The organism is Burkholderia cepacia GG4 (genome assembly GCF_000292915.1).
GTDB lineage: Bacteria > Pseudomonadota > Gammaproteobacteria > Burkholderiales > Burkholderiaceae > Burkholderia > Burkholderia cepacia_D.
Genome location: NC_018513.1, coordinates 1,312,577 through 1,368,998, shown reverse-complemented (window position 1 = coordinate 1,368,998; position 56,422 = coordinate 1,312,577). Strand labels below are relative to the sequence as shown.

Below are 56,422 nucleotides of genomic sequence, written 5' to 3'. Positions count from 1 at the left end.
CATCAGCTTTTGCGGCCCCAGGTCGGCATCGCGGAGATGTTCGTCTATGTAGGCAAGCATGCGCTCGCGCAGCACAACGCTCAGTTCCGATGGGTAGCCCGGGAGCATCGGCGCTTTCCCGCTCAGGTTCCCGGCAACCAGCGTGACCAGCGCGTCCTGGGCCGCGGACGATTCCTCGGCGGAGATCGGGCCGCTTGCCACCGAAAACAATCCCTGCATGTAATCGGTCAGCAACCGCGTGAATGGCCAGTCCGCTTTGAGCGTCAGGCCATGCAGATTTCTTCGCCCCACCATCTTCTCCAGACGCTCTCTCGGCACGGCGACGGATAGCCGGCTGCCAGCATCTGAGAGGGTGATGTACGGTTTGGCAAGATCGATAATGAAGACATCGCCTCGACTCGCGCGAAACGACGGCTCGCCGAAATCTCCGGTGACATTGCCGGACACGACGAGTTGGACCAGATAGTCCGCCAGATCGCTGGATGCAACGACTTTCCGGTCACGTCGGCATTGCTGTGCGCTGAACGAGATGAGCGCGATTGTCCCGGTATCAAATGCCCTTGAACGGATCGAAGCTTCAGGATTCACCTCGTCGGCAAACGAGCTGAGGAAGAACGGGCGAGTCACCTCGCGCCAAAAATCGCCGCGCAGCCTGGATTCAACATGCGCGGTCGATATGACTATTTCGCTTTTCTTCATCATTCTTCAAATGTTACCCGTCGCGAGCCGGGCATAACCGGGAACTGTGCCTAATCGTGATTATGTCCCGCAGTGCATAAGCCGCATGATACTGGCGCTCCCAGCGACTGACGCAGTTGGCTTCGCGCAAATCGAATACCGCGCATGTGCGCTGGTATGACAGCTCATGGCGCCACATGTGTTGCAACACCGACATTTTGAATGTCTGCGCTGTACCTCTCGCGCTTCTTGCGCAACCCCGCTTTGCCATGCGCCCGGAAAGCACTCACCCAACGCCACAGCGTTGAATACCCGATTCCGTACTTCTGGCCGAGCGACTCGCAACTGCCTTCGCCGTTCAGATACTTCTCGACCATCCGTTGCTTGAACGACTGGTCATACTTCGTCATGAAAAACCCCCAAGGGTTGGAATGATATCCAACTCTTGGGGGGCAGCTCACTCACGACGCAGGCCCTGTTCATTTTGCGGCCGCACTTCTGCGGCCCGCCTCCCCTGCCGAATACTTCGCGTTCGCGCCTCCAGTTCGATCGGCGGCGCTTCGACTACATGTAATCGAAGCGCTGCGACGGCTCACTTCGTCCGCCCCACCCGCTGCGCCGTCGCATCGAACGCGCGCTTCGCCTTGTCGACGATCTCGTCGACTTCGGCCTCGCGGATCACGAGCGGCGGCGACAGCAGCATCCGGTCACCGGTCGCGCGCATGATCAGGTTGCCGTTGAAGCAGAAGTCGCGGCAAATCGTGCCGATGTCCACGCTGGCATCGAAACGCTCGCGTCGGTCTCGATCGCGTGCAAGCTGGACGCCCGCGACCAGCCCTGTCCCCGCGATCTCGCCGACGATCGGATGATCGCCGAGGGCGTCCCGCAGCCGGCGCTGGAAATACGGCCCGATGTCGCGCTTCACGCGCTCGACGATCCCTTCGTCGCGCAGCAGCTTCAGGTTCGCGACCGCGACCGCCGCGGCGACCGGGTGGCCCGAGTAGGTCAGGCCGTGATTGAACTCGCCGTGGTTGATGATCGGCCCCGCGATGCGTTCATGGATGCCCACTGCACCCATCGGCACGTAACCCGACGTCAGGCCCTTGGCCATCGTGATCAGGTCCGGCTCGAAGCCGAAGTACTGATGCGCGAACCATTCGCCGGTGCGGCCGAACCCGCCGATCACTTCGTCGGCGACCAGCAGGATGTCGTACTTGCGGCAGATCCGCTGGATTTCCGGCCAGTACGTCGACGGCGGGAAGATCACGCCGCCCGCGCCCTGGAACGGCTCGCCGATGAACGCCGCGACGTTCTCCGCGCCGAGTTCGAGAATCTTCGCTTCGAGCTGCTGCGCGCGTGCGAGGCCGAACGCTTCCGCCGTCTCGCCCGGTTGTGCTTCGCCGAAGAAATACGGCTGGTCGATGTGGACGATGTGCTCGACCTTCGACGGCATCTGCTCGTGCATGTAGCTCATCCCGCCGAGCGTGCCGCCGGCGATCGTCGAGCCGTGATAGCCGTTCTTGCGCGAGATCACATACTTCTTCTGCGGCTTGCCCTGCACGCGCCAGTACTGGTGCACGAGGCGCAGCACGGTATCGTTGCCTTCCGAGCCGCTGTTGCAATAGAAGAAGTGGTTGAAGCCTGCAGGCGTCACTTCGGCGAGCAACGCTGACAGTTCGATCACCGGCGGGTGCGTCGTCTTGAAGAAGGTGTTGTAGAACGGCAGTTCCTGCAGCTGGCGATACGCGGCGTCCGCAAGTTCCTTGCAGCCGTAGCCGACGTTCACGCACCAGAGGCCGGCCATCCCGTCGATCACCTTGTTGCCGTCCGAGTCCCACAGGTAGACGCCGTCGGCCCTCACGATCACGCGGCTGCCCGCGCGATTGAGCGCCGCCATGTCCGAGAACGGATGGATGTGGTGCGCGGCGTCGAGCGCGCGGTATTCGGCGGTCGGCCGCGCGGCGACGGCTTCGTTTCGTTCGGTCATGTTTCCTCCGCAAGTCGATGCCGCACGCTCATACGTGCAGCAGCAGATGCCGGCGTTCCCACGAACTGATCACGCGGAAGAACGCTTCGTATTCGGTTTCCTTCAGCGCCAGGTACGCCTTCACGAACTTGTCGCCGAGGATGTCGGCGAGCGGCGTGCACGCGGCCATCAGCGAGATGCCCTCCTCGAGATTGCGCGGCAGCTGGTACGGCAGGTCGTAGCCGTCGGTCGCGATCGGTTCGGTCGGCGCGAGCTGCTGCGTCATGCCGAGATAGCCGGCCGCGAGCGTCGCCGCGAACGCGAGGTACGGGTTGCAGTCGACGCCCGGAATCCGGTTCTCGATACGCCGCGCGACCGGCGCCGATTGGGGGATGCGAAAGCCGACCGTGCGATTGTCGTAGCCCCACTGCACATTGATCGGCGCCGCCATGAAGCGCGACAGCCGGCGATACGAGTTGATGTACGGCGCGAAGATCGGCATCAGCGCCGGCGTGTACTTCTGCAGCCCCGCGAGATAGCTCTGGAACATCGGCGACACGACACCGCCTTCGTCGGCGAACAGGTTGTGTCCGGTGCGCGTATCGGCGAGGCTCTGGTGAATATGCATCGCGGAGCCCGGCTCGTTTTCCATCGGCTTGGCCATGAACGTCGCGTACATGTTGTGCCGCAGCGCCGCCTCGCGCACCGTGCGCTTGAACAGGAACACCTGATCGGCGAGCGACAGCGCGTCGCCGTGCACGAAGTTGATCTCCATCTGCGCGGCGCCGACCTCGTGGATCAGCGTCTCGATGTCGAGGCCCTGCATCTCGCAGTATTCGTAGATGTCCTCGAACAACGGATCGAACTCGTTCACCGCCTCGATCGAATACGACTGGCGGCCGGTCTCCGCACGCCCGGTGCGCCCGACCGGCGGACGCAACGGCAGGTCGGGATCGGCGTTCATGTCGACCAGATAGAACTCGAGCTCGGGTGCGACCACTGGCTTCCAGCCCTTCTCCTGGTACAGGTCGAGCACGCGGCGCAGCACGTAGCGCGGCGAGATCTCGACCGGCGTGCCGTCGAAATGCACGCAATCGTGGATCACCTGCGCGGTCGGATCGACGGCCCACGGAATCAGGCAGATCGTCGACGGATCGGGCACGCACACCATGTCGGGATCGGTCACGCCGGTCAGCGTGCCGTCCTCCGGATAGTCGCCGGTGACGGTCTGCACCATCACGGCCTGCGGCAGGCGCATCGATTCGCCGGACTCGAATTTGTTGCGCGGGATGATCTTGCCGCGCGCGATGCCGGCCATGTCGGGAATGATCGCCTCGACCTCGGTAATACGGTGCTGGCGCAGGAATTCGCTCAGTTCGGGTTGCATGATCGGCCTCGTTCAGTCGATGTCGGATGCGGCCGGCGACGGCATGGTGCCGCCGGCCGCATGAAGGCGGTGCGTCATGCGCGCGCGGCAAGCCGCGCCGAATGCCGCGAAGATGTCGCGCGACAGCGGCTGTTCCGCGAAGCGCCATTCCGGATGCCACTGCACGCCGAGCGCGAACGCGCGCGCGCCGCGCACGCTGACGGCCTCGATCAGCCCGTCGGGCGCGCTCGCTTCGATCGCGAGCCCCGCACCGAGCCGCGCGATGCCCTGGTCGTGCAGCGAATTGACCATCGTGTCGTGCGCGCCGCGCGCGACCCGTTGCAGCAAGCCGCCCGGCGCAAGCTGCACGCGGTGCGCGGGGCCGTACTGCCGTTCGAGTGGGTCGCCGTCGCGCTCGCGATGATCGTGGAAGCCGGGGCTCGCATGCAGCCGCTGATGCAGCGTGCCGCCATACGCGACGTTCAGCTCCTGCATGCCGCGGCAGATCGCGAGCACGGGCACACCCGCGTCGATCGCCGCGCGGATCAGCGGCAGCGCGGTCGCATCGCGCGCGGGGTCGTGCAGCGTGTCGGGTGCACTTGCCGGGCCGCCATAGTGATGTGGCTCGACGTTCGAATAGCTGCCGGTCAGCAACAGCCCGTCAACCGACGCGACGATCGCGTCGACCGGCTGCCGCGTACCCAGCGCGGGCAGCACGAACGCCAGCGCGCCGGCGCCGTCGACCAGCGCGACGAGATACTTCTCCCCCGCCGCGTGGTTCGGATGGGCGCCGCGCATGATGCGATCGGCGGTGACGGCTACGAGCGGGCGCGGTCGCATGATCGCCTCCGCGATAAGCGCGCGACGCATGCGACCGCGCGAGACGACGGGCGCCCGCGGCGGCGCCGCACGCGCCCATGCGTGCCCCTGCCGCGCGGAAGCTGCGGCGACAGACGGTGCGACCCGATGCGAACGCGGAAAAGGACGCTAGGGCAACAATGACGCGCTGCCGTCGCACTGCACCGCGCTGAATACGTGCGCGGTCACGAGATTGAAGCGGCGCACGCCGCGGTGGGACACAGCGAAGAAACGAGGCTCGCGTATGAGGGCGGCGCGCGTGCCGCGATCAGCATGCCGGATCGGCCCGGCCTGAGGCGGCGCGCCCGCCGTCGGACTTCGGGTCCGGCGTATCGAAGGGCTGGCGGCTTTCACGATCGTACTCGACTGACTGAAGAAGGCAGGACACGTGTCGCGATGAAACGAAGGCGGCAATGCCGCGCGGCGACACGTCGGCAAGGTGTCTCGCTACGCATTCCGGCACGGTGCGGCGCTGATCGACGCCGGCGCCGCCGGTGCGCGCGTGACGACTACCTGACATTCAGCTTATATCACCTAAAAATTGCGTCAAATTTTCAGGTGCCGATCCCGATATCGATCAGACGAAAAAAACGGCATCGATCGGCCGGATCGATGCCGTTTGGTGCACTGCGTCGGTGCGCACCGCATGTGCCGGCGGGCCGCGGCGCGATGACCACCGCGCCGCCGCACGTGCCGGCGAACGCATCAGCGATGCGCGAGCGCGGTTTCGACGAGCGTCTGCAGCAGCGGCACGATGTCCGCGGCTCGCGCTTCGTCATACGCGTACGGACGCGTCTCTTCCATGTAGGTGATCTGCGACAGTTCGAGCTGCACCGCTTCGACGCCGGTGTCGGGCACGCCATAGTGACGCGTGATGTAACCGCCCTTGAAACGCCCGTTCGCGACGGCCGTATAGCCGCCATGCGCGCTCACGCAGGCGGCCAGCGCCTCGGCGAGACCGGGCGCGGCGGTCGCGCCGCTCGACGTGCCGAAGTTGAAGTCCGGCAGGCGGCCTTCGAAGAAGCGCGGCACGTGCGAGCGGATCGAATGCGCTTCCCACACCAACACGCGGCCGTGCTCACGCTTCAGGCGCGCGATCTCGGCTTGCAGCGCGTCGTGGTACGGGCGCCAGTAGCGGTCGCGCCGGCGCATGATCTCGTCGTTGCCGGGCAGCGCGTTCGCCGGATACAGCGGCGCCTTGTCGAACGTATCGACCGGCACGAGCCCGGTCGTATCCTGCCCCGGATAAAGGTTCTCGTTGTCGGGCGGACGATTCAGGTCGACGACGTAACGCGCGTGCGACGGCACGAGGATCGAGGCGCCGAGGGTCGCCGCGAAGCCGTACAGCCGCTCGAGGTGCCAGTCGCAATCGTCGACGAAGCGCGCGTCGGGCGTCATCGTCGCGGCGATGTCGTCGGGGATGTAGGTGCCTGCGTGCGGAATCGAGATCAGCAGCGGCAGCGTGCCCTGCTTCAGCGTGAATACAGCCGGTTGTTCAGTCATGTCGCATCACCGTAAAAGTCTGCCGGCGCACGCGCGCGGCGTGCGCCGGGTGCCGCGCGTCAGCGCAGCAGTTGCGCCAGCGCGGCGCGGTAGTCGGCGTACGCGACGGCTTCGTCGCGATGACGGCGGCCGCTCACGACGCGCTCGCCGCCGGTGTAGACGTCGAGCACCGGCGTGTCGCCGTGCTCGGCGAACACCGCGCCCGACAGCCATGCCGCGCTGCCGTGTTCGGCGATCGCCGGATGATCGGGGTCGAGCACGAGCCAGTCGGCGCGGCAGCCTTCGCGCAACGCGCCGATCCGCCGCCCGCTGGCCTGCGCGCCGCCCGCGAGCGACGCGTCGAACAGGCGATCGGCGACATGCGCCTGCGTGTCGCTCGCAAGCACGTTGCGCGCGCGATGCACGAGCCGCTGCCCATACTCGAGCAGGCGCAGCTCCGAGCGCCAGTCGACCGACGCGTGGCTGTCCGAGCCGACGCCGATCACGCCGCCCTGCGCGAGATAGTCGACCGCCGGGAACACGCCGTCGCCGAGGTTCGCTTCGGTGGTCAGGCACAGGCCCGCCACTGCGCGGCGCTTCGCGAGCGCTGCCGTTTCGGCCGCATCGACGTGCGTCGCGTGCACCAGGCACCAGCGCGCATCGACGTCGAAGCGATCGAGCAGCCATTGCACGGGGCGTGCGCCGTAGGCGCGCACGCAGTCGTCGACTTCAGCCGTCTGCTCGGCGATATGGATGTGCACCGGCGCGTCGTCGGGCAAGCCCTCGAGCAGCACGCGCAGCCCGTTCTCGGACACCGCGCGCAGCGAGTGCGGCGCGACGCCGTAGCGCAGCCCGCCGTGCTCGGGCGCGACGCGACGCATCGAGTCGAGCAGTTCGAGCAGGCCGTCCGGCGTGTTGATGAAGCGGCGCTGGTCGTCGCGCGGCGGCTTGTTGCCGAAGCCGGCGAACTGGTACGACACGGGCAGCATCGTGATGCCGATGCCGGCCGAGCGCGCCGCGTCGACCACGCGCGTGCCGAGTTCGGCGATCTGCGGATAGCGCGAGCCGTCCTGCGCGTGATGCACGTAGTGGAATTCGCACACCGACGTGTAACCGCACTTGAGCATCTCGACGTACAGCCAGCGCGCAATCGCCGCGAGCGCATCGGGCGTGATCTTCAGCGCGAAGCGGTACATCAGGTCGCGCCAGCTCCAGAAGCTGTCGGCGGGATTGGCGCGGTATTCGGTAAGCCCCGCCATCGCGCGCTGGAATGCGTGCGAATGCAGGTTCGGCATGCCGGGCAGCACGGGCCCGGCCGCGCGCGCGACGCCTGCCGGCGCGTCGGTGTCGGGCGTCACGCCGGTCAGCGTGCCGGCCGCGTCCCAGCGCAGCAGCACGTTGCGGCGCCAGCCATCGGGCAGGTACGCGTGGTCCGCGAACAACGTCATTTCGGTCATTGTGAGTCTCGTCTCAGGCAAGGCTAGCCGTTCATCCGGCGAAACACCGTCGCGCCGCCGCGCACGACCTGCTCGCACAGCGGCCGGCCGATCCAGTAAGCGAGCTCCGCCAGCGAGCCGACCGACCAGACCGCGAAATCGGCCTGGCGGCCGATCTCGAGCGCGCCGTGACGATCCGCGCGGCCGAGCGCCGCCGCCGCATGGCGCGTCACGCCCTGCAGCACTTCGGGCACCGTCATGCGGAACAGCGTGCAACCCATGTTCAGCGTCAGCAGCAGCGATTCGAGCGGCGACGTGCCGGGGTTGTGATCGGTCGCGAGCGCGATCGGCACGCCGTGCTTGCGCAGCAGCTCGATCGGCGGCAATTGGGTTTCGCGGATGAAGTAGTACGCGCCTGGCAACAACACGGCGACCGTGCCGGCCGCCTTCATCGCCTCGATGCCGGCTTCGTCGAGAAATTCGAGGTGATCGGCGGATAGCGCGCGATAACGCGCGGCAAGCGCGGTGCCGCCCGCGTTCGACAGCTGCTCCGCGTGCAGCTTCACCGGCAGCCCGCGCCGCGTCGCGGCCTCGAACACGCGCTCGGTCTGCGCGAGCGAAAAGCCGATGCGTTCGCAGAACACGTCGACCGCGTCGACGAGGCCCTCGTCGGCCAGCGCCGGCAGCATCCGGTCGCACACTTCGTCGATGTATTCGTCCGCACGGCCCGCGTATTCCGGCGGCAGCGCATGCGCGCCGAGGAACGTGGTGTAGACCGTGACCGGAAAGCGCTCGCCGAGCTGGCGCGCGACGCGCAGCATCTTGCGCTCGCTCGCGAGGTCGAGCCCGTAGCCCGACTTGATCTCGATCGCGGTCACGCCTTCGGCGAGCAACGGCTGCAGGCGTGCGGCGGCCTGCACGAACAGCGTCGTCTCGTCGGCCGCGCGCGTCGCGCGCACCGTCGACACGATCCCGCCGCCCTGCCGCGCGATCTCCTCGTAGCTGACGCCCGCGAGGCGCTGCGCGAACTCGTCGGCGCGCGTGCCGCCGTACACGAGGTGGGTATGGCAGTCGACGAGGCCCGGCGTCACCCACGCGCCGTGCAGGTCTTCGCGCTGCCAGTGCGCATAACCGTGCGGCAGCGCGGACAACGCGCCGAGCCATACGATCGTGCCGGTTTCGTCGACGACGATCGCCGCGTCGTCGATCGTTTCGTCGGGGTGGCCGTGCGGACACAGCCTCAGGTGATGCCAGACAGTCGGTTTCATGCGTTCAGTCTCGTTCGCCGACGGCAAGCGACACGGCAAGCAGCGCGCCGCCCCCGCTCACGACGACGTCAAACGCACGCTGCGGCCCATCGAGCCGCAGCGTGTCCATTTCCTGCAGCGCGTAGTGCGCGCCGTCGATCTCGACGCCGACCGCACCGGTCGCGCAGAACAGCAGCACGGTATCGGCACGCTCGACGCGGTGCGTGCCTTCGGGCCACACGTCGACCGTCCCGCGCGCGGCCGAACGGCGCGTCATCAGGTTGAAGTCGCGCGTCGCGCCGTCGTGCAGCGTCGCATCGATCGCCGTTTCGCCGGCGAAATCCGCGCGGGCGAGCGGCGTGTCGAGCACATGACGCGCGCCGCCCGCTTCCGCGAGCGTCATGCCCGCGCCGGACAGCAGCACGAGCGTGCGGTCGATGCCGTCGAAACGCGAGAACGGCCCGGCCGCGCCCACGTCCGCGACGCTCACGCGCCATACGAACGCGTCGAGCGCGGCGCCAGGCAGCGCCCCGAAGGAAGTCCCCTTGGGGGAGAACGCCGCGATTTCGCGCGTCACGCCGCCGCCGTTCTTCCACGGCGACACAACGAGATCCGCCGCGCGGATCATCGTTGCGTGCACCGGCGCCTGGTCGAGCGCCGTCATGCTCAGCGGCCGAGCATCGGCAGCTTCAGGCCGGCTTCGCGGGCCGTCTGCTGCGCGAGTTCGTAGCCGGCATCCGCATGGCGCATCACGCCCGTTGCCGGATCGTTCAGCAGCACGCGACCGAGACGCTCGTGCGCTTCGGCGGTACCGTCGGCGACGATCACGACGCCCGAGTGCTGCGAGAAGCCCATCCCGACGCCGCCGCCATGGTGCAGCGACACCCACGATGCGCCGCCTGCGGTGTTCAGCAGTGCGTTCAGCAGCGGCCAGTCGCTCACGGCGTCCGAACCGTCCTTCATCGATTCCGTCTCGCGGTTCGGGCTTGCGACCGAACCGGTGTCGAGGTGGTCGCGGCCGATCACGATCGGCGCCTTCAGTTCGCCGTTCTTCACCATCTCGTTGAACGCCTGGCCGAGGCGATAGCGATCCTTCACGCCGACCCAGCAGATCCGCGCCGGCAGGCCCTGGAACGCGATGCGCTCACGTGCCATGTCGAGCCAGTTGTGCAGGTGCGGATCGTCGGGGATCAGCTCCTTCACCTTCTGGTCGGTCTTGTAGATGTCTTCCGGATCGCCCGACAGCGCGACCCAGCGGAACGGGCCCTTGCCTTCGCAGAACAGCGGGCGGATATAGGCCGGCACGAAGCCCGGGAAGTCGAACGCGTTCTCGACGCCCATTTCCAGCGCCATCTGGCGGATGTTGTTGCCGTAGTCGAGCGTCGCCGCGCCGCGTTCCTGCAGATCCAGCATCGCCTGCACCTGGACGGCCATCGACTGCTTCGCGACCTTCACGATGCTCTGCGGATCGACCTTCTGCGCTTCGCGCCATTGCGCGACGGTCCAGCCTTGCGGCAGGTAGCCGTTGATCGGGTCGTGCGCGCTCGTCTGGTCGGTCACGCAATCCGGCGTGATGCCGCGCTTGACGAGTTCCGGGAACACATCGGCCGCGTTGCCGAGCAGGCCGATCGACACCGGCTTGCCGTCGCGCTTCGCTTCCTCGATCATGCCGAGCGCTTCGTCGAGCGTCGTCGCCTTCTTGTCGACGTAACGCGTCTTCAGGCGGAAGTCGATGCGCGTCTCGTCGCATTCGACCGCGATCATCGAGAAGCCGGCCATCGTCGCTGCCAGCGGCTGCGCGCCGCCCATGCCGCCCAGACCACCCGTCAGGATCCAGCGGCCCGACGGATCGCCGTTGAAGTGCTGGTTCGCGACCGAGAAGAACGTCTCGTACGTGCCCTGCACGATGCCCTGGCTGCCGATGTAGATCCAGCTGCCGGCCGTCATCTGGCCGTACATCATCAGGCCCTTGCGGTCGAGTTCGTGGAAGTGATCCCAGGTCGCCCAGTGCGGCACGAGGTTCGAGTTCGCGAGCAGCACGCGCGGCGCATCCTTGTGCGTGCGGAACACACCGACCGGCTTGCCCGACTGGATCAGCAGCGTTTCGTTCTCTTCGAGATCCTTCAGCGACGCGAGGATCTGGTCGTAGCATTCCCAGTTGCGCGCCGCACGGCCGATGCCGCCGTACACGACGAGTGCGTGCGGGTGCTCGGCGACTTCCGGATCCAGGTTGTTCTGGAGCATCCGGTAGGCCGCTTCGGCCAGCCAGGTCTTGCAGACCTTCTCGCTGCCGCGCGGTGCGCGGATCGTGCGCGTCGGATCGAGACGGGGATCGATGTGTTTCGGATGGTTCATGACGACTGCTCCCGAGGGAAAGTGAATATCAATTAGGAATCAGAAATGCCCGGTGAAGCGATAACGGCTGCCGGGGTGCCACAGATTCGCCACCGAGGCGACGACGCCCTGCGACCAGGTACGCCGATGTAAAACCAGACACGGCTCGACGTCGTCCATCCGCAACTGCTCGCGCCGCTCGGGCGCCGGAGCCGCCGCTTCGATCCGGTACTCGACGCGCTGCAGCGGTGCCGCGCGCATCAGGTACAGGTTCGGCGTCGTGTTCGTGAAGTCCTGCTCGGCATAATCCGGCGCTACCGCCGGATTCACCCACCGTTCTTCGAGCTGGACGGGTTCGTCGTTCTCGAAGTGCAACACCTGCGAATAAAACAGCTGCGCGCGCACGGCCATCTGCATCTCGTCGGCGAGCGCCTCGTCGGCGCGGATCGTCTCGAGGCCGAGCACGCTGGCGTGATACGCATGCCCACGCGCGCCGACCTCCTCCGAGATGCTGCGGATCGCAACCAGCGTCGACTCGTACTTCGGCCGCGCGACGTAGGTGCCGGCGCCCTTCATGCGCGTCAGCACCTGCTCGGCCGTCAACTCGCGCAACGCGCGGTTGACGGTCATGCGCGCGACCTTGAACTCGCGGGCCAGTTCGTTCTCGGAGGGCACCTGGTCGCCCTCCGCCCACTCGCCGGCGTGAATGCGGCCCAGGATGAAATCCTTGATCTCCTGGTAGACCGGCGCGCTCATGGGCTTACTGTTCCGATGCGAACGCGAACGGCGCGACCTTCGCGAACGCACGCTCGCCGACCAGCTTCGCGATCACCGCGATGTCCGGTGCGAAATAGTGGTCGAGCTCGTAGTGCGCAACCTTGTCGCGGATCGTTTCCATCACGGGCGCCAGCTTCGGGCTCGTGTGGTACGGCGCGCGCAGGTCGACGCCCTGGGCGGCAGCCAGCAGTTCGATCGCGAGGATGTGCTTCGTGTTGTCCGCGATGTCGGCGAGCTTGCGCGCGGCGAACGTCGCCATCGACACGTGGTCTTCCTGGTTCGCGGAGGTCGGCAGCGAGTCGACCGATGCCGGGTGCGCGAGCGTCTTGTTTTCCGATGCCAGCGCAGCGGCCGTCACGTGGGCGATCATGAAGCCCGAGTTCACGCCGCCGTCCCGCACGAGGAACGGGGGCAGGCCCGACAGCGTCGCGTCGATCAGGAGCGCGATGCGGCGCTCGGCCAGCGCGCCGATTTCCGACGCGGCGAGCGCGAGGTTGTCAGCCGCGAACGCGACGGGTTCAGCGTGGAAGTTGCCGCCCGACAGCACTTCGCCGGTATCCGGGAAGATCAGCGGGTTGTCCGACACGGCGTTCGCTTCGACCAGCAGCACGTCGGCCGCATGGCGCATCTGGTCCAGACACGCGCCCATCACCTGCGGCTGGCAGCGCAGGCTGTACGGATCCTGCACCTTGTCGCAGTCGCGGTGCGACTGGTTGATCGGCGAGCCTTCGAGCAGGTCGCGGTACGACGCTGCCGCGTCGATCTGGCCTTGATGGCCGCGCAGTTCGTGGATGCGCGCGTCGAACGGCTTCACCGAGCCGGCGGCCGCGTCGACCGACAGCGCACCCGCGACGAGCGCGGTGCGGTACAGGTCTTCGATCGCGAACATGTTGTCGAGTGCCAGTGCCGTCGATGCCTGCGTGCCGTTCAGCAGCGCCAGGCCTTCCTTCGCCTGCAGCGTCAGCGGCGCGAGGCCCGCGACGCGCAGACCGTCGAGCGCGCTCGCACGCTCGCCGCGGATGAACACTTCACCGACGCCGAGCAGCACGGCCGACATGTGCGCGAGCGGCGCGAGGTCGCCCGATGCGCCGACCGAGCCCTTCACCGGGATCAGCGGCAGCACGTCGGCGTTGAACAGCTTGATCAGCGCGTCCATCACCTCGCGGCGGATGCCCGAGTGGCCGCGGCCGAGGCTCGACAGCTTCAGCGCCATCAGCAGACGCACCGACGAGCGCGCCATCGGCTCGCCGACGCCGACCGCGTGCGACAGCACCAGGTTCTTCTGCAGCAGCTCGAGCTGGTCGTGCGGGATGTGCGTGCTGGCCAGGCGGCCGAAGCCCGTGTTGATGCCGTATGCCGGCTCGCCCTTTGCAGCGATGTCGGCGACGGCCTTCGCGCCGGCGTCGATCTTCGCGAAGCTCGCCGGGTCGAGCGTGAGCTGCACGGATTCGCGAGCGATCTTGCGCAGTTGCGGGAGGGTCAGGTGGCCGGGGGTCAACGTAATCATGTGAGCAATCCTGTCTAGACAAGTTCGGGATGGATTGCAGTGTAGCCATCGGAACTTGTCTAGACAACCCGTTTTTCATGATTTCGACTTGGGAGTTTCCCTGATGCCCGGCGCGGCCCGCCGGACCGGCCCGGCGAGCCCGTTAATTAACATATGTTGCAAATATTTTGTTTTTGGCAACATACGAATCAACATTTTGCCTGCCTTCCGCCTACGGAGACCTGTCATGACCATCCCGCCCCGCTTGACCGCCCTGTTCGGCCGCAGCCTGCTCGTCGCCGCGTGCGCGCTCGCGTGCGGCGCGTCGCTCGCCGCGGAGCCGCTGTCCGGCACGCTCGAGAAGATTCGCCAGGCCAACCTGGTCTCGATCGGCCATCGCGAAACGTCGGTGCCGTTCTCCTATGTCGACGCGAACGGCAAGGTGATCGGCTTCTCGCAGGACCTGTGCGAACGCGTGATCGCCGCCGTGAAGGCGCGCACCGGCAAGCCCGACCTGCAGGTGCGCTTCATCCCGGTCACGTCGCAGAACCGCATCCCGCTGGTGCAGAACGGCACCGTCGATCTCGAATGCGGTGTGACGACCAACCTCGCCGCGCGTCACGCGCAGGTCGCGTTCTCGACCACCTTCTTCGTCGCGACGACGCGCCTGCTCACGCGCACGCGCTCGGGGATTCGCGACTTCCCGGATCTCGCCGGCAAGACGGTCGTGACGAACCAGGGCACGACGTCCGAACGCCTGCTGCGCAAGATGAACGAGGAAAAGAAGATGAACATGCAGATCATCAGCGCGAAGGACTACGGCGAAGGACGCCTCACGCTCGAATCGGGCCGCGCGGCCGCCTACATGATGGACGACGTGCTGCTCGCCGGCGTGCGCCAGCTCGCGGCGAAGCCGGCCGACTGGACGATCGTCGGCACGCCGCAATCGTCGGAGGCGTATGGGTTCATGCTGCGCAAGGACGATCCGCAGTTCAAGGCGCTCGTCGACGGCGTGCTCGCGCAGTTGATGAAGAGCGGCGAGATCGACGCGCTGTACGACAAGTGGTTCATGAAGCCGGTGCCGCCGAAGGGGCTCGCGTTCGAGTTCCCGATGAGCGACGTGATCAGGGCGCGCTATGCGGCGCCGAACGACGCGCCGCTCGAGTGAGCATCGCGGGTCGACGCCGGTTCAGCGCGTCCACGCGACGCACGCCGCATAGCCGGGCGCCGCGTCGAGCCAGCCCGCGTCGAACGCGGCCACGCCGGCGGCGGGCGCGGCCGGCTCGACGATCGTCGCCGCCGGTGTCGCCGCATCGCGCGGCGGCACGACCGCAAATGCGCGCAGGCCGCCGACGATGCCGGTGCCGAGCGCCTTCAGCAACGCCTCCTTCGCGGACCACACACGCATGAACGCTGCGGCGCGCGCGGCGGGCAGCAGGCCGTCGAGATACGCGGCCTCGGCGGCCGTGCACACCTCGCTCGTCAGCGCGCGCCAGTCGGTCGACCGGCTGCAGCTTTCGATGTCGACGCCCACCCGCCCCGCACCTGCCCACGCGATGAGCGCGTGATCGCCCGCGTGCGACACGTTGAAATCGAGCGACGCGCGATGCGCAGGGTCCAGCGACGGACGCCCCGATGCATCGACGACGATCGCGACTTCCTTCGGCGCAATGCCGAGCGCCGCGCCGAGCACGTCGCGCAGCGCGGCGCGCGTCGCGGCGCTGCGCACCGCATCCTCGTGCCGCAGATAGCGCCCGGCACGCGCGTGCTCGGCGTCGTTCAGGGCCGCATAGGCGGGCGACGCGAGCGGCACGCACCAGTCGAAGTCGATGCGCGCAACCCGCACGCCGGCACGCGACGCGGCAGGCGGCACGTCGAGCGCCGCCACGCGCCACGCGCGGGGCCTGTCGGCGAGGAAATCTGAATCGGGCGGAATGGACATCGGCACGCAGCAGCCAGTCGAATGAAACGTCCGATGTTAATCGATCGCGACTGCCGCGGATCGATGCCTGGCGACCGATACCGCCTGCAGCGGCAGCCGGCGCGGCCGCGTCATCGACGCGACGGCACGGCTGCGTGCCGGCGTGCCGTCACCCGTGCGCGACGGCACCCGGCACGCCGCTTCCCGCCTGCCGCGCACGCTGCGCCGGATGGCGCGCCTGGACATTGCCAGGCGCATCGGCCGGCAGCGCGCCGTGCTGCAGCCAGTAAAGCGCGACGGGCCACAGCGTGTCGGTGAAGCGGCTGTGGAAGAACGCGAAGTGGCCGATCGCGTCGACGCCGATATCGCGCGGCGCGATCCGCAGGTGCGTGACGTCACTGCCCGTGTAGTAGCCGACCAGCCGTTCGATCGCGTCGACCGTGCCGAACCCGTCGTCGTCGAGGCCGATCGCGAGCATCGGCGCCGACAGCTGCGCGAAGCGGGCCGGCAACGCGGCGCGGCTCGCGGCGGTTTCGGCGAGCAGACCGCGCGTATAGGTGTCTTCGAAGCGCGGCTGCGAGCGCACCCACGACAGCGCGACGCCGCGCGGCGTGTCTTCCATCCAGCCGAGCCGTTTCGCGGGCACGTAGCCGAACACCGCCGCGAGCGCCGGCATCGCGACGTGCCACTTCCACCACATGCGCCGCCGCTCTTCCGGCCGATAGTCGCGCCAGTACGCATACTGCGCGCCAACGGTCACCACATGGCGCACGTACGCGTTCGACGCCGCGAGCCCGAGCACGCAGCCGCCGATGCTGTGCGCGACGACGTCGAGCGGCTGGCCGGGGAACGCATCGCGCGCGTAGTGCAGCGCGGCCTCGCAATCGAGCCGCCCCCAGTCGAGCCAGTTCGCGCGCAGCTTCGCGAGCCGCGCGGGGCGCGACCCGCCGATCCCGCGATAGTCGTAGACGAGCACGTCGCGCCCCTGCGCGAACAGCCAGGCCGCAAAACGGAAGTAATAGTCGCAGCGCACCGACGTCGCGCAATTGACGACCGTCACCGGCCGTGCGGCGGCGCCGCCGCGATGCCGCCATACGTAGCCGCGCAGCGCATAACCGTCGGCCGCGATCAGCGTCACGGGTTCGGGCGGCAGCGTGCCGGTCGTGCGACCGGCCGCGTGATCCGGCGCTCGCGCATCACGCGCGGCCCCGCCTGCTTCGTTCGAAATCGTCATCCTGTCTCCTGTGCGGCGCCGCATGACACGGCGCCCGCCCGCTCGGCCAGCCTCCATTGAACTTGACGCGCTCCGCGTTCTCAACCAATCTTGCTGCTCCGTTCGCATGAGCCCTACGCATGTCAACGCCGCTCGTCCGTCTCCCGTCGCTGGACCTCGTGCGCGGCTTCGTCGCCGTCGGCCGCCGCATGAGCATCACGCTCGCCGCGCAGGACCTGTGCGTCACGCAGTCGGCGGTCAGCCGCCAGGTGCATGCGCTCGAGGCGCATCTCGGCGTCGCGCTGCTGCAGCGCGGCTATCGCAGGATCGCGTTCACGCCGGAAGGCGAGCGGCTGTTCCGTGCCGCCGATGCGGCGCTGCTCAGCCTGCAGGACACCGTCGCATCGCTGGCCGCCGCGCGCGAGCGCCAGCCCGTCACGATTACCGCGAGCATCGGCGTCACCGCGCTGTGGCTGCTGCCGCGACTCGGGCGCCTGCAGGCGCGCCTGCCCGACATCGACTTGCGCGTCGCCGCGAACGACAAGGTACTCGATTTGCGCGCGGAAGGCATCGACCTCGGGATCCGCTACTGCCCGCGCGAGCGCGCGCCGGCCGGCGCGCTGCGCCTGTTCGACGAGATCGTGGTGCCGGTCGCGCACCCGGCGCTGGCCTCCCGGCCCGTCACCGACGCTGCCGCGATCGCGGACCACGTGCTGCTCGAATTCGACGGCCCGCCGCAAACGCAACTGCAGTGGCGTGCGCACCTGCACGCGGCCGGGCTTGGCGACGCGCGCCCGAAGGGCGTGCTGCGCTTCAACCAGTACGACCAGGTGATCCACGCCGCGATCGCCGGCCAGGGCGTCGCGCTCGGACGGCTCGCGCTCGTCGCGCCGATGCTCGCGGACGGCCGGCTGGCGGTGCTCGGCCCGCACTCGCAGGCGTTGTCGGACGCCTACGGTTACTGGCTGTTCCGGCACGATCCGGCACCGCGGCGCGAAGTCGCCGACGTGCGCGACTGGATTCTCGCGGAAGCGGCCGAGTGCGACGCGGCAATGCACGCATACGACGCGACGCAGCCGTAAGCCCGAACCGGCTTTCCGCACCGGGCCCGTACCTGGGCAGCGTTGCGCACTGGATCGCGCCCCGGCAACCGATGGGCCGCCGCCCGGGTTCAGCCACGCCCCGCCTCCCACGCCTCCCCCGACACGCTGGCTGCATGCGCGGCAAAGGCGCCGCCCACCCGGCCCGCATCGCATTCCCTCCAGGCATGCGAACCCGACCGAATGATCGCTTGAGCGACGCCGGGCCGGATCGTCTAATCGGATCGAACGCGGCCGTCGCGCCGCACGCATTCATCCGGAGACCCGCATGACCCCGATCGAACAAGACGTCCGGCGCCGCTGGTTGCCGGTGCTCGCAGGCGGCCTGATCATGGGCGCCGCGCTCGGCATCCGCCACGTGCAGGGGCTGTTCCTCGCGCCCGTTACGCTCGAGCACGGCTGGTCGCGCGAAGCATTCGGCCTCGCGCTCGCGCTGCAGAACCTGATCTGGGGCATCGCGCAGCCGTTCACCGGGATGATCGCCGACCGCTTCGGGTCGGTACGCGTGATCGTGGCCGGCATGCTGCTGTATGCGGCGGGGCTGGTCACGATGGCATTGGCGGCGTCGACCGGCGTGTTCACGGTCGGCGCGGGACTCGTGATCGGCATCGCGCTGTCGGGCTCGGCCTTCGCGTCGATCTACGGCGCGCTGAGCCGCCTGTTTCCGGCCGACCAGCGGGGTTGGGCGCTCGGTGTCGCCGGCGCGATCGGCGGGCTCGGCCAGTTCTGCATGGTGCCGGTCGCGCAGGTCCTGATCGGCGGCATCGGCTGGCAGCATGCGGTCATCGCGCTGGCGCTCGTCACCGCCCTGCTCGCGCCGCTCGCCGCGCTGGTACGCGACCGGCCCGTGCAGGCCGCGAGCCGTGCGGACGGCCCCGACCAGTCGATCGGCGCGGCGGTTCGCGAAGCATTCGCGCATCGCGGCTTCTGGCTGCTGAACGCCGGATTCTTCGCCTGCGGGTTCCAGCTCGCGTTCATCGCGACCCACCTGCCCGCGTACCTGCTCGATCACGGCCTGCCGGCGCGTCATGCCAGCGTCGCGCTCGCGCTGATCGCGCTGACCAACGTCGCCGGCACCTACGCGTGCGGCCATCTCGGCGGCCTGCTGCGGCGCAAGTACGTGCTGTCCGTGCTGTACCTCGTCCGCGCGCTGGCGATGGCCGCGTTCGTCGCGGCACCGTTGTCGCCCGCGAGCGTCTACGTGTTCGCGGCCGTGATGGGCTTCACGTGGCTCGGCACGGTGCCGCTGACGAACGGCGTGATCTCGCAGGTGTTCGGCGTGCGCTACATCGCGACGCTGTTCGGCTTCGTGTTCTTCGGGCACCAGCTCGGCAGTTTCTTCGGCGTGTGGCTCGGCGCGCTCGTGTACGACGCGACGCATTCGTACCTGCCGCTGTGGATCGGCTCGATCGCGCTCGGCGTGCTGGCGGCGCTGCTGCACCTGCCGATCGACGACGCGCGCATCGCGCGTCCGGTGCCGGGCAAGGCCGCATGGGCGTAGTCATGCGTGCCGCGCTGGCCGCCGGCGTGCTCGCGTTCGTCGCGTGGTGTGGCGCGACCTACTTCGATTCGGGCGTCGCGCTCGCGCTGCTCGAGCATGCCGCGTTCTGCAATTGACGCGGCGAGCCGTGCCGCGCGCACGGATGGTCCCGCGATGCTCAGTGGCGTCCAGCGGCACTCAGTGACGCTTGGGCAACGCGGCCAGCGCGTCGAGCGCACGACCGCGCGCGCCGGCGTGATCGACGAGCGGCGCCGGATAATCGATGTCGAGCCGCACGCCGGCCGCCGCGAGCTCCACCGGCGATGCTTCCCACGGCGCATGGATCGTCGCCGCGTCGAGGCCGGCAAGCTCCGGCACCCAGCGGCGCACGTACGCGCCGTGCGGGTCGAACTTCCGGCCCTGCATGACCGGATTGAAGATGCGGAAATACGGCGCGGCGTCGGCGCCGCAGCCGGCCACCCATTGCCAGTTCGCCGGATTGTTCGCCGGGTCCGCGTCGACGAGCGTGTCGTGGAACCACGCTTCGCCGGCCCGCCAGTCGATCAGCAGATGCTTGACGAGGAACGACGCGACCACCATCCGCACGCGGTTGTGCATCCAGCCGGTCGTCCACAGTTCGCGCATCCCGGCGTCGACGAGCGGATAGCCGGTCAGGCCGCGCTGCCATGCGCGCAGCGCGGCGGGATCGTCGCGCCACGGCATCGCGTTGAACTGCGCGCGAAAGCTGTCGGTCGCGAGCGCCGGGAAGTGATACAGCAGCGTGTAGCTGAATTCGCGCCAGCCGAGCTCGCTCAGGAATTTCTCGGCGCCGGCCGCACAAGCCGCGCCGTCCGCCTGCGCGGCGCCCTGCACCGCCTGCCACACCTGGCGCGGCGACAGGTTGCCGAAGCGCAGGAACGGCGACAGCCGGCTCGTTGCGGGCTGGTCGGGGCGATCGCGCGTATCCGCATAGCCGGCTAGTGACTCGACAGAAAACGCGTCGAGCCGCGCGTGCGCGCCGGCTTCGTCGGGCGTCGGCCATGCGTCGCGCAGGCCGCCCGCCCAGTCCGGCGCGTGCGGGCGCAACGCGAGCGCGTCGAGTGCCAGCGCGCGTTCGCGCACATCAGCCGGCCATGGATGAAACGCGATCCGCGCGGGCTCCGGCAGCGGCGCGTCGACGGTGCGATCGCGGCGCACCGCGCGCCAGTACGCGGTGAACACCTGGAACGGCGTGCCGGCGCCCGTCAGCACCTCCCACGGTTCGTTCAGCAGGCTGCCGTTGCTGCTCTCGACCTCGAGGCCGCGCGCCTTCAGCGACGCCTTCAACGCCGCATCGGCGTCGCGCTGCGGCTGCGCATAGCGCCGGTTCCAGTACACGGCCGCCGCGCCGGTATCGTGCGCGACACGTTCGATTTCCCGCCGCGCATCGCCGCGCAGCAGCAGCAGGCGCCCGCCATGACGCGCGAGCGCCGCGTCGAGCGCGGCCAGCGAGCCATGCAGCCACCAGCGCGCTGCCCCGCCGAGCGGGCGCCCGGCGCCTTCGCCGGTATCGTCGACGAACACGCACACGAGCGGCCGGCCCGACGCGACCGCACGCGTCAGCGCGGGCTGGTCGGTCACGCGCAGATCGTCACGGAACCACACGATCGCAGGAGCAACGGACGACTGGGCTGGCACGGGTACCTCGGGGCAGGAAACGGAACAGTGACCCGTATTGTCGCGGGTGGGTCGCGCGATGTCGATGTTCGACCCGCGCGCGGCGCCCGCTCGCGCGCCTCGCATCGACGGCGCCGCCGGATCGCCGGCCCGGTGAAACGCCTTAGTCCATTCCGACGATTCTTCTCCGCCCACCCGAGCCTACGCTCGATGTCGGGTTCGCCGCGATGCGCGGCATGCGCCGCCCGCATCGCGCGACGCATCCGCCCGGCCCGCCGGCCTCCGCGCGGGTCTTTCCGGCTGCCGCGGCGCGCCCGTCCGCGCGTGCCCGCGGCGCCATCCTCACCCTCAATCTCACCCGATACGCCGCCATGACCAAACCATCCAACCTCGTCACCTCGATCACCGTCGCCATCGACGCCCCGGCTTCCGTCGTCTGGGAAGTGCTGACCGACTTCCCGCGCTACGGCGAATGGAACACGTTCTGCGTCGGCCTCGAAACGACCGGCCGGATCGGCGACTTCGTCTACATGCAGGTGCGCATTCCGGGCACGGAGACCGTGATTCCCGTCAACGAAATCCTGGTCGCGTGCGAGCCCGAACGCCTGCTGTCGTGGGAGCAACGGCCGACCGACGCCAACAAGGACGCTGCGCGCCGCGACCAGTACGTCGAAGCCGACGGCGCCGAACGCTGCCGCTACTTCACGACCGACCAGTTTCTCGGCATCAACGCGGAAACGATCATGCGCGAGCACGGCGGCTGGGTGAAACAGGGATTCGACCAGTGCGCCCGCGACGTGAAGCAGCGCGCCGAAGCGCTGCATGCGGCACGCCGGCGCAAAAGCGCGTGACGGAGAGCGGCTGATGCCCGATCTGCAGACCCTCTCCGACCATCACGACATCCGCGAACTGATCGTCGCGTATTCGAGCGCGATCGATGCGCGCGATTTCGATGCGCTCGATGCCGTGTTCACGCGCGACGCGGTGATCGACTATCGCGCGATGGGCGGGATCGCCGGCGCCTATCCGGATGTGAAGGCGTGGTTGCGCAGCGTGCTGCCGCAGTTTCCGCAGTACCAGCACCTGGTCGGCAACCTGTCGATCACGCTCGACGGCGACACCGCGCGCGGCCGCACGATCTGCTTCAATCCGATGGAAGTCGCACTGCCGGACGGCGGCACGCAGGTGATGTTTCTCGGGCTGTGGTACGTCGACCGGTTCGTGCGCACCGCGCACGGCTGGCGCATCGCGGCGCGCGTCGAGGAGCGCTGCTACGGCCACAACGTGCCGGCCGTGCTCGCGGACGCGACCGGCTGAACCGGCACGACGCGCGCGCCGTGGCAGCGCTGCCCGGCGCGCGCGTCGCAGGCCATCACGTCAGTCGAGCCGGAATGCCGCCTCGAAACGCTCGGCGAACGCGTCGAACTCGGCTTCCGGCAGATGGTTGATGCCACCCGCGCGCTTGCGGCCGCCGCCGGTCGGAAAACCGCGGCAGAACTCGTCGGCGCCGAGCGGCCGGCCGTCGGGCACGCGTACGCTGACTACCAGCCCGCCCTGCGCGCGCGGCGACAGCACCGCGAGCGCCGCATCCGGCGCATTGCGCATCCGCTCGTTCGCGAGCATCCCCGTCACGCGTCGCGCCCACGGCTGATCCGGCATCCTGATCAGCGTCGCGCCGCGCACGTCGCGCAGCGGCGCGAGCGCGCAGGCCCGCGCCATGTCGTCGCGGTAGCCGTCGCGCAGCGCGCCGAACACCGGCGTGCCGCGTACGAAGTCGAGCGGATCGACGCACGGCAGCATCGCGTCGGCAAGCACCGCCGGATCGAAATGCAGATCGCCGACGCAGTCGCCGTATGCGTTGTAGTTCAGGTAGAGCCCGAGCTCGGCGAGCGTGCAGCGTTCGGCGTCGTCGATTCCGTGTTCGCGCGCGAGCGCGTCGCCGAGCGCCGGCAGTTCGTCGCCGTATGCCGCGACGATCGCCCAGCGCACGTGCAGGCCGCCGAGATAGCGGTTCACGAGCGCGCTCGTGCAGACGTCCGCGGCCGTGTCGATATACGCGTCGAAATGCGCCGCGCCGGGCAGTTCACCCGCGAAGTGATGGTCGAAATAGCGGACCGCCGCGCCATCGCGCAGCAGCCGCGCGCACGCGTCGCGGTTCTGGTCGTGCGACACGTCGAGCACGGTCACGCGATCGCCGGCGCACGCGGCGATCCGCTCGAGCAGCTTGATGTCGCGCTTCACGCCGGTCACGAGCGTGCCCGACGCACCTTCCGCGAGCCGCAGTTGCTGCAGCGCGCACAGGCCGTCCGCGTCGCCGTTGAACGCGAAGAAATGTCGTCCCTGGTGGTGTTCCCGCATGTTCCGTTGCTCCATCGTCAGGGCATGAAATCGCCGCCGTTCGCATCCAGCGTCGCGCCGGTCACCGCGTTCGCGTAGTCCGACGCGAGGAACAGTGCCGCGCGCGCGCAGTCGTCGTCGGTCGGCAACTTCGCGAGCGCGATGTTCGCGGCGATCGGCGCGACGATCTCCTCCTCCGTCATCCCGTACTCGGCCGCGGCTTGCCGGAAATACGTCTGCGTCGGCACGCCCCACATCCAGCCCATGTGGATGCTGTTCGCGCGAATGCCGTGCACGCCGAGTTCGCGTGCCAGGTATTTTGCCGCAACCGCGAGCGCGCCCTTCGATACAGCGTAGCCCGACTCCCCTGCAAACGGCTTGCGGGTCGCCTGCGTGTTGATCATCACGATCGCGCCGTGCTTCTGCCGCTTCATGTGCGGGACAATTTCCTGCGTGAGCGTCATCGTGCCGAACACGTTGGTGTCGAACACCGCGCGCCAGCCGTCGAGATCGGCTTCCTCGACCGCCTCCGGAAACGTGCCGTGCACGAACGCGCTGTTCACGAGCGCGTCGATCCGGCCGAAACGCTCGATCGCCTGCGTCGCGAGCTGCCGGCACTGTGCGCGCTCGGCGATGTCGGTCCGCACCTTCAGCACGTCGCACGTGACGCCGAGTTCGCGGATCCGGGCCTCCGCATCGTCGAGCTTTTCCATCGTGCGCGCCGCGACAACGACGCCGCGCGCCCCCTCGCGCGCCGCCTCGACGGCGAGCTTCACACCGAGCCCCGGTCCGATTCCGGAAATCACGACGATCTTGTCCTTCAGCAACATGGGTTGTCTCCTGGTTGTCGTTCGTCTCGCGGGCGCGCCGTCAGCCGGCCGCCTGCAGGTGCCGCGCGCGATACGCGGCGAAGTCGTGCGCGAGTTGCGCATCGGTGAAGCCGAAGCGTGCGATCGAATAGTCGTGCGCGGCGCGCTTGTCGCGGCCGTTGCGCGCCATCCAGTCCGTCATCGACGCGCGCTGCCGCGCATCGAGCGGCATCCCCGCGAAGCGGTACACGGCTTCCGCGACACCGAGCGGATCCGCTACGGTGTCCTCGAAACGCACGTCGAGAAACCGCTCGGCCGGCATTGCGTCGCGCGCCGTCATCGCCGAGCCGATCGCGCGCGCCATCCCCGCGTTCCACTGCGCGCCGACGGCGAGCGGGTCCGGGTCGTCCGCATACATCTGCCACAGCGTGTGCGCCATGCTCGCCATCGACGGAATCGTCTGCGCCGGGTCGCGATGCGTGAGCACGACCTGCGCGCGCGGGAACACGCGGCACAGCACGTCGAGCGCGTGCAGGTGCTGCGGTGTCTTCAGCAGCCAGCGCTCGGCCGGCGCGATGCCGCGCCGTGCCTTCTGCCACTGCAGGAACTGCAGCATCCGCTTCAGGTACGTATAGACCGGCGTCAGGTCCTGCTTCGCGAGCCACGCCGTATAGGCCGGCACGTTCGCGTACGAATCCATCGCGCACACGAACGAGTGTTCCATCAGCATGAACTCCTCGTCGGCGAGCATCGCGTCGAGCGGATGGATCGTCAGGATCTGCGGAATGCAGTCGATCATCGTTGCGACTTCGGCCTGCGCGCGCGCGATGCGCACGCTCGGCACGTCGAGCGTCTCGCCGGCGAGCGGCGCCGGATAGCGCGTTTCCCACCACGCGGCCGAATGGAAACGCGGGTCGACGGCGAGCAGCCGCTGCAGCAGCGTCGTGCCGGTGCGCGGCAACCCGACGATCACGAGCGGATCGTCGATCTCGAGGTCGGCGATCTCCGGATGACGGCGGAAGTAGTCCTCGACGACGAGCCGGTTCACGAGCTGGCCGACGAGCTTCTCGCGCATCAGCGCCGCGCCACGCGCGGACAGCTTCGCTTCATCGATCAGCGACGCGCACATCACGTCGAGCGCCTCGCGATACGGCCCGTCGCCGAACGCGCCGAGCCCGCCCGTGCGCGACACGGCTTCGGCAATCAGCCCGTCGGCGTCGAGCTGTGCGCAGATCGGGTCGAGCGGCGCGTTCATGCGGCCTCCTTCAGCGCGGCGAGCTTGACGACCCGCGTGCGCGGATGCACCGGCTGCGCGGCGCCGACCCAGCGCCAGCAGATCGTGCCGGTGCGATGCCCCGCGGTATCGAGCCAGTTTGCGTCCCCCGGCCGCGCCCCGGCGACTACCACCGTCACGCCGCCGTCGGCGTTCAGCCGCGCACTGTGCTTGTTCACGCAGATGTCGAAGTGCCGGTAGTCGAGCGACTCCATCCAGTAGTTGTTGAGCTGCACGTTCCAGAAATCGCAGTCGGGCACCGCGTCGACGTCGATCACGAGCGCCTCGTCATCGGCCAGCGACCAGCACGAGTGGTAGTAGTAGATGTTCGGATCGCCGCCGACCGACTGGCACAGTGCCTGGTCCGCGGGCGGCAGCGCGTTCACGTGCGACCGGTAGCTCGCGGCCCAGTCGGCAAACAGCTTCGACGTCTGCTCGACGAACTGCGCGGCGCGCGCGAGGCCGCCCTGCAGCACGAGCGGATCGAGCGGCGCCGGGCGATCGTGCGCGCCGATGCGCTCGATCTTCAGTTGCGCCGGGGTCTCCGTGCGCCGGTCGAGGAACGTCTGGCGCACCAGCAATGCATTCGTGCCGGACTCCATGCGGACCCAGTTGCCCGCGCGCGGCGTCTCGCTCAGCACGATCTCGAAGCTGCCGTCCGGCGCGATCTCGAGCTGCTTCGCATCTAGAAAGCCCGTCTGCAGCATCTTGCCGTCCGTCTCGTAGCCGCCCTTCTGCGTGCCGAAGCTCAGGTACGCGACCGTGCCGCGCCGCCCCGTCACGCGATATTCGCAGCGGCCGTCGAGGCGCGCGTACTGGTAAAGGTTGTCGGGATTGTCCGCGCCGATCTTCGCGGTCTCGTGCGACGGCGAAAAAAAGCCGGGCCACGCGCCGTCCGCGAACTCGACGTGCATTTCGAGCGCGATGCGCATCAGCCGGCTCAGGTAGCGGAAACCCTCCGCGCGTGTCAGCGGATCGTCCGGCGCCTCGGCGCGCAGGATCTGCTGTCCGCTGCGTTTCAGGGTGTCGCAGAAATCGGCCCAGGTCTGGCCCGAAAGCAATTGTGTGGCACGTGTGTCGTCCGTCATGTGTCGTCTCCGCCGATGGTCGAGCGCTCACCTTAAGCGCCACCGCCGCGCGCCACTTCGTCCGGGTGGACTAAGGAAAGATCCGCTCCGCCGCAGCATGCCGGTTTAGTCCACCCGGACGAAGAGCGGCATGCCGCTCGCTCGATACCGTTGGCGTCATGCACGAAACGCCGCACATGTCGCGCGGCGCCGGCATGAAACAAGGAGACGAACGATGTTGACCCACTTGGAGCGGCTGGAGGCCGAGAGCATCCACATCATGCGCGAGGTGGTGGCCGAAAGCGAAAACCCGGTGATGCTGTATTCGATCGGCAAGGACAGCTCGGTCATGCTGCATCTCGCGATGAAGGCGTTCTACCCGGCGAAGCCGCCCTTTCCGCTGCTGCACGTCGATACGACGTGGAAGTTCCGCGAGATGATCGCGTTTCGCGACGAAACGGCCGCGCGCCTCGGCCTCGATCTGCGCGTGCACATCAACCCCGAGGGCGTCGCGAACGACATCAACCCGTTCACGCACGGCTCGGCCGTGCACACCGACGTGTGGAAAACGCAGGGGCTCAAGCAGGCGCTCGATCACTACGGCTTCGACGCCGCGTTCGGCGGCGCACGCCGCGACGAGGAGAAGTCGCGCGCGAAGGAGCGCATCGTGTCGCTGCGCTCCGAACAGCACCGCTGGGACCCGAAGCGCCAGCGTCCCGAACTCTGGTCGCTGTATAACGCACGCAAGCGCAAGGGTGAAAGCCTGCGCGTGTTCCCGATCTCGAACTGGACCGAGCTCGACATCTGGCAGTACATCCAGCTTCACGAGATTCCGATCGTGCCGCTCTACTACGCGAAGGAACGGCCCGTCGTCGAACGCGACGGCGCACTCATCATGGTCGACGATGAAAGATTGCCGCTGCGCGACGGCGAGCAGCCGCAAATGCGCAAGGTGCGCTTTCGCACGCTCGGCTGCTATCCGCTGACGGGCGCGATCGACAGCGATGCGGGCTCGCTCGACGACATCCTGCAGGAAATGCGCGAGACGCGCACGTCCGAGCGTCAAGGACGACTGATCGACAGCGATTCGGCCGGTTCGATGGAAAAGAAGAAACAGGAGGGATATTTCTGATGGCACACGTATTCATTGCGCCCGACGAGCTCGCGCGCCACGCCCCCGAAGCGCCCGCGACCGGCGACGCGCCCACGCAAACCCAGGACCTGCTGCGTTTCATCACGTGCGGCAGCGTCGACGACGGCAAGAGCACGCTGATCGGCTGCCTGCTGTACGAATCGAACATGCTGTTCGACGACCAGCTCACGCAGCTCGAAGCCGATTCGAAGAAGGTCGGCACGCAAGGCGGCGAACTCGATTTCGCGCTGCTCGTCGACGGCCTGTCGGCCGAACGCGAGCAAGGGATCACGATCGACGTCGCGTATCGCTTCTTCGCGACCGCACGACGCAAGTTTATCGTCGCCGATACGCCCGGCCACGAGCAGTACACGCGCAACATGATCACCGGCGCGTCGACCGCCGATCTCGCGGTGATCCTGATCGATGCACGCAAGGGTGTGCTCACGCAGACGCGCCGCCACAGCCATCTCGTCGCGCTGATCGGCATCAAGCGCGTCGTGCTCGCGATCAACAAGATGGATCTCGTCGACTACGACCAGGCCGTGTTCGACCGCATCGACGCCGACTATCGCGCGTTCGCGGCCGAACTCGGGCTCGCGGACATCGTCAGCATCCCGATGTCGGCGTTGCGCGGCGACAACGTGATCGCGCCAAGCGCGCGAATGCCGTGGTACGCCGGCCCGTCGCTGATGCAGCATCTCGACCACCTGCCGCTCGCCGCACGCGTGACGCGCGACGAGCCGTTCCGGCTGCCCGTGCAGTGGGTCAACCGCCCGCACCTGAATTTCCGCGGTTATGCGGGCAGTATCGCGTCGGGCGAGATCCGTGTCGGCGAGCGCGTGCGCGTGCTGCCGTCCGGAAAGGAGAGCCGCGTCGCATCGGTGATCACGCAAAGCGGCGACAGCGACATCGCGCGCGCCGGCGACGCCGTGACGCTCACGCTCGCCGACGAGATCGACATCAGCCGCGGCGACATGATCGCGCGTGCGGATGCGCCGCCGGAAGTTGCCGACCAGTTCGAGGCGACACTCGTGTGGATGCACGACGAGCCGCTGCTGCCCGGCCGCCCGTATTTCGTGAAGCTCGGCACGCAGACGGTCGGCGCGACCTGCGCGACGCCGAAGTACAAGATCGACGTGAACACGCGCGAGCATCTCGCCGCGCGCACGCTCGCACTCAACGAGATCGGCGTGTGCAACCTGAGCTTCGACCGGCCCGTCGCGTTCGATCCGTACGACCGCAACCGTCATACGGGCGGCTTCATCGTGATCGACCGCTTCACCAACGACACGGTCGGCGCCGGGATGCTGCACTTCGCGCTGCGCCGCGCGCACAACGTGCACTGGCAGGCCGTCGACGTCGATCGCGGCGCGCGCGCACTGCAGAAGGCCCAGACGCCGCGCATCGTGTGGCTGACGGGGCTGTCGGGCGCCGGCAAGTCGACGATCGCGAACCTCGTCGAGAAGCGGCTGCACGCGCTCGGCAAGCACACGTACCTGCTCGACGGCGACAACGTGCGGCACGGGCTCAATCGCGATCTCGGCTTCACGGAGGCCGATCGCGTGGAGAACATCCGGCGCGTCGCCGAAGTCGCACGGCTGATGCTCGACGCGGGGCTCATCACGCTCGTGTCGTTCATCTCGCCGTTCCGCGCGGAACGCGAAATGGCCCGCGCGCTCGTCGGTCCCGACGAGTTCGTCGAAGTGTTCGTCGACACACCGCTCTCGGTCGCCGAGGAACGCGATCCGAAGGGCCTGTACAAGAAGGCCCGGCGCGGCGAGCTGAAGCACTTCACGGGCATCGACTCGCCGTACGAGCCGCCCGCGCAGCCCGAACTGCGCGTCGACACGGTGGCCGAGTCGCCAGAGGAAGCAGCCGAGCGCATCGTCGCGTACCTGCTGCGCGAGCGCGCGGTGTAAGCGCCGCAGGCGGGCGGCCCGATGGTTGCCCGCCTGCCCGCGTCGCCTACTCCGTTCGGATGACGCGGGCCGCTGGCCGGCCGGTATGCTGGGCCGGGTGCATTCACCCCGACCCAGGAGAACACGAGCATGCGGATCGCGCTGGCGCCCGACGACACGGCCGTGCACGACGGTTTCGACGACGCGGCATGGACGGCCCGCGAACTCAGCGCGTGGCTCGAGCTCGTCTATCAGGGCCCGTCCGAAACGACGCCGTGGGCGGGCTTTCTCGAAGCGATCCGCGTGCGGCTCGACGCGAGCTTCACGACGCTCGTGCTGCGCAACCCGGGCGGCACGCGGCGCGGGCTCATCATCAACGCATCGCGCCACGGCCCGCTGCTGCCCGGCGAGCCGTCGTACAGCGAGCAGTTCTACGCGCTGTGCCCGTTTCTCGACCAGCCGCCCGGCCAGGTCTTCACCGCCGACGGGCTGTTCGGCGCCACCCGCTGGTGCGCGCACGATTTCTACCGGCAGTACCTGCAGCCGCTCGACCTGCGCTACATCCTCGGCGCGAACCTGCGCGGCGAGCGCGGCGTCGAGTGCGCGTTCTTCGTGAGCCGCGCGCATCAGGGCCGCGATTTCGACGCGGCCGAGCGCGCGCAGGTCGCGACGCTGCTGCCGCACCTGCAGCGCGCGGTCGAACTGCACGCGGCACTTGACGTGCTCGACGCCGAACGCGCGCTGTACGCGGGCACGGTCGACCGGCTCGACGTCGGCACCGCGATCGTCGACGAGGACGGCCGCGTGATCAAGCACAACCGCATCGCCGAGCGGCTGTTCGAGCAGCAGGACGGCCTGTGCCTGCGCCAGGGGCAGCTCCATGCGTCGTGCCCGCTCGACGAACGCCGGCTGCAGAAGGCGCTGCAGGCCGCGCTCGAGCATTTCCGTGCGGGTGCGCTCGGGCGCATCGAGGCCACCACGCTGTCGCGCCCCGGCGGCGCGATGCCGTTGAACGTGCTGCTGCGCCCGCTCGCACCCTTTCACGGCGCAGAGGACCGCCAGCACCGGCCGGCCGTCGCGGTGTTCGTCCGCGATCCGGCGTCGTCGCCGCAGACCTCGCGCGACATGCTGCATCGCCTGTTCCGGCTGACGCCGATGGAAACCGAGATCGCGCTGCTGCTCGTCGACGGCCTGACGCTCGACGAAGCCGCCGCGGCAACCGGCATCACGAAGAACACCGCCCGCGCGCACCTGCGCGGGATCTTCGCGAAGACGGGCGCGACACGGCAGGCCGTGCTCGTGAAGACGCTGCTGAACAGCGTCGTGTCGATGGCGTAGCGGGCAGTGGCCAGGGCGGTGTCGCGTGCCCCGTGGGCGGCTCGGGGATGGCCTACGCTCAACTCATGTCATACGTCATCAGATGTGATCGAACATCATGACGACCTCATGATATTCCCCAGTATTTAGGCATATTCCGGGTAAACCCGCGACGTCATGCGGAGATCTCAGGCGTACCATGTCATACGACGACATACTACCAAGACCACCACCTCGACGCCGACGCGGGCAGCCGCCCCGTTCGCAGCCCGATCCGGAGACTCCGTTGACCTCGCCCACCCTGTCCGGCCGCGACCCGCTCGCGTCTGCTGTCTCGAAAGTGAAATGGCACGTGCTGCCGCTCGTGCTGATCATGTTCATCGCGAACTACATCGACCGCGTGAACGTCGGCTTCGTCGACCGCCACCTCGAAGCGTCGATCGGTATCGGCGCAGCCGCGTACGGGCTCGGCGCCGGCTTGTTCTTCGTCGGCTACGCGCTGTTCGAAGTGCCTTCGAACCTGCTGATGCAGCGCTACGGCGCGCGTATCTGGCTCGCGCGGATCATGGCGACGTGGGGCATCGTCGCGGCCGCGATGGCGTTCGTGTGGAACGACACCTCGTTCTACACGCTGCGCTTCCTGCTCGGCGCGGCCGAGGCCGGCTTCTTCCCCGGCGTCGTGCTGTACCTGTCGCAATGGCTGCCGCCGCAGGAGCGCGGCAAGGCGATGGCGATCTTCCTCGGCGGTTCCGCGTTCGCGTCGGTGCTGTCCGGTCCGGTGACCGGCGCGCTGCTGTCGATCCACGGCTTCGGCCTGCAGGGCTGGCAGTGGATGTTCCTGATCGAAGGGCTGTTCTCGGTCATGCTGTGCGGCGCGAGCTGGCTGCTGCTGAAATCGCACATCCGCGACGCGACGTGGCTCACGGCCGACGAACGCGCGGCGCTCCAGAACGCGCTCGACGAAGAACGGGCGACGCGCGACGTGCGCTCGAAAGTGCACGTATCGGCCACCGCGCTGCTGCGCGACCCGCAGATCATGCTGTTCTGCTTCCTGTATTTCGCGATCCAGCTGACGATCTACGCGGCCACCTTCTGGCTGCCGACCATCATCCGCAAGATGGGCGGCCTCACCGATTTCCAGGTCGGCCTGTACAACACGATCCCGTGGATGATCGCGATCGGCGCGATGTACGGCTTCGCGGTGCTGTCCTCGAAATGGAAGCATCCGCAGCGCTGGCTGTCGTTCGCGCTGGTGCTCGCCGCGTGCGGGCTGTTCGCGTCGACGTCGCACGATCCGGTCTGGTCGTTCGCGTCGATCTGCTTCGCCGCGCTCGGCTTCAAGGCGGCGTCGTCGCTGTTCTGGCCAATCCCGCAGGGCTACCTCGACACGCGCGTGGCCGCGGCCGTGATCGCGCTGATCAACTCGGTCGGCAACCTCGGTGGTTTCGTCGCGCCGACGGCCTTCGGCTATCTGAAGCAACATACGGGTTCGATCACGGGCGGCCTGTATGCGCTCGCGATCGCATCCCTCGTCGCCGCGGTCGCCGCGCTGTTCGCCCGCACGCACCGGCGCAGCGATCCGCCGCGCGGCCAGCCGGCCGACGAGTCCTTCACGCACGCTTCGATGCTCCGCCATGCCGAACACTGACCGCCTGACCGTCGTCGTCTCGAATGCCGCCGACGGCGACCTCGCCACGTTCTCGCTCGCCCCTGACGGCACGCTCGCGCCGCTCGCCCGCTACCCTGTCGGCGACGTCGCGATGCCGGTCGCCGTGCAGGCCGATTGCGCGCGGCTCTACGTCGCGACGCGCGGCGAGCAGCCGACGGTCGTCGCATTCCGCGTCGCGACGGGCACCGGTGCGTTCGCACGCATCGGCGCGACCGCGATCGACGCGAGCCTCGCGTACCTGTCTCTCGACCGCAGCGGCCGCTGGTTGCTCGGCGCGTCGTACGGCGGCAATTCGCTGAGCCTCTATGACGCCGCACGCGTGCGCGACGGCGACGGCACGCCGCTGCAGGTCGCGGGCGGCATCGCACATGCGCATGCGGTCGTCGTGTCGCCAGACAATCGCTACGCGTATGTGAGCTCGCTCGGTTCGGACCGGATCTTCACGTTCGCGCTGGTCGAGGATGCCGGCGGCCTGCGCGCGCTCGAACACGGCGAAACGCGCGTGCCGGGGGGATTCGGCCCGCGTCACCTGCAGTTCGCGCACGACGGACAAGCGCTCGTCGTGGTCAGCGAATTCCAGGCCACGCTCGCGACCTTCGCACGCGACGCCGACCACGGCCGCCTCGGTGACGCACACGTGAGCGCGCGCCATCCGGCCGTCGCCGGCCTCGCACAAGGCCATGCGCGACCGCCCGCGCCGACCGGGCCGTCCGTGTGGGCCGCCGACCTCCACCTGACGCCCGACGAGCGCTTCGCGTATGTCAGCGAACGCACGTCGAGCCAGTTGCTCTGCTATCGCCGCCATGCGGACGGCACATTCGAGCCCGCGCACGCGACGACCACCGAAACGCAGCCGCGCGGCTTCGCGATCGATCCGTCGGGACGCTGGCTCGTCGCGTGCGGCGAGCAGTCGGAATACGTGTCGGTCTACGCGATCGCACCGGACGACGGCACGTTGTCGCTGCATGCGCGCGTGCCGGGCGGCCGCGGTGCGAACTGGGTTGCGATCGTCTGATCGACGGACGCCCGGTGCACGATCGGCCCGCCCGTCGTCAGCGCCGCTCGCTCGGCGCGACGCCGGTCCAGCGCTTGAACGCGCGCGTGAAATTCGCGCGGTCGGTATAGCCGACCCGCGCCGCAATTTCATCGACCGGCAGGCGCGTGCCCCCGAGCAGCCGTAGCGCATCGCGCAGCCGGATCTCGTCGAGCAGCGCCGAATAGGTCGTGCCGAATTCCGCCAGCTTGCGCTTCAACGTGCGCGCCGACACGTGCAACTCGTGCGCGACATCGGCCACCGACGGATAGCCGGCATCACCGCAGATCAGCAGGTTGCGCACGCGCTCGACCATGCTTTCCGCATAGCCGAGCCGCGCGAGCTCGGCCTCGCACTGCTGGACGATCATCTGCGCGGTCTGCGCGTTCGCAGTGCCGATCGGCTCGTCGAGCAACGCGGCGTCGCAACGGATGCGATTCGCGCTCGCGCCGAAATGACAGCGCGGCAGCCGCTCGCGATAGCGCTCGAACCATGGCGGCTCCGGCCATTCGAAGTGCAGCTCCGCACGCGACTGCAGCGTGCGCCCCGGCGCGGGATCGAGCAGCGAATTGAACAGGATCGCCGTCTCGACCAGGAAGTTCTCCACCGCGAACTGGCGCAGCCGGCCGAGCGGAAACGCCTCGAGCACGTCGATGTCGACGATCCCGTCGAGCTGCGCGAGCCGCACCGAAAAAAATGGCACGCGGGTCGGCAGGTAGCGGATGCCGAGCGCGATCGCCTCGCCGAGCGTCGCGCAACTCATCAGCCCGAAGCCGATCAGCCCGGATTTCGTGAGGCTGCTGCGCAGGCCGATCTCGATCGCGATCGACGGATCGCCCGTCGCCTCGAGCAAGTTGAACACGATCGCTGCCTGCTGCAGCGGCGTGATGCGCGCATCGGGCTGCGCGAGCCGCTCGCGCTCGACGCCCGAGCCGGCGAGAATGCGACCGACGTCGATACCGCGCTCCTCAGCGAGCATCAGCATGAACAGCGCATACGCGGACGATACCGTCGCCTTGTTCAGCTGGCGTGCGGCATCCGGGACGGACAGGGCCATGCGGCGGACTCCGGAGCGGTTTCGGCGGATTGTAGCGTCGCTGGCCCGCAATGACACCCCGGCGGCACTCTAGCCGCGCCGCGTGGCATCGGGTGCCGATGCGCCGGCCCTTGTGGCCCGAAATGACACCATCATTGGCACCGGCGGCCCTCGCGTGCGGTACGGGCCGCGCCTATGCTTGTCACATCGGCATTGCGCCCCACTCTTTCCGCACGGATTCCGGTCGATGAGCCAACCTGCACGAACCGTCTTTCGCCAAGACGCAGACAAGGTCGCGTATGTGCGCCGCGAGGTCAACGCCGCGAGCGATGCGATCCGCACGCGCCTTCCGCTGCTCGACAACCAGAACCTCGTCGGCGCGACCGTGATGGCCGTGTCGGTGAGCGCGATGCTCGCGATCGCGTGGCTGTATGCGCGCGGCGCAATCGCGTGGTACGTCGCGCTGCCGCTTGCCGCGTTCGTCACGTCGCTGATCCACGAGCTCGAGCACGACCTGATCCACCTGATGTACTTCAAGAAGACGCCGTGGGCCTATCACCTGATGATGGCGCTGTGCTGGCTCACGCGGCCGGGCACGATCAACCCGTGGACGCGCCGGCGCATGCACCTGCATCACCACAAGGTGTCGGGCGGCGAATCGGATCTCGAGGAGTTCGGCATCACCAACGGCGAACGCTGGGGCGTCAAGCGGCTGCTGATGATCGCGGACGGGATGCTCGCCGTCGTGCTGCGGCCGGACGCGATGCGCCGCAAGGTCAAGCAGTACGTCGCCGCGCAGCCGGTGCAGGATGCGGCCGAGCGCGCGCAGCTGCGCGTCGAGCAGGTGTCGTCCTACATGCCGGTCGGTCACGTGTACTACGCGCTGTGGCACGCGTTCATCGTCTATCATGCCGGCCTGTTCGCGCTGCGTGCGTTCGGCTACGAGATAACCGTGCCGGCCGTCGTCGAGCGCGTGATGAGCGTCGTCGATTTCCTGGCGGTCGTGTGGCTCGGGCCGAACTTCGTGCGCAGCTTCTGCATCAACTTCGTCAGCTCGAACATGCATTACTTCGGCGACATCGATTCGCGCAACGTGATCCAGCAGACCCAGGTGCTCAACCCTTGGTGGATGCTGCCGTTCCAGCTGTTCTGCTGCAACTTCGGCAGCACGCACGCGATCCATCACTTCGTGGTGCGCGATCCGTTCTACATCCGGCAGCTGACCGCACGCACCGCGCATGCGGCGCTGCGTGAAGTGGGCGTCCGGTTCAACGATGTCGGCACGTTCAAGCGCGCGAACCGCTGGGGCGCTTATCGTCCGGCTCGCGGTACGCACGGCGCGCAGCGGGCTGACGCGTAACGGCGGCGTGCGGTGCGCCGCGCCGGTCCCATCAGTCCGTCAGTCGCCGATCGACGGCATCGGTCCGTGCCCGCGGATCCACGCCCAAGTCGCGAGTTCGGCCATTTCCTTGTCGCCGCGGCTGTCGCCGTACGCGAACAGTTGCTTCGGCGGCCGGTTCCCCCACCAGCCGCGCAAGCGCACGACCTTCTGCGGACCCCAGCAGTTCTCGCCGTTCAGCCGCCCGGTGAACGTACCGCGCTCGAACGCAAGCCGCGTCGCGAGCACCGTGTCGATGCCGACCGTCTTCGCCCACTTCTCCAGGTACAGCGACGGTGACGCGCTGACCAGCACGACTTCGTGTCCGCGTGCGCGATGCTCGCGCACCCGTTCCAGCATGTCCGGACGCACGAGCTTCGGCAGATAGCCGTCGACGAAGCGACGCGCGAGCGCGTCGAGCGCGTCCTCGCGAATCGGCCCGAACGCGAACCACGCGAACTTCGCCTTCGCATCGCCGCGCGACAGCAGGCCCGCCTTCATCGCGACGATCCACGGCAGCGCACGCAGCCCGGCCCACGCGAAGCGCGGCGTGCCGACTGCGTAGCGGACGAAATGACGGAAGCTGTCGGTGGTCGTGATGGTGCCGTCGAAATCGAATGCGGCGACGATACGGTCAGTCATGGCGAGACGGGGAAGCGATGAGATGCCCGGAAGATAGCAGACTCCGGCCCGGGCGCCACCGTTGCTGAAGGTGCAGCTCAATACGCGGCCGCGGTCAGTTCGCGCTTTTCCGATACAACGCGACATACCCCGCGAGCATCAGCAGCAGCGAACCGCTGACCCGATTCAGCCACTTCTCCCCGGCTGCTTTCCACACCCGCACCGAATGCACGCCGAGCAGCGCGTAGCCGGTCATCCCGATCACGTCGATCGCGACGATCGTCGCCGCGAGAATCGCGTATTGCGGCGCGACCGCATGCGACCGGTCGACGAACTGCGGCAGCAGCGCGGACATGAACAGGTAGTACTTCGGGTTGCTCATCGCGACAAAGAAGCTTTTCAGGAAGGCGGTGCGGCGATCGGGTGTCGGCGAATCGCGTTCCTGCGCGGCAGCGGAACGGCCGCTCGACATCAGCATCCGGATGCCGACATACGCGAGCCACGCGGCCCCGAGCAGCTTCAGCGTCACGAACGCGGTTTCCGACGCTTCCAGAATGACGCCGAGGCCGAACCCGACCAGCGCGACCAGCACGACGTCTGCGGTGACCGCGCCGAGCATGCCGACCATCGCGTGACGCAGTCCGTAGCGCGAACCGTTGCTCATCGCGAGCAACACCGTCGGGCCGGGCGTCGCGACACCGACGGACAGGATCAGGGCAAATGCGAGCAATGCGGAGATCGTCATGAGATGGCGTGCATCGTGAAAGAGATCATGCGGGTGGAATGCGTCCGGCTTTCGGTCATGCGGACCGCGCCGTGCGACGCGCCGGGCCCGGCGGCAAGGACGGACGGCCAATGATCGCACGATTGCCGCGCCGCCCGCTCGCCCGTTGAGCCGGCAAGCGTTCGACGTGATGCCGGACCGCAGAACCTCGCCGCCATTCTGCGGCGGCTGCATCGACGGCACGAACGCGCCTGCCGCGGGGACCGGATTTTCGGCAGATTTCAGCGGCTCGTCGAAGGGAGTGGCGGGAGGCCACCAGAGTTTGCTATACTCTCGCTCTTCCGGAGAGATGGATGAGTGGTTTAAGTCGCACGCCTGGAAAGCGTGTATAGGTTAATCGCCTATCGGGGGTTCGAATCCCCCTCTCTCCGCCAGAATTCAAATGCCCGCGCCAGCGGGCATTTTCGTTTGTGGGTCAACCGCTCCGTCCCCGAACCGCAGGCCTTCCCGAGCCGCCCCGCTCATGGATGCCGAATGTAATCCACCAACGCCCGCGTATATTCATCCGGCGGTCGATCGAGCAGACTCACCGCGATCGCCACCGCAAACCCCGCCGGCACACCAAACACGCCCGAACTGATCGGCTCGATCCCGAACCAGGTACGTCCGACAAACCCCGTCAGCTGCGTGACGTACGGATACGTCGACACGATGTAATACACACAGACCGCGAGCCCCGTCACCATCCCGGCGATCGCACCGCGCGTGGTCGTGCGCTTCCAGAACACCCCGAGCACGAGCACGGGAAAGAAACTTGAAGCCGCGAGCGAAAACGCCGCCCCCACCAGAAACAAAATCTTCCCCGTATTGAGCGACGCGACATACGACGCGAACAGCGCCACCCCGAGCAGCAGCACCTTCGAGATCGTCACGCGTCGCTGGCTCGACGCGTCCGGCGCCACCATGCAGTAGTAAACATCGTGTGACAGCGCGTTCGCGATCGTCAGCAGCAACCCGTCCGCGGTCGACAGCGCCGCAGCCAGCGCACCGGCCGCGATCAGTCCCGACACGACATACGGCAACCCCGCGATCTCCGGCGCGGCCAGCACGACCATGTCCGGCTGCATCTGGATTTCCGACCAGTGGACGATGCCGTCGCGAATCACCTCGACGATGCTGATCAGGTCAGGTTCGAAGTGATGCCACTGCGTGACCCACGCGGGCAGTTCGGCGATCGGCCGCCCGACGAGGTTGGTGAGGATCTCGTACTTGATCATCACCGCGAGCACCGGCACGCTCAGGTAGAACAGCGCGATGAAGAACAGCGTCCAGCCGACCGAGCGGCGCGCAGACGCAACCGACGTCGTCGTGTTGTAGCGCGTGAGGATGTGCGGCAGGCTCGCGGTGCCGAGCGACAGGCACAACAGCAGCGCGAGGAAATTCCGTTCGCGCGGCTTGCGCTCGTCGTCGTTCGCGGCCGGAAACGGCTCGTGCATCGGCACCGGCGGCTCGGCCCGGGCCAGCAGGTCGTCGCGCGCCTGGGTCCACGTCACGCGTGCCGCCGTCGGGTCGCGCGGGAAGTCGGCCAGTTCGCGCTCGCGCTGGTTGATCTCGCGCAGCGGCCCGTTGTGGCGCCGCAGATCCGCAAGCTGGTCGACGAGTTGCCGGCGTGCGTCCGCATACGATGCGGGCAAGCGATCGAGCTGCCCCTGGACGACCGCGGCCTGCCGCCGATACGCGTCGCGCACCTGCTGCTCCGCCGCCGCGTCGCGCACCTGCGCCTCGCGCGCCGCCACGCGCTCCATCAGCTTGCCGTAATTGAATTGCGGCACCGGCCCGAGCCCGTTCTTCATCGCGATCAGCGACACCGGTATCAAAATCGCGCTGATCAGGATGATGTACTGCGCGACCTGCGTCCACGTAACCGCGCGCATCCCGCCGAGAAACGAGCACACGAGAATGCCCGCGAGCCCGCAGAAGATCCCGATCGCGAAGTCGACGCCGATGAAGCGCGTCGCGATCAGGCCGATCCCCTGAATCTGCGCAACCAGATAGACGAACGAACACAGGATCGCCGCACCGGCCGCGAGCGCGCGCACCGCGGTGCTCGAAAAACGCGTGCCGAGAAAATCGGGAATCGTGTAGCGCGCGAGCTTGCGCACATACGGCGCGAGCAGGAAGGCGACGAGGCAGAAGCCGCCCGTCCACCCCATCACGTAGGCGAGCGCATCGTAGCCGGTTGCGTAAAGCGAACCGGCGAGGCCGATGAACGACGCCGCCGAGAGCCAGTCGGCCGCCGTCGCCATCCCGTTGAACGCGGACGGCACGCGCCGCCCCGCCACGTAGTACTCGACGAGATCGGACGTGCGCGACAGCAGCCCGATCACCGCATACACGGCAATCGGCACGAACAGGAACACGTAGCCGATCCAGACGCCGGAACCGGTCGCGCGCTCGATCCGCCACAGCAGCAGCACGAACCCGAGAAAGCCGAGCGTGTAGAGCGCGTACGCGCGAATCAGTCGATGCGTGAGCATGGATCAGCGGGCATTTTGCACATTGCTCGCGTGCGCAGCATGTTCGTCGTATGCACGCCGCAGCATGCGGTCTGCGCGCTGCATCAGGCCGATGTAGACGACGATCAACACGAGATACACGAGAATCGCGCCCTGCGCGCCGACATAGAACGGCAGGCTGAAACCGGCAAAGCGGATGCCCGCCAGCGCGGGCGCGAAGAACGGCACGATGAACGACACCGAGAAGCCGATCGCCATCAGCACCAGGATCAGCGCGACGTTGAAGCGCCAATAACGCGCGTGGGCACGCGCGAGCGGTTCGGGTACGGGCGGCGGCGCGGCAGGCGCCGGACGGGACGGAACGGTCATGCCGTTATTTAGCAAAAAGCCCCTGCACGGACAATCGGGATTGCCGCGCAGGGGCTCGTGCGCGCAACGCGCGCAACAGGCGCGATCAGCGCACTTCCGCGAGCTGGTCGAGGATCGCCGGGTTCTCGAGCGTGGACGTGTCCTGCGTGATCGCCTCGCCCTTCGCGAGCGAGCGCAGCAGGCGCCGCATGATCTTGCCCGAGCGCGTCTTCGGCAGGTTGTCGCCGAAACGGATGTCCTTCGGTTTCGCGATCGGCCCGATCTGCTTGCCGACCCAGTCGCGCAACGTCTTCGCGAGCGCCGCCGCTTCCTCGCCTTCCGGGCGCGAACGCTTCAGCACCACGAACGCGACCACCGCCTCGCCCGTCGTGTCGTCCGGGCGGCCGACCACCGCCGCTTCCGCAACCAGCTCGTGCGAGACCAGTGCCGACTCGATCTCCATCGTGCCGAGCCGGTGGCCCGACACGTTCAGCACGTCGTCGATGCGGCCCATGATCGTGAAGTAGCCGGTGTCCTTGTCGCGCACCGTGCCGTCGCCGGCGAGGTAGAGCGTTCCGCCGAGTTCTTCCGGGTAATAACTCTTCTTGAAGCGCTCCGGGTCGCCCCAGATCGTGCGGATCATCGCCGGCCACGGACGCTTGACGACGAGAATCCCGCCTTGCCCGTTCGGCACGTCCTGGCCCGTCTCGTCGACCACCGCGGCCATGATGCCCGGCAGCGGCAGCGTGCACGAACCCGGCACGGTCGGCGTCGCGCCCGGCAGCGGCGTGATCATGTGGCCGCCGGTTTCGGTCTGCCACCACGTGTCGACGATCGGGCAGCGCTCCTGGCCGACGTGCTTGTGGTACCACATCCATGCTTCCGGATTGATCGGCTCGCCGACCGTGCCGATGATGCGCAGGCTCGACATGTCATGGCTCTTCGGGTGGACCTTGTCGTCGGCCTCGGCGGCCTTGATCAGCGAACGGATCGCGGTCGGCGCGGTGTAGAACACCGTGACCTTGTGATCGCCGATCATCTTCCAGAAGCGGCCGGCGTCCGGGTAAGTCGGCACGCCTTCGAACACGACCTGCGTGCCGCCGCATGCGAGCGGGCCGTACGTGATGTACGTATGCCCCGTGACCCAGCCGATGTCGGCCGTGCACCAGAACACGTCGGTTGGCTTCCAGTCGAAGGTCCACTTCATCGTCTGCGCGGCCCACAGCAGGTAGCCGCCCGTGCTGTGCTGCACGCCCTTCGGCTTGCCGGTCGAGCCCGACGTATACAGGATGAACAGCGGATGCTCGGCGCCGACCCATTCCGGCGCGCACGTGTCGGGCTCGCTGTCCGCGATGTCGTGCATCCACAGGTCGCGCTCGGCATGCCAGTCGATCTTGCCGCCGGTGCGGCGATAGACGATCACGCTCTTCACCGCTTCGCAGCCGCCCATCGCGATCGCTTCGTCGGCGATGCTCTTGAGCGGTAGCGTCTTGCCGCCGCGTGCCTGCTCGTCGGCCGTGATCAGCGCGACCGCGCCGACGTCGACGAGCCGCTCGTTCAGCGATTTCGCGGAGAAGCCGCCGAACACGACCGAGTGCGTCGCGCCGATGCGTGCGCAAGCCTGCATCGCGACGATGCCTTCGATCGACATCGGAATATAGATGACGACGCGATCGCCCTTGCCGATCCCGCGTTTCTTCAGCGCATTTGCGAAACGCGACACGCGCGCGAGGAGATCGGCATAGGTGACGCGGGTGACGGTGCCGTCGTCGGCCTCGAAGATCACCGCGACGCGCTCGCCGTTGCCGGCTTCGACGTGACGGTCGAGGCAGTTGTACGACGCGTTCAGTTCGCCGTCGTCGAACCACTTGTAGAACGGCGCGTCGCTCTCGTCGAGCACCTTCGTGAACGGCTTGTGCCAGCTGAGGCCCTCGCGTGCGAGACGCCCCCAGAAGCCTTCGTAATCGCGCTCGGCCTCGGCGGCCAGCGCACGGTAGGCCGGCATGCCGGAAATGGTCGCCGCCTTCTCGAGCGCCTCGGGCGGCGCAAACTGGCGGGTTTCATGAAGAACCGATTCAATCGCAGACATCGACAACCCCTTGGTGAACATGAATCCTCTGCATGGCGGCGCGATCGTGCGCGCCGCGCGTCTTGGCCGGCGCATGCGCGCCGCTGTCTCCCACCCACCCGCGCGCGGCCCGAAGGCTGCGCACGATGCTGCACCGCACCACGTCACGCGACGGTGATCGTCCGGCACGACCGTTTCCACGATAAGCGCTCGAACTTACCCGTCACTTACGCGGCGCCGCCGTTTCGCACGCCGCGCGGCGCCGCTTTGCGGTCAGCCGCTTTACGGTCAGCTTTACGCTGTTACAACCACGACCCTACAATCCTAACTGAACTCGCCTCCCGGATTCCAGCTTGAATCGCTACGCCCTCTTCCTCATCCTGTCGATGCTATTCGTCGGCAGCAACGTCGGTATCGGCAAATCCATCGTCGTCTTCGTCCCGGTCGCCATCCTCGCCACGCTGCGCTTCGTGATCGCGATCGCCGTGCTGTGGCCGCTGTTCAGCCCGGTGAAGATGCGCGCGGTCCGCCGCGCCGAGTGGCTGAACCTGTTCCTGCAGGCTTTCTTCGGCACCTTCATGTTCACGCTGCTGATGCTCAACGGCGTGCAGCGCACCAGCGCGGTCGCGGCCGGCGTGATCACGAGCACGATCCCCGCGATCGTCGCGCTGTTCGCGTGGCTGATCCTGCGTGAAAAACCGAACGGCCGTGCGCTCGTGTCGATCGCGCTCGCGATCGCCGGCGTCGTGACGATCAACCTCGCCAACGGCGCCGCAGGCAGCGCATCCGCGCACGGCGCCGGCGGCACGTCGTCCGGCTCGCTGACCGGCAACCTGCTGATCCTCGGCGCCGTGTGCTGCGAATCGATCTACGTGATCCTGTCGCGCCGGCTCACGCAGACGCTCGCGCCGATCGACATCTGTGCATACACGCACCTGTTCGGCCTGTGCCTGATGCTGCCGCTCGGCGCGACGGCGCTGTGGCATTTCGATTACGCGAGCGTGCCGGCCGGCACCTGGGCGCTCGTCGTCTGGTACGGGCTGTCGGCCAGCATCTTCTCGTTCTGGCTGTGGATGAAGGGGATCCGGCACGTGCCGGGCAGCCTCGCCGGCGTGTTCAGCGCGGTGCTGCCGGTGGCGGCCGCCGCATACGGGATCGTGTTCCTCGGCGAGCGCCCGACGCTCGCGCACGGCATCGCGCTGGCGTGCGTGGTCACCGGCATCGTGCTCGCGAGCCTGCGCGTGAAGCGCGTGCCGGCCGCCGCATCCTGATCCGTCCCCGGCTGCACCGGCGCGTCGCTGCAGCCGCGCCGGCCGACGCGTTACAATAGCGCGCCTTTTCGAGATTACCCCCGATACCTGCGCACCGCGCCCGTACCACCATCATGTCTGCCCCGCATTCGCCCGGCCCCGCCCGTCGTCCGCTGCGCCCGCTGCCCGCGCTGATCTTCATGAGCCGCTGGCTCCAGGTTCCGCTTTATCTGGGCCTGATCGTCGCGCAGGCCGTCTACGTGTTCCTGTTCCTGAAGGAAGTCTGGCACCTGCTGTCGCACGCGACGAGCCTCGACGAAATCAGCGTGATGCTCGCGGTGCTCGGCCTGATCGACGTCGTGATGATCTCGAACCTGCTGATCATGGTGATCGTCGGCGGCTACGAAACGTTCGTGTCGCGCCTCGGCATCGAGGGCCATCCCGACGAGCCCGAGTGGCTCGACCATGTGAACGCGGGCGTGCTGAAGGTCAAGCTGTCGATGGCGCTGATCAGCATTTCGTCGATCCACCTGCTGAAGACCTTCATCAACCCGGACCAGCACACGACGCACGCGATCATGTGGCAGGTGATCATCCACGTGTCGTTCCTCGTGTCGGCGCTCGTGATGGCGTGGGTCGACCGCCTGACGACCCACACGCACCCGGCCCATTTCCACGAGTCGCACGCGCCCGTAGCGGCCGTGTCCCGCAAGCCGGCCGAAGCAGCCGTCAACGCATAAACGCATTCCCCACAGTCCCCACAGAGTCTCAGCCATGACCGTCATCAAACAGGAAGACCTGATCCAGAGCATCGCGGATTCGCTGCAGTACATCAGCTACTACCACCCGCTCGACTACATCCAGGCACTCGGCCGCGCGTACGAGCTGGAAGAGAGCCCGGCCGCGAAGGACGCGATCGCGCAGATCCTCACGAACAGCCGCATGTGCGCGGAAGGCAAGCGCCCGATCTGCCAGGACACCGGCATCGTCACGATCTTCGTGAAGGTCGGCATGGACGTGCGCTGGGACGGCGCGACGATGGGCCTCACCGACATGATCAACGAAGGCGTGCGCCGCGGTTACACGCACCCGGACAACGTGCTGCGCGCATCGATCGTCAATCCGCCGGAAGGCGCCCGCAAGAACACCAAGGACAACACCCCGGCCGTGATCCACTACGAGATCGTGCCGGGCGACAAGGTCGACGTGCAGGTCGCGGCGAAGGGCGGCGGCTCGGAGAACAAGTCGAAGTTCGTGATGCTGAACCCGTCCGACTCGATCGTCGACTGGGTACTGAAGACCGTCCCGACGATGGGCGCGGGCTGGTGCCCGCCGGGCATGCTCGGGATCGGCATCGGCGGCACCGCTGAAAAGGCGATGCTGATGGCGAAGGAATCGCTGATGGAGCCGATCGACATCCAGGAAATCATCGCGCGCGGCCCGAAGGACTGGGTCGAGGAACTGCGCGTCGAGCTGCATGAAAAGGTCAACGCGCTCGGCATCGGCGCGCAGGGCCTCGGCGGCCTCGCGACCGTGCTCGACGTGAAGATCATGGCCGCTCCGACGCACGCGGCATCGAAGCCGGTCGCACTGATCCCGAACTGCGCGGCGACGCGTCACGCGCACTTCGTGCTCGACGGCTCGGGCCCCGCGAAGCTCGAGGCGCCGTCGCTCGACGCCTGGCCGAAGGTCCAGTGGGAACCGAACACCGAAACCAGCAAGCGCGTCGACCTGAACACGCTGACGCCGGAAGAAGTCGCGAGCTGGGCGCCGGGCCAGACGCTGCTGCTGTCGGGCAAGATGCTCACGGGCCGCGACGCCGCGCACAAGCGCATCGCCGACATGCTCGCGAAGGGCGAGAAGCTGCCGGTCGACTTCACGAACCGTGTGATCTACTACGTCGGCCCGGTCGATCCGGTGCGTGACGAAGTGGTCGGCCCGGCCGGCCCGACGACGGCCACGCGGATGGACAAGTTCACCGAGACGATGCTCGCCCAGACGGGCCTGATCTCGATGGTCGGCAAGGCAGAACGCGGCCCGGTCGCGATCGACGCGATCAAGAAGCACAAGGCTGCGTACCTGATGGCGGTCGGCGGTGCGGCGTACCTCGTGTCGAAGGCGATCCGCGGCGCGAAGGTGCTCGCGTTCGAAGACCTCGGCATGGAAGCGATCTACGAGTTCGACGTGCAGGACATGCCGGTGACGGTGGCCGTCGACTCGTCGGGCACGTCGGTGCACCAGACCGGTCCGAAGGAGTGGCAGGCGAAGATCGGCAAGATCCCGGTCGCAACCGCTTAAGCGCGCTCGCACGAAGGGCCGGACGGGAGTCCGGCCTTTTTACTTCTCGTTCTCGTTATTGAGCGCGGCCGGTTATGCAAGGCTGATTCTCATTACATGCAAAAGGCCGGCCCGACAAGGCTTTGAGGCTTGGCTTTTCTCGTTCGAGCGATTATCGTTCGGTTTCTGAAGCCCCACTGAACAAGGAACAGCCATGCAAGGCGACAAGAAAGTCATCGAATACCTGAACGCCCAGCTGAAGAACGAACTCACGGCGATCAACCAGTACTTCCTGCATGCGCGCATGTACAAGCACTGGGGCCTCGACAAGCTCGGCAAGCACGAATACGACGAATCGATCGGCGAAATGAAGCATGCCGACTGGCTCATCGAACGCGTGTTCATGCTCGACGGCCTGCCGAACCTGCAGGACCTGCACAAGCTGCTGGTCGGCGAGGAAACCGAAGAGATCCTGAAGTGCGACCTGAAGCTCGAGCAGATCTCGCAGGCCACGTGCAAGGAAGCGATCGCCTACTGCGAATCGGTGCGTGACTACGTGTCGCGCGAGATCTTCGAAAAGATCCTCGACGACACCGAAGAGCACATCGACTGGCTGGAAACGCAGATCGACCTGATCGGCAAGGTCGGCCTGCAGAACTACCAGCAGACGATGATGGGTTCGCCCGAGTAACTGCCCCCCTCTCCACGACCGCCACCGCGCCGTCCGCATGACGTTGACGAACCAGCCAGCCGCTTCCGGGGTCCGCCCCGCCGCCCCCGTCGGAATCTTCGATTCGGGGCTCGGCGGCCTGTCGGTGCTGCGCGCCGTGCGCGCGCACCTGCCCGGCGAATCGTTCGTCTACGTCGCCGATTCGCACCATGCGCCGTATGGTCCGCGCGACGAGGCGTTCATTACGGAACGCACGCTGGCCATCGGCGAGTGGCTCGCTCGCGAGGGGGCGAAAGCGCTCGTCATCGCGTGCAACACCGCAACGGCGCGGGCGATCGCGGCCATCCGCGAACGCCTGTCGATGCCGCTCGTCGGTGTCGAGCCGGGCATCAAACCGGCCGCCGCGCTGTCCGCGAGTGGCGTCGCGGGCGTCCTCGCCACGCAATCGACGCTGAACAGCCCGCGCTTCCAGGCGTTGCTCGACCGTTACGGCGCCGGCCGTCGCTTCATCTGCCAGCCCGGCCACGGGCTCGTCGAAGCGATCGAGCGCGGCGACACGAACTCGCCCGCGTTGCGCGCGTTGCTCGACCGTTACCTGCAGCCGATGCTCGACGACGGCGCCGATACGCTGGTGCTCGGCTGCACGCATTACCCGTTCTTCACGGAAACGATTCGTGACCTTGTGGGCGACCGCCTGACGATCGTCGACACGAGCGATGCCGTCGCCCGCCAGCTCGCTCGGGTACTCGACGAACGCGGCCTGCGCGCGCCGGCCGGCACGCGGGCCGCGCCGCCGCGCTTCTGCTCGACGAGCGACGGCCAGCAACTGCGTGCACTCGCGTCGACGCTGCTCGGCCTCGACGCATCGGTCGAATCCGTCACCATTTCCTCGCCGAACGCGCGCGCCTGCGCGACCGCCTGACGCAGGCCGGCACACCGCCGGCGCACCCGCTCCCCGCGGCCGTGTCGCTCCCGCCGTTTCAAGGGTCCGATGACCTTAAAAAAAGCCGAACCCAGGCTTGTCAACGCCCGCAAATTTAATGATAATAATTCGCATTAACGTTAGCTATCGCAACTCACCATGATCGTCTGCGTGTGCAAGTCTGTTTCCGACCGCAAGATTCGCGCGTCCCTCGCCGAGGGCGTGAGCTCTTTCGATGAACTCCAGTTCGAACTCGGCGTGGCCACGTGCTGCGGCAAGTGCGAGGAGTCCGTGCGTGACCTCATGGCAGAGCAAGGTATTTGCGCGAGCCAGTGCGGTGTCGAGCACCACGCTCACCCCATCCCGGTGACGTTCTACGACCGCAAGGCCGCCTGAGCGGCACCGAGCGTGCGCATGCGGCCCGGCCGCATTTTTTGTTTCAACCGTCAGCAAGCCACCTTCCGCGCGAGCCAGCGGCTTACCTGCCAAGGAGCCTGTCATGGAATTGCTGATCGGATTTGTGACCACCGTGTGCATCTCGCTGCTGATCTTCCGCAAGTGATACCGATTCACCCGCCGCGCCCCGGGTGCGACGTCGTTCTTTCAAGCTAACATGCAGGCTTCGCAATCCGCTCCTGCCGGCGTCTTGCCGGCTGCCCCCCGTATGAATCCCCGGGTCATTACCGTCGCGGTCGGTGTGCTTGCCGCACACGCGATCATGCTGACGGCCGCCTGGCTCCATCGCAACGCGCCGCCGCCGAAGGAGATCGAGGTCCAGTCGATCACCGCGCAACTCATTCCGCCTGCGCCTGCTGCCCAGCCGGTCGCGGTCCAGTCGGCCGCGCAGCCCGCACCGCCGAAGCCCACGCCGCGCGAGAAGCCCAAGGTCGAGCCGAAGCCCGTGCAGAAGGCAGTCAAGCCGACGCCTCAGCCGGTCGCGCAATCGCCCTCGCCGACGCCCGCGCCGGCGGCTGCCGATCCAACGCCCGCTCCCGCCGCACCGGCACCTGCTGCGCCGGCCGCCACACCCGGCCCGGCTCGCGAGACGATGCAGGTCAGCGCGCCGAAGAACGTATCGGCACTCACCTGCAATTTCGTAAAACCCAGCTATCCGTCGATGTCGCGCCGCCGCGGCGAAACGGGCACGGCCTATGTTCACTTCATCATCGGCGTGACGGGCAAGATCGAAAGCATCCAGTTGCAGAAGAGCAGCGGCTACCCGCGTCTCGACGAAGCCGCGCTCGATGCGACGCGCGACAGTACCTGTCCGCCGTATATCGAAAATGGACAGGCGATCCGCGCCGCACATACGCTGCCCTTCAACTTCACGCTCGACGATTAACCCGCCTCATTCGGAAGATTCAAAGGAAATAAAAATGCAAAGCTACGGTATCGCGCACGTCTGGGCGCAAGGTGATTTCGTCACGCGCGCCATCGCGATCACGCTGCTCGTGATGTCGGTCCTGTCGTGGATCGTGATCATCGTCAAGGGCTGGAACGTGGTTCGCCTGAACCGTCTCACGAAGAATGCCGAACAGGCATTCTGGCATTCGGACGATTTCGACGACGGCATCAAGAAGCTCGGCCTCGCCGCATCGACGCCGAGCGACAACCCGTTCCTCGCGCTCGCGCTGTCGGGCAAGGAAGCCGCCGACCACCACCATCAGACGCAACCGCACCTGCACGATCGCATGGACGTATCGGACTGGGTCACGCGCTGCCTGAAGGACACGATGGACGAAGGCATCTCGCGCATGCAGGCCGGCCTCGCGATTCTCGCGTCGATCGGCAGCACGGCGCCGTTCGTCGGCCTGTTCGGCACGGTGTGGGGCATCTACCACGCGCTGCTCGTGATCGGTGCAACCGGCCAGACGTCGATCGACCAGGTGGCGGGCCCGGTCGGCGAATCGCTGATCATGACGGCCTTCGGCCTGTTCGTCGCGATTCCCGCAGTGCTCGGCTACAACGCACTGACCCGTGCGAACAAGGGTGTCGTCAGCAAGCTGCGCCGCTTCGCGCACGGTCTGCACGCGTACTTCGTGACGGGCGCGCGCCTCGCGTCGTCGTCGGCCCGCGACGGCCTGCGTCTCGCGACGCGCGCCAGCTGAGACGAGGTGAACCATGGCAATGAACACCGGTTTCAGCGACGATGACGACGATGGCGTGATGAGCGAGATCAACATGACGCCGCTCGTCGACGTCATGCTCGTACTCCTGATCATTTTCCTCGTGACGATCCCGGCGATGCAGCACGCGGTCAAGATCGACCTGCCGCACGCGAGCAGCCAGCCCGTCGAAGAGAAGCCGCAGACGGTCGACGTCGCGATCCAGGGCAACGGCACGATCCTGTGGAACGACCAGGCGGTCACGCGCGAGCAGCTGAGGGCACACATCGCGGAAGCGGCACAGCATCAGCCGCAACCGGAGTTGCACCTGCGCGCCGATCGCAAGGTTGCATATGAGCATGTGGCCGAAGTGATGTCCGATGCTCAGGCTGGCGGCCTGACGAAGCTCGGCTTCGTCACGGAGCCGACTGCAAAGGCGAAGTAACGCACGCGCATTCGCACGTCGCCGGCAACGCTTCGCCGGCTATCCGGCCGGTCGCACCTAGCCAGCCGCGCCTAGCCGGCCGCACCTCGCCGGCCGCGCACAAAGTAAAAGGCCTTCATCGCCAGATGAAGGCCTTTTTTCGTGCGCACACGGGCGCCTTCGGGCTGCGGGCTCTTCGGCGGTATCGGTTGCGCCTCGAGCAACGCAAATGCGACTACCGTGGTCTTCACGGATTGCGCGTTCTGCCCTATCTGGCTCGCAATATATGCTGCCACCTGATTCCGCTCCGAACTTCCTTCGCGAAATGGGATTTCAATATAGGCCCGCGCGCGTTTGCATTCAAGACCCCACCGATTGAAACTTGCGATTGCCGACGGCGCTTCAATGACAAAACAAATTTGCCACGAAGCACATCTTGCATTCAGGTGGCCGAAGCATCGGCCGCTGCCGCTTCCTTCTTCGCGCGCTCGGGGCAGCCGGGCTCCTTGTAATCGCCGTGGTCGAGCTTCTCGACCAGATAGTCGACGAACGCGCGCACCGCGGGCGGCATCCCCTGCCGCGACACGAACACCGCATAGAGTTGCGGCACCGGCAACGTCCAGCCCGGCATCACCGGCGACAACTGCCCCGCGCGCAACGCATTGCCGTACATCATCTCGGGCAGCGCCGCGATGCCGAGGCCGTCGAGCACGGCCTCGCGGATCGTCATCAGGTCGGCCGTCACGAGCCGCGGGTCGTGCTCGTGCACGTGACGCGTGCCGTCCGGCGCGATCAGGCTGAACACGTGGCGTCCGTCGACGCTCGGCGTATCGAGCGTCTCGAAATGCGCAAGATCGTCCGGCACGAGCGGCGGCGCATTCTGGTTCAGCAGGCTCGGCGCACCGACCAGCATCTGCTCGGTCCGCCACAGCGGCCGCACGACGATGTTCGCGTTCTGCGGCGGCTCCGAGCGCACGCGCAATGCGACGTCGATCGAATCCTCGAACAGGTCGATCACGCGATTCGTCACACGGATGTGCACCTTCACCTCGGGATAGCGGTGCAGGAATTCGGGGAGGATGCGCGACAGCATCGTCTGCGACAGCGTGACGGGGACGCTCACGCGCACCGAGCCGCGCGGCGACGCGCGCAGCTGCTGCACGGCGTTCATCGCGGCCTGGGCTTCGGCCAGCATCGCCTGGCAATGCTGGTAGAACAGCTCCCCCGCCTCGGTCAGCGCGAGCTTGCGCGTCGAACGCTGCAGCAGGCGCACGCCGAGCGCCGCCTCGAGTTCGGTCAGGCGCCGCGACAGGCGCGATTTCGAGATACCCAGCACGCGCTCCGCAGCCGAGAAACCGCCGTGCTCGACGACCTGCGAAAAGTACATCAGGTCGTTCAGGTTGTGTGCATCGATGTTCATGTCATCGTTCCAATTTCAGAACAATCCATTGCGAACCGCCGTCAATCGGGCGGTAAAACGCCCAATATAATAGCGCTGTGTTTCAAAAATAACGCTATTCCGATGATTTCGAGGGCTTCTGCATGACGATCGCTCGCTCGCTTGACCGCACGTACCCCGCGCTTCGCACGACCGAAGGCGGCGGCTTCGTGGTTCACCGCCCGTTCCCGACCCGGCTGCTGATGGATTTCGATCCGTTCCTGCTGCTCGATGAAATGGGCCCCATCGACTATGCCCCTGGCGAAGCCGTGGGTGCGCCCGACCACCCGCATCGCGGCTTCGAGACCGTGACTTACGTGCTCGACGGGCGCTTTCGCCATCGCGACTCGGCCGGCCATGCCGGCACGCTCGGGCCCGGCGACGTGCAATGGATGACGGCGGGTGCCGGCGTCGTCCACAGCGAGATGCCGGATCCCGAATTCGCGCAGGCAGGCGGGCGCTCGCACGGCTTCCAGCTGTGGGTCAACCTGCCGCGCCGCGACAAGCTGATCGCACCGCGCTACCAGGAGATTTCGGCCGATCGGATTCCGAGCGCCACGTCGCCCGACGGTCGTGCGCAGGTCCGCGTGATCGCCGGCGAAGCGTTCGGTGTTCGCGCGGCGATCGAGACGCGCACGCCGATCCTCTACCAGCATTTCACGTTGCAACCGGGCGCAACGGTCACGCAGCCGGTCCCGGCAGGCTATCGCGTATTCGCATACCCGCTCGATGGAGCGGGCCGCTACGGGCCCGACAGACAGGTCGTCGACGCACGGCACATGATCGTTTACGGTGACGATGGCGATGCCGTGACGTTCGAAGCCGGCGATGCGCCGCTCGACCTGCTGCTGGTCGGCGGCGTGCCGCTCAACGAGCCGATCGTCCGCTATGGCCCGTTCGTGATGAATACCGAGGAAGAGATCCGGCAGGCCGTCGTCGACTACCAGACCGGCCGGATGGGACGCATCGAAGCGTGACGCCCGATCGGGGCCGCAGGTGCCGCGAAACGGCTCGTTTTGCGTCACAATGACTTCTTGAACCATGTGGCTGCCCGCCACCAGAAGGAACCCGTCCCCTTGAACTTCGAACATCTGATCCAGATCAACTCCGACGATCCGGCCGTGCCGCCCCTCACCCGCGACCAGCTCTGGGAAGGCCTCGTGCTGCGCGCCGAACAGCCGCAACTGTTCGTGCTCGGCCTCGACAGCTGCGTCGTCCACGAACGGACGGAAACGACGCTCGAACGTGAGCTGCACTACGGCCACGCGACCGTGCGCGACCACGTCACGTTCACGCCGAACCAGCAGGTCCGCTACGACATCCTCGCGGCCGACGGCGAGATCGGCGGCTCGCTGACGATGACGATCGAGGAACGCGACGACGACCACCAACTGTTCCTGCGTTTCGAATACCGCACGACGCTGACCGTCACGGACGACAGCGAAGATGCCCGGCAGACGCACGGGATCGTCAAGGAAGCGTACCGCACGTCGGATATCGACACGGTCCGCCTGATCCGCGAATACGCGCAGGGCCGCAAGGATCCCGACCCGCTGCACTGAACCCGGCGGCGGCCTGCGGGCCGCCGCTTTGATTCAAGCTATCAACTCTGTCATTTCGATCGATAAAGAGTTTTTGCGAATGGGAATGGTTATCATTTAGAATTCATTCCATCGTATCGACAGTCACCGATCAACCGAATGACCGACACCATGCGCCCGACCACGCTGACCTTGCGCCGCACGACCGGCACCGCAAGTGCCAACCGTCAGAAGACGGCGGCGGTCACGACGCCGGCGAAACCCGCCGGAAGCCGCGATGCCGGCACCCGGACCCTCAGCAGCGATGCGCTGCTGCAAGGCCACAGCCACATCAGCATCGCGCATAACGGAGAGACGTATCAGTTGCGTGCCACGCGGCTCGGCAAGCTGATCCTGACGAAGTAACGACCGAGTATTGTGGGGACCACCTCCCTGAGAGGTGTTGGGCAGTAGCCAGCGCAACGGCTTGCACGCGAGATCTAGACCCCTTCGTGCAAACACACTCAAGCAGCCGTTGCAGCAAGCCAAGCCACTTTTTTTGGTTCTCGCACAAGGAAGAAAAAAAGCGACACGTCGAAGGACGTGTCGCTTTTTGTTTGGGCGCCCGGATGCAAAGGAACAAAAAGATCCGGAGCCAGGCAGCACGACGACTTCGCCCCCTGCTCCGGAACGCGGCCTCAAGGCCCTCAATCCCGCATCAGAAACCCCAGAACATCAACCACCATGCGCTGTCGACGACGGCCAGGCCGGCGGCGAACCACGCGAATGCAGCCAGCCGGCGCGGCCACGCGGCATAACGCCCCGTCACCTTCCATGCGAGCCACGCGCTCCACGCGTTCGCGCCGACCAGGATCGCGATACGGACGCTGGTCGCCCAGTCGAGCGGCACGTGCTCGGCCCGCAGCAGCGACAGCGTCGTCGCCGACAGCCCGAGGAACACGCCGGCTCCCGCGATCGGGATCAGCGCCTGCGCGAGATGATGGAGACGCACGCGGTCGAAACGGCCGAGCATCAGCGTCGCACCGGCCAGCAGCACCAGCAGTGCCGTGCCGTACACGAGCCCCGTGCCGACGATGTAGCTGACGATCAGCCCGCCGTCGAGCCACGAGAACACGTCGTTGCGATCCGGATAGTGCGTGAGCAGGAACCACGGTGCATTGGTCTCGAGCGGCCACGTGATGTCGTGATCGATCAGCCAGCCCGCGAGCCATTGCTTGATCTGCACGAACCACGGGCTGGCGGTCCAGTGGAATGCGCCGATCGCGACGCCGAGCAGGCCGTACAGGATCAGCGCCGTGTCCCATGGGTTCGCCTGCTGCTCACCGAGGTTCACGACCTCGTCGGACGGCGAGCGCCACGACAGTGCGATCGCGTCGCGGTGCCCGCTGCAGCGGCCGCACATGTGGCATGCGGCGGCGCCCTTCATGTTGCGCAACGGCACGAGCGGCGCGCAATTGATCGGAATCACGCGATGCCCGTGCTCGCCGTTCTTGTACGAGCGGCGCCACGCATCCTCATCAACCTTGTAGCGCATCGGCGCGAGCCGCGCGAGCAGCCCGAACACCCCATTGACCGGGCACAGATACTTGCACCACACGCGCTTCTCGCGGCCGTACAGCACGCCGATCACGATCGCGCCGACGGTCGAGCCGCCCAGCACGAACAGCACCGCGAGCGGGTACTGGTACACGCTGACCATCTGCCCGTAGATCGTCGTGAGCCCGAACGCGACGAACGGCCAGCCGCCCCACCGCATCCAGCGCGGAATCGCGCCGCCGCGGCCGAACTTGCTCGCATATTCGGTCAGTGCGCCTTCCGGGCACAGCACGCCGCACCAGACGCGGCCGAGCATCACCATCGACAGCAGCACGAACGGCCACCAGATGCCCCAGAACACGAACTGCGCGATCAGCGTGAGGTTGCTCCACAGGTGCGCGGAATCGTCCGGCAGCGGCAACACCGCCGGCACGATGATCAGGAACGCGTAGACGCCGACGACGACCCACTGGATGCCGCGGATCACCGCGCCGTGGCGCTGCATCCACTGGCCGGCCTGCGCGAGCCAGCCCGGCTTGGCTGCGGCGACCACGCTCATGCCGCGCGGCCCGCAGGGACCGCCGGACGGCGGCTCGCGCGCTTCATCAGCAGCCAGACCACCGCCCAGTACACGGCGTACGCGACCAGGTTGGTCAGCGCCGGGTGCGCGCGATAGCCGGTCAGCGTCGCGACGAGCGAGCCGAACGTGCCGGAATCATCGAGGATCGCGGAGGTGTCCCACACTTGCGAGATGCCGAGCGGCAGGATTTCCTTGTCGATCAGCTTGTCGACGCCGGTCTGGAACAGGCCCGCGCCGAGGAACAGCAGCATCACCTCGGTGACGCGGAAGAAATGCCGCCACGAGAAGTACTTGCCGCCGAGCTGCAGCAGATAGAACGTGAGGAACGCGAGGCCGAGGCCGAGCACGACCGCGAGCATCTGGCTGCCGTCAACATGCCCCGACTGGCCGAAACCGAGGCCGTACAGGAAGATCACCGTCTCGCTGCCTTCGCGTGCGATCGCGAGCGCGACCAGCACGGCCACGCCCCACCAGTTCGAATCGCGCGTGCTCTGCTGCAGCGAATGCTCCATGTCGCGCTTCAGCGTGCGGCCGTGCCGGCGCATCCACAGCACCATCTGCACGATCAGCACGCACGCGATCAGCACCATCGCGGTCTGGAAATAGTCCTGCGCGTCGCCGGACAGCACTTCGGTAAAGCCGACGAGCGCGGCGCCGAGACCGACGGCCATCAGCAGGCCGACTGCCACGCCCGTCCACAGAAACGGCAGGCCGCGGCGCGCGTCGTCGTCGCCGTTCTTCAACCATGCATAGAGGATGCCGACGACGAGCAGCGCTTCGACGCTCTCCCGCCAGACGATGAACAAGATCTGACCCATTGAATCCTCCTGACGTGCGGGGCACGGCACGCATGCGTCCGCACGCAGATAAAACGCATTACTTCGCGACGATCACGCCCTGTGCCTGCTGGTGGAAATCGTCGAAAAACTTGTATTCGCCCGGCGACAGCGGGGCGACAACCACGAACGAGTCGGCGCCCGGTGCGAGCACCTTCTCCTTGCGCAACTGCACGCTCTCGAATTCGGCGGCACCCTTGCCGGTATTCCTGATCTCGATCTTGAAGCGCTGGCCGGCCGGCACTTCGATCCGGGCCGGATTCAGCTTGCCGTCCGTCATCTCGAGCTTGAACGTCGGCAGATCGGCGGCATGCGCCGCGCCGGCGAGCCACAGCGCGGCGGCTGCGGCGACGATTTTCTGGGGAAATTTCATTCTGGGTTCTCTACGCCGACGGCGCGCCGAAGCGCGCCGTCCGTGATGCCACCGATCAGTACCCGCCCTTCTTGCCGATGCCGGCGAACGGGAAGTCGTATTCGAGGGTGACGGGCTTGAACCACGCGCCCACGCCCGTTTCCTTGTCGACGTGACGGCCGAATGCCATGTGGCCCGACTGCATCGGCGGCTTGACGGTCATCGTCAGGTGGTACTTGCCCGGGCCGGCCAGCTTCACGTT

At 67.4% G+C, this 56,422-nt stretch carries 54 protein-coding genes and 1 tRNA gene (2 of these 55 cut by a window edge); 25 read left to right on the top strand and 30 right to left on the bottom strand.

Translation table 11 applies throughout. The features are described 5' to 3' along the window. From GEM_RS06255 to hutH, 12 genes are all read right to left on the bottom strand, one after another. Window positions 1-699: the 5' portion of a helix-turn-helix domain-containing protein gene (locus GEM_RS06255; protein WP_014896590.1), read on the bottom strand. It extends 321 nt beyond the left edge of the window; only the first 699 of its 1,020 coding nucleotides appear in the window; its start codon is at window positions 697-699; the stop codon falls past the left edge of the window. A gap of 164 nt (window positions 700-863) precedes the next feature. Continuing rightward, complete coding sequence (locus GEM_RS06250) at window positions 864-1,088, bottom strand: helix-turn-helix domain-containing protein (RefSeq protein WP_014896589.1); 225 nt, start codon at window positions 1,086-1,088, stop codon at window positions 864-866. A gap of 182 nt (window positions 1,089-1,270) precedes the next feature. Beyond that, window positions 1,271-2,665: an aspartate aminotransferase family protein gene (locus GEM_RS06245; RefSeq protein WP_014896588.1), complete on the bottom strand. Its 1,395-nt coding sequence runs from the start codon at window positions 2,663-2,665 to the stop codon at window positions 1,271-1,273. A 28-nt stretch (window positions 2,666-2,693) separates the two neighbouring features. Then, complete coding sequence (locus tag GEM_RS06240) at window positions 2,694-4,031, bottom strand: glutamine synthetase family protein (RefSeq protein ID WP_014896587.1); 1,338 nt, start codon at window positions 4,029-4,031, stop codon at window positions 2,694-2,696. 12 nt (window positions 4,032-4,043) lie between these two features. Beyond that, window positions 4,044-4,850: a gamma-glutamyl-gamma-aminobutyrate hydrolase family protein gene (locus tag GEM_RS06235; protein WP_014896586.1), complete on the bottom strand. Its 807-nt coding sequence runs from the start codon at window positions 4,848-4,850 to the stop codon at window positions 4,044-4,046. A 723-nt stretch (window positions 4,851-5,573) separates the two neighbouring features. Continuing rightward, window positions 5,574-6,371 carry an N-formylglutamate deformylase gene (gene hutG / locus GEM_RS06230; RefSeq protein WP_014896585.1) on the bottom strand — a complete coding sequence of 266 codons (798 nt, stop codon included), beginning with the start codon at window positions 6,369-6,371 and terminating at the stop codon, window positions 5,574-5,576. Window positions 6,372-6,430: 59 nt separating this feature from the next. After that, window positions 6,431-7,807 (bottom strand): formimidoylglutamate deiminase, encoded by a 1,377-nt coding sequence (locus GEM_RS06225; RefSeq protein WP_014896584.1) that lies wholly within the window; start codon window positions 7,805-7,807, stop codon window positions 6,431-6,433. 23 nt (window positions 7,808-7,830) lie between these two features. Continuing rightward, on the bottom strand, window positions 7,831-9,054 hold the full coding sequence (gene hutI / locus GEM_RS06220; RefSeq protein ID WP_014896583.1) for an imidazolonepropionase: 1,224 nt from the start codon (window positions 9,052-9,054) through the stop codon (window positions 7,831-7,833). Between the two features lie 4 nt (window positions 9,055-9,058). Then, window positions 9,059-9,697: a HutD family protein gene (locus GEM_RS06215; RefSeq protein ID WP_014896582.1), complete on the bottom strand. Its 639-nt coding sequence runs from the start codon at window positions 9,695-9,697 to the stop codon at window positions 9,059-9,061. 2 nt (window positions 9,698-9,699) lie between these two features. Beyond that, window positions 9,700-11,388, bottom strand: coding sequence for a urocanate hydratase (hutU, locus tag GEM_RS06210; protein WP_014896581.1), 1,689 nt, complete (start codon window positions 11,386-11,388; stop codon window positions 9,700-9,702). A 39-nt stretch (window positions 11,389-11,427) separates the two neighbouring features. Then, complete coding sequence (gene hutC, locus GEM_RS06205; RefSeq protein ID WP_014896580.1) at window positions 11,428-12,123, bottom strand: histidine utilization repressor; 696 nt, start codon at window positions 12,121-12,123, stop codon at window positions 11,428-11,430. 4 nt (window positions 12,124-12,127) lie between these two features. After that, a complete protein-coding gene (gene hutH / locus GEM_RS06200) occupies window positions 12,128-13,651 on the bottom strand; it encodes a histidine ammonia-lyase (RefSeq protein ID WP_014896579.1) in 1,524 nt (507 codons plus the stop codon). Window positions 13,652-13,877: 226 nt separating this feature from the next. Here hutH and GEM_RS06195 point away from each other — a divergent pair, with 226 nt between their 5' ends. Beyond that, window positions 13,878-14,798, top strand: a complete 921-nt coding sequence (locus GEM_RS06195; protein WP_014896578.1) for a glutamate/aspartate ABC transporter substrate-binding protein — start codon at window positions 13,878-13,880, stop codon at window positions 14,796-14,798. A 21-nt stretch (window positions 14,799-14,819) separates the two neighbouring features. Here GEM_RS06195 and GEM_RS06190 read toward each other — a convergent pair whose 3' ends face one another. Continuing rightward, entirely contained in the window at window positions 14,820-15,572 is a 753-nt protein-coding gene (locus GEM_RS06190) for a 4'-phosphopantetheinyl transferase family protein (protein WP_014896577.1), read from the bottom strand. Between the two features lie 148 nt (window positions 15,573-15,720). Continuing rightward, window positions 15,721-16,785 (bottom strand): alpha/beta fold hydrolase, encoded by a 1,065-nt coding sequence (locus GEM_RS06185; RefSeq protein ID WP_014896576.1) that lies wholly within the window; start codon window positions 16,783-16,785, stop codon window positions 15,721-15,723. Between the two features lie 119 nt (window positions 16,786-16,904). Between GEM_RS06185 and GEM_RS06180 the strand changes: the two genes are divergently transcribed. The 3 genes from GEM_RS06180 to GEM_RS32145 all read left to right on the top strand — a co-directional run bounded on the left by GEM_RS06180 (window position 16,905) and on the right by GEM_RS32145 (window position 19,481). Continuing rightward, a complete protein-coding gene (locus GEM_RS06180) occupies window positions 16,905-17,846 on the top strand; it encodes a LysR substrate-binding domain-containing protein (RefSeq protein WP_014896575.1) in 942 nt (313 codons plus the stop codon). A gap of 286 nt (window positions 17,847-18,132) precedes the next feature. Then, complete coding sequence (locus tag GEM_RS06175) at window positions 18,133-19,365, top strand: MFS transporter (RefSeq protein WP_014896574.1); 1,233 nt, start codon at window positions 18,133-18,135, stop codon at window positions 19,363-19,365. After that, window positions 19,356-19,481, top strand: coding sequence for a hypothetical protein (locus GEM_RS32145; RefSeq protein WP_014896573.1), 126 nt, complete (start codon window positions 19,356-19,358; stop codon window positions 19,479-19,481). Before GEM_RS06175 ends, GEM_RS32145 begins: the two co-directional genes overlap by 10 nt. 61 nt (window positions 19,482-19,542) lie before the next feature. On the opposite strand, the gene GEM_RS06165 is transcribed toward GEM_RS32145, so the two are convergent. Continuing rightward, a complete protein-coding gene (locus GEM_RS06165; RefSeq protein WP_014896572.1) occupies window positions 19,543-21,021 on the bottom strand; it encodes a cryptochrome/photolyase family protein in 1,479 nt (492 codons plus the stop codon). Between the two features lie 350 nt (window positions 21,022-21,371). Between GEM_RS06165 and GEM_RS06160 the strand changes: the two genes are divergently transcribed. Both GEM_RS06160 and GEM_RS06155 read left to right on the top strand, forming a co-directional pair. Next, on the top strand, window positions 21,372-21,851 hold the full coding sequence (locus GEM_RS06160) for an SRPBCC domain-containing protein (protein WP_041490622.1): 480 nt from the start codon (window positions 21,372-21,374) through the stop codon (window positions 21,849-21,851). 13 nt (window positions 21,852-21,864) lie between these two features. Further along, window positions 21,865-22,317: a nuclear transport factor 2 family protein gene (locus GEM_RS06155; RefSeq protein WP_014896570.1), complete on the top strand. Its 453-nt coding sequence runs from the start codon at window positions 21,865-21,867 to the stop codon at window positions 22,315-22,317. Between the two features lie 60 nt (window positions 22,318-22,377). On the opposite strand, the gene GEM_RS06150 is transcribed toward GEM_RS06155, so the two are convergent. From GEM_RS06150 to GEM_RS06135, 4 genes are read right to left on the bottom strand one after another with little or no spacing between them, the layout of a single operon-like run. Further along, on the bottom strand, window positions 22,378-23,358 hold the full coding sequence (locus GEM_RS06150) for a hypothetical protein (protein WP_014896569.1): 981 nt from the start codon (window positions 23,356-23,358) through the stop codon (window positions 22,378-22,380). Between the two features lie 17 nt (window positions 23,359-23,375). Further along, window positions 23,376-24,167 carry an SDR family oxidoreductase gene (locus GEM_RS06145; protein ID WP_014896568.1) on the bottom strand — a complete coding sequence of 264 codons (792 nt, stop codon included), beginning with the start codon at window positions 24,165-24,167 and terminating at the stop codon, window positions 23,376-23,378. Window positions 24,168-24,207: 40 nt separating this feature from the next. Then, complete coding sequence (locus tag GEM_RS06140) at window positions 24,208-25,401, bottom strand: sulfotransferase family protein (RefSeq protein WP_014896567.1); 1,194 nt, start codon at window positions 25,399-25,401, stop codon at window positions 24,208-24,210. Beyond that, window positions 25,398-26,507: a DUF1214 domain-containing protein gene (locus GEM_RS06135; protein ID WP_014896566.1), complete on the bottom strand. Its 1,110-nt coding sequence runs from the start codon at window positions 26,505-26,507 to the stop codon at window positions 25,398-25,400. The genes GEM_RS06140 and GEM_RS06135 overlap by 4 nt, the downstream gene beginning before the upstream one ends. Before the next feature lie 130 nt (window positions 26,508-26,637). On the opposite strand from GEM_RS06135, the gene cysD reads away from it, so the two are divergent. The 5 genes from cysD (at window position 26,638) to GEM_RS06110 (ending at window position 33,520) form a co-directional block, all read left to right on the top strand. Continuing rightward, complete coding sequence (cysD, locus tag GEM_RS06130) at window positions 26,638-27,618, top strand: sulfate adenylyltransferase subunit CysD (protein ID WP_272148367.1); 981 nt, start codon at window positions 26,638-26,640, stop codon at window positions 27,616-27,618. After that, window positions 27,618-29,540 carry a sulfate adenylyltransferase subunit CysN gene (gene cysN, locus GEM_RS06125; RefSeq protein WP_014896564.1) on the top strand — a complete coding sequence of 641 codons (1,923 nt, stop codon included), beginning with the start codon at window positions 27,618-27,620 and terminating at the stop codon, window positions 29,538-29,540. Before cysD ends, cysN begins: the two co-directional genes overlap by 1 nt. A 129-nt stretch (window positions 29,541-29,669) precedes the next feature. Further along, window positions 29,670-30,857, top strand: coding sequence for a helix-turn-helix transcriptional regulator (locus GEM_RS06120; RefSeq protein WP_014896563.1), 1,188 nt, complete (start codon window positions 29,670-29,672; stop codon window positions 30,855-30,857). 265 nt (window positions 30,858-31,122) lie between these two features. Beyond that, the gene (locus GEM_RS06115) at window positions 31,123-32,484 is read left to right on the top strand and encodes an MFS transporter (protein WP_014896562.1); all 1,362 of its coding nucleotides are present in this window, start codon (window positions 31,123-31,125) and stop codon (window positions 32,482-32,484) included. Continuing rightward, on the top strand, window positions 32,471-33,520 hold the full coding sequence (locus tag GEM_RS06110; RefSeq protein WP_014896561.1) for a lactonase family protein: 1,050 nt from the start codon (window positions 32,471-32,473) through the stop codon (window positions 33,518-33,520). The genes GEM_RS06115 and GEM_RS06110 overlap by 14 nt, the downstream gene beginning before the upstream one ends. A 37-nt stretch (window positions 33,521-33,557) precedes the next feature. On the opposite strand, the gene GEM_RS06105 is transcribed toward GEM_RS06110, so the two are convergent. Further along, window positions 33,558-34,595 (bottom strand): AraC family transcriptional regulator, encoded by a 1,038-nt coding sequence (locus GEM_RS06105; protein ID WP_014896560.1) that lies wholly within the window; start codon window positions 34,593-34,595, stop codon window positions 33,558-33,560. A gap of 226 nt (window positions 34,596-34,821) precedes the next feature. Between GEM_RS06105 and GEM_RS06100 the strand changes: the two genes are divergently transcribed. Then, window positions 34,822-35,934, top strand: a complete 1,113-nt coding sequence (locus GEM_RS06100) for a fatty acid desaturase (RefSeq protein ID WP_014896559.1) — start codon at window positions 34,822-34,824, stop codon at window positions 35,932-35,934. 39 nt (window positions 35,935-35,973) lie between these two features. Here the strand turns inward: GEM_RS06100 and GEM_RS06095 are convergent, their stop codons facing one another. Further along, window positions 35,974-36,594: an HAD family hydrolase gene (locus tag GEM_RS06095; protein WP_014896558.1), complete on the bottom strand. Its 621-nt coding sequence runs from the start codon at window positions 36,592-36,594 to the stop codon at window positions 35,974-35,976. A gap of 94 nt (window positions 36,595-36,688) precedes the next feature. After that, window positions 36,689-37,318: a LysE family translocator gene (locus GEM_RS06090; protein ID WP_014896557.1), complete on the bottom strand. Its 630-nt coding sequence runs from the start codon at window positions 37,316-37,318 to the stop codon at window positions 36,689-36,691. A 322-nt stretch (window positions 37,319-37,640) separates the two neighbouring features. Between GEM_RS06090 and GEM_RS06085 the strand changes: the two genes are divergently transcribed. Continuing rightward, window positions 37,641-37,731 (top strand) — tRNA-Ser (locus GEM_RS06085). A gap of 87 nt (window positions 37,732-37,818) precedes the next feature. On the opposite strand, the gene GEM_RS06080 is transcribed toward GEM_RS06085, so the two are convergent. The 3 genes from GEM_RS06080 to acs form a co-directional block, all read right to left on the bottom strand. Beyond that, window positions 37,819-39,834: a sodium:solute symporter family protein gene (locus tag GEM_RS06080; protein ID WP_014896556.1), complete on the bottom strand. Its 2,016-nt coding sequence runs from the start codon at window positions 39,832-39,834 to the stop codon at window positions 37,819-37,821. Between the two features lie 3 nt (window positions 39,835-39,837). Continuing rightward, a complete protein-coding gene (locus GEM_RS06075) occupies window positions 39,838-40,182 on the bottom strand; it encodes a DUF4212 domain-containing protein (RefSeq protein WP_014896555.1) in 345 nt (114 codons plus the stop codon). 85 nt (window positions 40,183-40,267) lie between these two features. Next, the gene (gene acs, locus GEM_RS06070) at window positions 40,268-42,250 is read right to left on the bottom strand and encodes an acetate--CoA ligase (RefSeq protein WP_041490621.1); all 1,983 of its coding nucleotides are present in this window, start codon (window positions 42,248-42,250) and stop codon (window positions 40,268-40,270) included. Window positions 42,251-42,582: 332 nt separating this feature from the next. Here acs and GEM_RS06065 point away from each other — a divergent pair, with 332 nt between their 5' ends. From GEM_RS06065 to GEM_RS06025, 9 genes are all read left to right on the top strand, one after another. Next, window positions 42,583-43,500 (top strand): DMT family transporter, encoded by a 918-nt coding sequence (locus tag GEM_RS06065; protein ID WP_014896553.1) that lies wholly within the window; start codon window positions 42,583-42,585, stop codon window positions 43,498-43,500. A 113-nt stretch (window positions 43,501-43,613) separates the two neighbouring features. Further along, entirely contained in the window at window positions 43,614-44,219 is a 606-nt protein-coding gene (locus tag GEM_RS06060; protein ID WP_014896552.1) for a TIGR00645 family protein, read from the top strand. Window positions 44,220-44,253: 34 nt separating this feature from the next. Continuing rightward, complete coding sequence (locus tag GEM_RS06055; RefSeq protein ID WP_006762441.1) at window positions 44,254-45,777, top strand: fumarate hydratase; 1,524 nt, start codon at window positions 44,254-44,256, stop codon at window positions 45,775-45,777. A gap of 193 nt (window positions 45,778-45,970) precedes the next feature. After that, entirely contained in the window at window positions 45,971-46,447 is a 477-nt protein-coding gene (bfr, locus tag GEM_RS06050) for a bacterioferritin (RefSeq protein WP_014896551.1), read from the top strand. 37 nt (window positions 46,448-46,484) lie between these two features. After that, a complete protein-coding gene (murI, locus tag GEM_RS06045; RefSeq protein WP_014896550.1) occupies window positions 46,485-47,348 on the top strand; it encodes a glutamate racemase in 864 nt (287 codons plus the stop codon). Window positions 47,349-47,507: 159 nt separating this feature from the next. Further along, the gene (locus GEM_RS06040; protein WP_014896549.1) at window positions 47,508-47,744 is read left to right on the top strand and encodes a (2Fe-2S)-binding protein; all 237 of its coding nucleotides are present in this window, start codon (window positions 47,508-47,510) and stop codon (window positions 47,742-47,744) included. 652 nt (window positions 47,745-48,396) lie between these two features. After that, on the top strand, window positions 48,397-48,690 hold the full coding sequence (locus GEM_RS32485) for an energy transducer TonB (RefSeq protein ID WP_420358928.1): 294 nt from the start codon (window positions 48,397-48,399) through the stop codon (window positions 48,688-48,690). A 34-nt stretch (window positions 48,691-48,724) separates the two neighbouring features. Beyond that, window positions 48,725-49,456: a MotA/TolQ/ExbB proton channel family protein gene (locus GEM_RS06030; RefSeq protein ID WP_014896547.1), complete on the top strand. Its 732-nt coding sequence runs from the start codon at window positions 48,725-48,727 to the stop codon at window positions 49,454-49,456. Window positions 49,457-49,469: 13 nt separating this feature from the next. Beyond that, window positions 49,470-49,898, top strand: a complete 429-nt coding sequence (locus GEM_RS06025) for an ExbD/TolR family protein (protein ID WP_014896546.1) — start codon at window positions 49,470-49,472, stop codon at window positions 49,896-49,898. Between the two features lie 421 nt (window positions 49,899-50,319). On the opposite strand, the gene GEM_RS06020 is transcribed toward GEM_RS06025, so the two are convergent. After that, entirely contained in the window at window positions 50,320-51,297 is a 978-nt protein-coding gene (locus GEM_RS06020; protein WP_014896545.1) for a LysR family transcriptional regulator, read from the bottom strand. Between the two features lie 122 nt (window positions 51,298-51,419). Between GEM_RS06020 and GEM_RS06015 the strand changes: the two genes are divergently transcribed. From GEM_RS06015 to hemP, 3 genes are all read left to right on the top strand, one after another. Then, window positions 51,420-52,292, top strand: a complete 873-nt coding sequence (locus GEM_RS06015) for a pirin family protein (RefSeq protein WP_014896544.1) — start codon at window positions 51,420-51,422, stop codon at window positions 52,290-52,292. Window positions 52,293-52,391: 99 nt separating this feature from the next. After that, window positions 52,392-52,877: an SRPBCC family protein gene (locus GEM_RS06010; RefSeq protein WP_014896543.1), complete on the top strand. Its 486-nt coding sequence runs from the start codon at window positions 52,392-52,394 to the stop codon at window positions 52,875-52,877. 138 nt (window positions 52,878-53,015) lie between these two features. Continuing rightward, window positions 53,016-53,261, top strand: a complete 246-nt coding sequence (gene hemP, locus GEM_RS06005; protein WP_014896542.1) for a hemin uptake protein HemP — start codon at window positions 53,016-53,018, stop codon at window positions 53,259-53,261. Window positions 53,262-53,553: 292 nt separating this feature from the next. Here hemP and GEM_RS06000 read toward each other — a convergent pair whose 3' ends face one another. The 4 genes in view from GEM_RS06000 to GEM_RS05985 are tightly spaced (at most 58 nt apart) and all read right to left on the bottom strand, a layout consistent with a single transcriptional unit that may run on beyond the window. Continuing rightward, on the bottom strand, window positions 53,554-54,951 hold the full coding sequence (locus GEM_RS06000) for a 4Fe-4S binding protein (protein WP_014896541.1): 1,398 nt from the start codon (window positions 54,949-54,951) through the stop codon (window positions 53,554-53,556). Beyond that, window positions 54,948-55,790, bottom strand: coding sequence for an FTR1 family iron permease (locus GEM_RS05995; protein ID WP_014896540.1), 843 nt, complete (start codon window positions 55,788-55,790; stop codon window positions 54,948-54,950). Before GEM_RS05995 ends, GEM_RS06000 begins: the two co-directional genes overlap by 4 nt. A gap of 58 nt (window positions 55,791-55,848) precedes the next feature. Next, the gene (locus GEM_RS05990) at window positions 55,849-56,181 is read right to left on the bottom strand and encodes a cupredoxin domain-containing protein (RefSeq protein ID WP_006760846.1); all 333 of its coding nucleotides are present in this window, start codon (window positions 56,179-56,181) and stop codon (window positions 55,849-55,851) included. 55 nt (window positions 56,182-56,236) lie between these two features. Continuing rightward, window positions 56,237-56,422: the 3' end of an iron transporter gene (locus tag GEM_RS05985; protein WP_014896539.1), read on the bottom strand. 366 nt of this gene lie beyond the right edge of the window; the window shows 186 of its 552 coding nt (coding positions 367-552); the start codon falls outside the window, past its right edge; it ends in the stop codon at window positions 56,237-56,239.

Coding starts and splice junctions, on each gene's coding strand:
- GEM_RS06250 (WP_014896589.1), bottom strand. CDS start 1,088: ATGACGAAGTATGACCAGTCGTTCAAGCAACGGATGGTCGAGAAGTAT.
- GEM_RS06245 (WP_014896588.1), bottom strand. CDS start 2,665: ATGACCGAACGAAACGAAGCCGTCGCCGCGCGGCCGACCGCCGAATAC.
- GEM_RS06240 (WP_014896587.1), bottom strand. CDS start 4,031: ATGCAACCCGAACTGAGCGAATTCCTGCGCCAGCACCGTATTACCGAG.
- GEM_RS06235 (WP_014896586.1), bottom strand. CDS start 4,850: ATGCGACCGCGCCCGCTCGTAGCCGTCACCGCCGATCGCATCATGCGC.
- hutG (WP_014896585.1), bottom strand. CDS start 6,371: ATGACTGAACAACCGGCTGTATTCACGCTGAAGCAGGGCACGCTGCCG.
- GEM_RS06225 (WP_014896584.1), bottom strand. CDS start 7,807: ATGACCGAAATGACGTTGTTCGCGGACCACGCGTACCTGCCCGATGGC.
- hutI (WP_014896583.1), bottom strand. CDS start 9,054: ATGAAACCGACTGTCTGGCATCACCTGAGGCTGTGTCCGCACGGCCAC.
- GEM_RS06215 (WP_014896582.1), bottom strand. CDS start 9,697: ATGACGGCGCTCGACCAGGCGCCGGTGCACGCAACGATGATCCGCGCG.
- hutU (WP_014896581.1), bottom strand. CDS start 11,388: ATGAACCATCCGAAACACATCGATCCCCGTCTCGATCCGACGCGCACG.
- hutC (WP_014896580.1), bottom strand. CDS start 12,123: ATGAGCGCGCCGGTCTACCAGGAGATCAAGGATTTCATCCTGGGCCGC.
- hutH (WP_014896579.1), bottom strand. CDS start 13,651: ATGATTACGTTGACCCCCGGCCACCTGACCCTCCCGCAACTGCGCAAG.
- GEM_RS06195 (WP_014896578.1), top strand. CDS start 13,878: ATGACCATCCCGCCCCGCTTGACCGCCCTGTTCGGCCGCAGCCTGCTC.
- GEM_RS06190 (WP_014896577.1), bottom strand. CDS start 15,572: ATGTCCATTCCGCCCGATTCAGATTTCCTCGCCGACAGGCCCCGCGCG.
- GEM_RS06185 (WP_014896576.1), bottom strand. CDS start 16,785: ATGACGATTTCGAACGAAGCAGGCGGGGCCGCGCGTGATGCGCGAGCG.
- GEM_RS06180 (WP_014896575.1), top strand. CDS start 16,905: ATGTCAACGCCGCTCGTCCGTCTCCCGTCGCTGGACCTCGTGCGCGGC.
- GEM_RS06175 (WP_014896574.1), top strand. CDS start 18,133: ATGACCCCGATCGAACAAGACGTCCGGCGCCGCTGGTTGCCGGTGCTC.
- GEM_RS32145 (WP_014896573.1), top strand. CDS start 19,356: ATGGGCGTAGTCATGCGTGCCGCGCTGGCCGCCGGCGTGCTCGCGTTC.
- GEM_RS06160 (WP_041490622.1), top strand. CDS start 21,372: ATGACCAAACCATCCAACCTCGTCACCTCGATCACCGTCGCCATCGAC.
- GEM_RS06155 (WP_014896570.1), top strand. CDS start 21,865: ATGCCCGATCTGCAGACCCTCTCCGACCATCACGACATCCGCGAACTG.
- GEM_RS06150 (WP_014896569.1), bottom strand. CDS start 23,358: ATGCGGGAACACCACCAGGGACGACATTTCTTCGCGTTCAACGGCGAC.
- GEM_RS06145 (WP_014896568.1), bottom strand. CDS start 24,167: ATGTTGCTGAAGGACAAGATCGTCGTGATTTCCGGAATCGGACCGGGG.
- GEM_RS06140 (WP_014896567.1), bottom strand. CDS start 25,401: ATGAACGCGCCGCTCGACCCGATCTGCGCACAGCTCGACGCCGACGGG.
- GEM_RS06135 (WP_014896566.1), bottom strand. CDS start 26,507: ATGACGGACGACACACGTGCCACACAATTGCTTTCGGGCCAGACCTGG.
- cysD (WP_272148367.1), top strand. CDS start 26,638: ATGCCGCTCGCTCGATACCGTTGGCGTCATGCACGAAACGCCGCACAT.
- cysN (WP_014896564.1), top strand. CDS start 27,618: ATGGCACACGTATTCATTGCGCCCGACGAGCTCGCGCGCCACGCCCCC.
- GEM_RS06120 (WP_014896563.1), top strand. CDS start 29,670: ATGCGGATCGCGCTGGCGCCCGACGACACGGCCGTGCACGACGGTTTC.
- GEM_RS06110 (WP_014896561.1), top strand. CDS start 32,471: ATGCCGAACACTGACCGCCTGACCGTCGTCGTCTCGAATGCCGCCGAC.
- GEM_RS06105 (WP_014896560.1), bottom strand. CDS start 34,595: ATGGCCCTGTCCGTCCCGGATGCCGCACGCCAGCTGAACAAGGCGACG.
- GEM_RS06100 (WP_014896559.1), top strand. CDS start 34,822: ATGAGCCAACCTGCACGAACCGTCTTTCGCCAAGACGCAGACAAGGTC.
- GEM_RS06095 (WP_014896558.1), bottom strand. CDS start 36,594: ATGACTGACCGTATCGTCGCCGCATTCGATTTCGACGGCACCATCACG.
- GEM_RS06090 (WP_014896557.1), bottom strand. CDS start 37,318: ATGACGATCTCCGCATTGCTCGCATTTGCCCTGATCCTGTCCGTCGGT.
- GEM_RS06080 (WP_014896556.1), bottom strand. CDS start 39,834: ATGCTCACGCATCGACTGATTCGCGCGTACGCGCTCTACACGCTCGGC.
- GEM_RS06075 (WP_014896555.1), bottom strand. CDS start 40,182: ATGACCGTTCCGTCCCGTCCGGCGCCTGCCGCGCCGCCGCCCGTACCC.
- acs (WP_041490621.1), bottom strand. CDS start 42,250: ATGTCTGCGATTGAATCGGTTCTTCATGAAACCCGCCAGTTTGCGCCG.
- GEM_RS06060 (WP_014896552.1), top strand. CDS start 43,614: ATGTCTGCCCCGCATTCGCCCGGCCCCGCCCGTCGTCCGCTGCGCCCG.
- GEM_RS06055 (WP_006762441.1), top strand. CDS start 44,254: ATGACCGTCATCAAACAGGAAGACCTGATCCAGAGCATCGCGGATTCG.
- bfr (WP_014896551.1), top strand. CDS start 45,971: ATGCAAGGCGACAAGAAAGTCATCGAATACCTGAACGCCCAGCTGAAG.
- murI (WP_014896550.1), top strand. CDS start 46,485: ATGACGTTGACGAACCAGCCAGCCGCTTCCGGGGTCCGCCCCGCCGCC.
- GEM_RS06040 (WP_014896549.1), top strand. CDS start 47,508: ATGATCGTCTGCGTGTGCAAGTCTGTTTCCGACCGCAAGATTCGCGCG.
- GEM_RS32485 (WP_420358928.1), top strand. CDS start 48,397: ATGCAGGTCAGCGCGCCGAAGAACGTATCGGCACTCACCTGCAATTTC.
- GEM_RS06030 (WP_014896547.1), top strand. CDS start 48,725: ATGCAAAGCTACGGTATCGCGCACGTCTGGGCGCAAGGTGATTTCGTC.
- GEM_RS06025 (WP_014896546.1), top strand. CDS start 49,470: ATGGCAATGAACACCGGTTTCAGCGACGATGACGACGATGGCGTGATG.
- GEM_RS06020 (WP_014896545.1), bottom strand. CDS start 51,297: ATGAACATCGATGCACACAACCTGAACGACCTGATGTACTTTTCGCAG.
- GEM_RS06015 (WP_014896544.1), top strand. CDS start 51,420: ATGACGATCGCTCGCTCGCTTGACCGCACGTACCCCGCGCTTCGCACG.
- hemP (WP_014896542.1), top strand. CDS start 53,016: ATGACCGACACCATGCGCCCGACCACGCTGACCTTGCGCCGCACGACC.
- GEM_RS06000 (WP_014896541.1), bottom strand. CDS start 54,951: ATGAGCGTGGTCGCCGCAGCCAAGCCGGGCTGGCTCGCGCAGGCCGGC.
- GEM_RS05995 (WP_014896540.1), bottom strand. CDS start 55,790: ATGGGTCAGATCTTGTTCATCGTCTGGCGGGAGAGCGTCGAAGCGCTG.
- GEM_RS05990 (WP_006760846.1), bottom strand. CDS start 56,181: ATGAAATTTCCCCAGAAAATCGTCGCCGCAGCCGCCGCGCTGTGGCTC.